Here is a 57,671-nt window from a genome sequence, read left to right as displayed (position 1 = left end):
AGAGCGTGTACAGGTAGTCCTGTTGTGCCAGTGCATCGCGCACGGCCTTGTCTTCAGGACGCAGGCCCACGCCGCAGATGCTCCATTCAAAGCCTTCGCCGCTGTTCATCAGCGCATCGGTATAAAACGCCTGATGCGCCCGGTGGAAGCCGCCGACGCCGATGTGGGCAATGCCCTGGCGAGTGCTCTCGACGGTGTAGGCGGGCAGGGCAATGTCGGCGTCCAGTCGGGACAGATTATTTTTGTTCAGTTTCATGACGGGCTCTCCGGAACTCAGGCTGCGGCAGTCTGCAAGGCTTTGGCTATCACCAGACCTTGAGCGTCGAACAGGTGGCATTGGGCACTGTCGAGATGCAGGTTCAGCGTCTCGCCATACTGGCTGGCCAGATCGCCACGAATACGCATGGTCAGCGCTTCGCCCGAGCGGGTACGCACGTGACAGTAGGTGTCACTGCCAAGACGTTCGCTGACGTCGGCAACCACCTGCAACTGGCAATCATCGCCCTGGGCAAGGTTCAGGTGTTCCGGGCGAATGCCCAGCGTTACCGCAGCGCCGACGCTCTGTCCTGCGCCATTGACCGGCAGGCTGATGCGCGTTCCGGCATCCAGCTCGACTTCGCAGATGGCGCTGTCCACCCGGCTGATCGTGCCCTTGAGGAAGCCCATCTTCGGCGTGCCGAGAAAGCCGGCAACGAACAGGTTGGCCGGGTGGTGGTACAGCTCGAGCGGCGAGCCGACCTGCTCGACCTTGCCGCCATTGAGGACGACGACCTTGTCGGCCAACGTCATGGCTTCCACCTGATCATGCGTCACGTAGATCATCGTGGCCTGCAACTCCTTGTGCAGGCGCGACAATTCCAGGCGGGTCTGCACGCGCAGCGCGGCGTCGAGGTTGGACAGCGGTTCGTCGAACAGGAAAATCTTCGGGTTGCGCACGATGGCCCGGCCAATCGCGACACGCTGGCGTTGCCCGCCGGACAGTTGTTTGGGCTTGCGCTCCAGCAGCGGTCCGAGCTCCAGAATACGTGCGGCTTCATCGACCTTCTTCTTGATCTCGGCCTTGTCACCGCCCGCCAGGTCCAGCGCGAACGACAGGTTCTTGCCGACGGTCATGTGCGGATACAGCGCATAGGTCTGGAACACCATGGCCAAGTCGCGCTTGGCCGGCGTGACCTGAGTGATGTCCCGGCCATCGAGCTCGATGGTTCCCGACGTCACTTCTTCAAGCCCGGCGATCAGCCGCAGCAGGGTGGATTTGCCGCAGCCCGAAGGCCCGACGAAGACCACGAACTCGCGGTCTTTCACCTCCAGGTCGATACCCTTGATGATCTGGTGACCGTCAAAGCCTTTTTGCAGATTGCGGATGCTCAGGTTAGCCATGTTGGACTCCTTCTTGTTCTTTGGGCCGGGCTATTTGACAGCGCCGAACGACAGGCCGCGAACCAGTTGTTTCTGACTGATCCAGCCGAAAATCAGAATGGGTGCACAGGCCAGGGTCGAGACCGCTGACAGCTTGGCCCAGAACAACCCTTCAGGGCTGGAGTAGGAAGCGATCAAGGCAGTCAACGGCGCTGCGGCGGACGAGGTGAGGTTCAGCGACCAGAATGCTTCGTTCCAGCACAGGATCAGCGACAGCAACGCGGTGGAAGCCAGGCCGCCCTTGCAGATCGGCATCAGCACGCGAAAGATCTCCTGACGGGTGCTGGCCCCGTCCAGCCGTGAGGCCTCGAGGATCTCGCCGGGGATATCCTTGAAGTAGGTGTAAATCATCCAGACCACGATCGGCAGGTTGATCAGCGTATAGATGATGATCAGCGCCAGCCGCGAATCGAGCAGGCCAAAGGTCTTGGCCAGCAGATAGATCGGCATCAGCACGCCCACCGGCGGCAGCATCTTGGTCGAGAGCATCCACAGCAGTGTGCTCTTGGTGCGCTTGGTCTCGAAAAACGCCATGGAATACGCCGCAGGAATCGCGATCAGCATGGCCAGCACCGTGGCGCTGAAGGAAATCAGCACCGAGTTCCAGGCAAAATGGAAGTAATCGCTGCGCTCCTGAATATGCAGGTAGTTTTCCAGCGTCGGCGTGAAGAACAGCTGTGGCGGTGTCGCGAACGCATCGATCTCGGTCTTGAAGCTGGTCAGGACCATCCAGAAGATCGGAAAGAACACCAGCGCAGCGATGATCCAGGACAGGGCCCCGAGCAGCAGGCTTTGCAGACGGCGTGATTGTTTGAGGGTCATCATGGCAAGGTCCTCATGACTTGTCGGTGAGGTTTTTGCCGATCATCCGGATCAGGATGATCGCCGCGATGTTGGCTATGACCACGGCAATCAGCCCGCCCGCCGAGGCCATGCCGACGTCGAACTGCAGCAGCGCCTGGATATAGATCAGGTAAGCCAGGTTGGTCGAGGCAAAGCCCGGCCCGCCGTTGGTCGTGGTGAAGATTTCAGCGAATACCGAAAGCAGGAAGATCGTTTCGATCATCACCACCACGGCAATCGGACGCGCCAGGTGCGGCAGGGTGAGGTGCCAGAAGATCGCCAGCGGACCTGCGCCGTCCAGCCGCGCTGCTTCTTTCTGCTCCTGATCCAGTGACTGCATGGCGGTCATCAGGATCAGAATGGCGAACGGCAGCCATTGCCAGGACACAATGATGATGATCGACAGCATCGGGTAATGGGCAAACCAGTCAATCGGTTCGGCGCCGAAGAACTTCCAGACCGCCGCAAGTACGCCGGACACCGGATGAAAGATCAGATTTTTCCAGATCAGCGCACTGACCGTGGGCATGATGAAGAACGGCGAGATCAACAGCACACGGACGATGCCGCGACCGAAAAACTCGCTGGCCTCCAGCAGCGCCGAAATCAGCACGCCGAAGATCACACTGATCGCCAGCACGCTGCCGACCAGCAGCAGGGTATTGCCGGCACCCGGCAAAAAGCCGCTGTCGGTCACGAAATACTGGAAGTTCTCCAAGCCGACGAATTCGTTTTCGCCAGGGGAGAGCAGGTTGTAGCGGATCAGCGAGAAGTAAATGGTCATGCCCAGCGGCACGATCATCCACACCAGCAGAAGCGCTACCGAAGGACTGACCAGAAACCAGCCCGGCTTGAATCGACGGTTTTTGAGCGGTTGCTGTTCGCCGGACAGGTCCGTGCGTTCAGGGGAGGCTGAGGTATTCATGGGGAGCTCCGAACCGGATTGCACCAGAGTTGTTGCGCAGTTGAGCGGCAGGGCGAGAGCATTGGCTTTCGCCCTGGTGCGTGACAGTTACTTTTTCGGGTAACCCGCTCGTTTCATGTCGCGCGCGGTCGCGGTTTGCGCATTCTGCAAGGCCTGATCCACAGTGGACTGACCTATGAGCGCTGCGGAGAACTGCTGACCGACGCTGGTGCCGATGGCCTGGAACTCGGGAATGGTGACCAGTTGAATGCCGACGTAAGGCACGGGATCGCGTGTCGGGGCCTTGGGATTGGCTTTCTTGAGCGATTCCAGTGTGATGTTGGCAAACGGTGCAGCCTTTTTATACTCGTCGGTATAGGTCGAGGCGCGCGTGCCCGGCGGTACGTTGGATACACCGTCGGTATCGGCGACCAATTTGGCGTACTCTTTCGAGGTCGCCCACTGGGTGAACTCGGCAGCATCCTTGGTGTTCTTGGCGCTGGTCGGGATCGCCAGCGACCACGAGTAAAGCCACGATGAGCCCGTCTCGGTCACTTCATGCGGGGCGTAAGTAAAGCCGACGCTGTCGGCCACTTTGCTCTGCTTCTTGTCGGTCACGAACGAACCGGCAACGCTGGCGTCGACCCAGATGGCGCATTTGCCGCTGTTGAACAGCGCAAGGTTCTCGTTAAAACCGTTACTTGAGGCACCCGGCGGGCCGTATTTCTTCATGGTATTGACGTAGAAGTTCAGCGCATCCTTCCATTCTGGCTGATCGAACTGTGGCGTCCACTTCTCATCGAACCAGCGTCCGCCATAGGCGTTGGCCAGCGTTGTGATCAGCGCCATGTTCTCGCCCCAGCCAGCCTTGCCGCGCAGACACAGGCCGTACTGTTCCTTGGGCTTGTCGGTCAGTTTCTCGGCGAACCCGGCGATCTGGGTCCAGGTAGGGCGCTCGGGCATGGTCAGGCCTGCGGCCTTGAACAGGTCGGTGCGGTAGTAGGTGATCGAGGCTTCAGCATAGAACGGCAGGGCAAACAGTTTGTCGTCCACCGACAGGCCGTCGCGTACTGATGGGAACACATCCTTCAGATCGTAGCTGTCAGGCAGGTCTTTCATTTCCTGCAGCCAGCCTTTCTGACCCCAGAGTGAGGCTTCGTACATGCCGATGGTCAGCACGTCGAACTGGCCGCCCTTGGTGGCGATGTCGGTGGTCAGGCGTTGACGCAGGACGTTCTCTTCCAGCACGACCCAGTTGAGCTTGATATCGGGGTGCTTTTCTTCGAAGGTCTTGGAGAGGCGTTGCATGCGAATCATGTCGCTGTTGTTGACCGTGGCGATGGTCACGGTCCCCGCGGTGGCACTGCCACTGAACACGAAACAGGTGCTGAGGACGGAACTGGCGAGCAGAAGTTTTGCTGAGTTCTTCATTGATCACTCCTCTTCCACGCCCAAAGGACTGCAGAAGGATGGTTATTGTTTTTTTCTCTTCCGGAGGTGAGGAAGATGTGCATTGATTACACCGGCGTTCGGTCTGAAAGACAAATCCTGCGCCGCACTCTGACTGATACTTTTTTGCACTCGGGTGGGAAAAGGTAACAGCGCCGAATCGCCCATAGGGCGGCTTCGACGCAACTCCAGCGTAGACGATGAGGGCGAGGGCGGGGCGAATCAGTACAGGTTTTGTTCGGTCAGACGCTGAACGGCGAGTCGGCGGTAGTGCGACGGAGTCATGCCCTTGAGTTGCTGAAAACGCCGATTGAAGTTGGAAATATTGTTGAATCCGGACTCGAAGCACACATCGGTGACCGGTTTGTCGCCGTCGGCGAGCAGTTCGCAGGATTTGCTGATACGCAGCCGGTTGACGAACTCCACGAAGCAGCGCCCGGTAGCCTGTTTGAACACCCGGGAAAAATAGGTCGGTTTCATGCCCAGATACTCGGCGACTTCCTCCAGCGGCAGCTCGCGGCCATAGTGGGCGAAAATATAATCCACCGCCCGGTTGGTGCGATCCACGCTGTGCTCGTCCGCCGTGTGGGCGACCGCCGTGCCTGACAGCAACTGGTAGTCGTCGCTGGCGGCGAGCAGTTCGAGCAGAATGAAGAAATGGCCCAGGCGAGTAATGCCTCGCGAGTCGGCGATTTTCTGCATCTGCTTCATGGCCTGACGAATCGTGCGTTTGCAGCGAAATTCGATGCCGTAGCGGGCGCGCTCCAATAACGGCGTCAGGGTCTTGAGCTCGGCAAACACCTGGTTGCCGCTTTCCAGCAGCTCATCGGTAAAGTTGACCAGCATGTCGCGCTTGGGCACCACTTCACCGTCGTCGATCTGGCTGATCCAGTTATGCGGCAGGTTGGGGCCGGTGAGAAACAGGCTGGCAGGATTGAAATTGCCGATGTAGTCGCCGACAAACACCTTGCCGGAGCTGGCGACGATCAGGTGCAGTTCATATTCCTTGTGGAAGTGCCAGCGCACCAGCGGGCAGGGGAAACCATGCTCGCGGTAGATGATCGACAGACCGTTGTGGTCGTCCATCAGTTCGTAGGAAGGGTCGGCGATTCTTGTTGTTTTATTCATTGGCGATGTCATGTTCATCTGTTGCCAAAAGAGTAATGTGCCTGATTTTTCAGTTCAATGCCCGGTCATTGGCAAAAATCGCCTACGATCAGGCCTCTGCACAGAGGAGGCGTTGACCGATGAAACAGATCCTGCTGATCGGCATGGGGGCCGGGGATCCCGAACAGATCACCCTGCAGGCCGTTGCGGCCCTGAACCTTGCAGAGGTGATCTTCATCCTCGACAAGGGCTACGTCGACGATCAGTTGCTGAGGCTGCGCAAAGAGCTCTGTCAGCGCTATATCACTCATCAACGCTACCGTCTGGTGCAAGTCCAGGACCCTCGACGTGAAGATGATCCAGAGGCCTACGAGCGCGGCATCGAGGGGTGGCACGAACAGCGCGCGGTACTGTTCGAGCGGCTGTTGACCGATGAACTTGACGTGGATCAGGTCGGCGCGTTTCTGGTCTGGGGCGACCCGTCGCTCTACGACAGTACGATGCGCATCCTTGACCAGGTTCTGGCGCGGGGTAAGGAGGCTTTCGAGTATCAGGTGATACCCGGTATCACCAGCGTCCAGAGTCTGGTCGCGCGGCACCGCATCCCGCTCAATCGCATTGGCGAGTCGATTCTTGTCACCACCGGCCGACGCATGGCGACAGCTCCGCTGCAGCACCCCGGCAACGTCGTGGTGATGCTCGACGCGCACTGCACATTCGAGCGTTATACGGGGCAGGGGCTGGACATCTATTGGGGCGCGTACCTGGGCACGCCGGACGAGATACTGGTGGCCGGACGGCTGGATGATGTCTGCGAGCAGATCAAGCGCCTGCGCAGTGAGGCACGCGAGCGCAAGGGGTGGATCATGGATACCTATTTGCTGCGCAAACCGGCCTAAGCCGGTTTTTCATCCTTGTTGCGATTCTTCGCTTCGATCCACTGCGCCATGTATTTGGTGCTCTTGTGGTGATGGTGCCGCAGCATGGCGCCGGTGAAGTTCGCCAGGCGATGCTCCGTCAGTCCGTTGCGAAGGGTCTCGATGCGTTCGATCAGGCTCGCACAGTGCTGCCGATGCTGGAAGCGTGCCTGCAGCAACGCCTGACCCGCTTGTTGCGCTTCAAGCCAGAGGTTCTGGTCCTGATACAGCCTGACCGCAGCGCCAGCGATTTCCGCAGGGTTATCGGCAATGATGCCGGGCCACGGCAGCCCGCCGCTCATGGCTTCCGCACCCACCGGCGTCGTGACTGACGGCGTTCCGCAGAGCATCGCGTCCATCAGCTTGCCCTTGATGCCGGCCCCGAAGCGCAATGGCGCGAGGCACACCCGCGCGTTGGACATGACCTCCAGCGCATCCTCGGCCCAGTGCTTCACATGAAAGCCCTGAGCGGCATTGTGCAGCGCCGAGGCCTTGGGTGGCGTATAGGCGCCATAAATGTGTAGCTGGGCTTCGGGCAGTTGCTGGCGAATCAGCGGCCAGATAACGGTTTTCATCCACAGCACGGCATCCCAGTTGGGCGCATGGCGGAAGTTGCCGATGCTGAGGAAGTGCGCACGCTGTGCAAAAGGCCGGAAGCTGTCGGGAATACCGTCGATCATCAATGGGCACCAGTGCAGCAGCGCCGCGGGCAGGCCGAAAGGGCCGCTCAACAGCGCGATTTCGACATCCGACGTCATCAGGTTGAGGTCGCAGCGATACAACGAAGCAATTTCGCGCTGCGCCAGATCACTGGATGCGATCTGCCGGAAAAGCTGCGGCGCTGAAACGTCGGCGCTGCCCGGCCCGGCCTCGGCACAATCGCTGTTCAGCGAGTCCTTCAGCAACTGATGGCGTGCGTGGCGCAGGCTCTGGAAATCCGACGTCTCCAGCATCCGCAGTGCGTCAGGACACTGCTGCTCGACCCGCCAGCCGAACTGCTCCTCGATCATGAACTGATCGAAGAGCACCACATCAGGCTGCAATTGGCTGACAAATACATCAAAACTGCTGTCGTTGAGCGTGATGTGCACTTCATTGATGCCCAGACTGAGCAGATCGGCGCGATGCTCGCCCTCGGTGGCAGGGCTGGCGAAGGTGATCTGCCAGCCCTGCTCCAGAAAGCATCGAATCAGTTGCATCATATGCCCGCTGGCGGCCGAAGATCGCGGCTCAGGCCATACGTAGCCAATGATCAATAAGCGGGTGCTGACAGGCTTTTCAGTGCGGTTGAAGGCAGCGTCGATGTCAGTCAAGGCTGTTTCCAAGAATGCTTTTTACCTTGTCACGCAACTGGTCGATGGAGAACGGCTTGCCGATCGAGTGCATGCCTGGCGGCACGTCGATATTTTCCGAGTAACCGCTGGCGAACAGCACGGGCAATTGCGGGCGAAGTTCGATGACCTTTTTGGCCAGTGCAGTGCCTTTCATGTCAGGCAGCCCCTGGTCAGTCATCAACAGGTCGATGTGATTGGAATCGTCTGCAACAAAGGTGAGTGCCGACGTAGCGTCCTCGGCTTCCAGTACCTTGTATTCCAGCTCTTCGAGCACGTCGACAATCAGCATGCGCACAATGGCGTCGTCTTCGACCACGAGAATGGTGCGGGCTGTGTCGGGCATGGTTGACTCCTTAAACCTGAATAATGGTGATAGCGCAGACGGTGTGGAGTTTCGCGCATCCTTTCCCCTCGACTCAGGGTAACCGAGCGAGGGCCTGTCCGCTGTCGATACAGTCCCTGTATCAGTAAATAAAAACCGTGTGGAAGTTCAATCGAGGCACAAATACTGTAAATCGCGAGGGCGACTCACGGGTTGGCGTCATTAATGAATACCGGCGTGAGCTTATCGCCCATTTATGTGTGAAATTTCAATCCTCTATGTCAGAAATAAGAGTGTTTTCTGTAGGTTTACGGCAAACTCTACGGTTTTGATCCATTGGTCAGGGATATTTCATGAATCGGACGTCTGTTGTCGATGAACAACGCTTTCGAAAATTGCTGGGACGTAACGTTGGCTTGCCACTGGGTGTCGGTGTACTGAGTGCAGTTTTCTTCATTCTGCTGATCAGTTATCTGCTCACTGCAATACAGTGGGTCGAGCACACTGACCGGGTGATCAACAACACCAACCGCTCAATGAAACTGTCGATAGACATGGAAACCGGCATGCGCGGTTTCCTGTTGACGGGGGATCAGCATTTTCTCGACCCCTACGAGGTCGCCAAGCCGCTGCTGCTCGCCGAGCTGCAGGGGCTGGAGAAACTGGTAGACGACAACCCCACGCAACTGGATCGGTTCAGACGTCTGTCCACACTGCAGCAGGAGTGGAATGCGTTCGCCCAGGAGATGATCACGTTGCGGCGCACCAACGGCGATTATCAGACGCCGGTACTGGCCGGACGTGGCAAGCGAATCACCGATCAGATCCGTACTGAATATGATCAGGCGGTGGAAATGGAGCAGCAACTTCGTCTGACCCGCAATGCGGAAGTCACGCGCAGTACCATCCTTTCCGTCACCCTTTATCTGATATTCGTGGTGGTCGTCAGCGCAATTCTGGCCTATATCGGTCGCAGGGATCTGCTGTCGCTGTCGAATACCTACAGCGAAAACCTCAGGCTTCAGGAAATCAATTCCGAGCGTCTGCAGAAAGTGGCCTGGCTGCGCAATGGCCAGAGCGAGCTGGCTGAGCAGGTTCTGGGGCAACTGACGCTGAGCATGCTGGGCCGCAATATCCTCCAGTTCCTGACCCAATACCTGGGCGCGTCGGTGGCGGCGGTCTACATTCGCCAGGACCACGGCGGCCTCACACGGGCTGCCTCGTATGGCTTCTCCCGCGAACAGGAGCAGCAGGATCAGACCATTCACAGTGATGAAGGCATTGTCGGGCAGGCCGCCCAGCAGGACCGCATCATTACCCTGGATGAACTGCCGGATAATTACTTCAAGGTTGCGTCCGGCCTGGGCGAGGGCTCGCCGCGCAGCGTGGTGGTGGTGCCAACCAGCAATGACGATCAGGTCAACGGCGTGATCGAACTGGGTTTTCTGCGCGCCCTGACCGAGCGGGACATCGAGTTCCTTGAGCTGGTGGCGGACAACGTCGGCACGTCCATCGAAGCCGCCCGTTATCGCCAGCGTCTGCAGGAGGTGCTGGCCGAGACCCAGCAGCTCAACGAAGAGCTGCAGGTGCAGCAGGAAGAACTGCGCACCGCCAACGAAGAGTTGGAGGAGCAGTCGCGCATCCTCAAGGAATCCCAGGCTCATCTGGAGACCCAGCAGGCCGAACTTGAGCAGACCAACGAGCAGTTGGCCGACCAGAGTCAAGCGCTGGCCGAGCAGCGCGATGCGCTGGATCGCAACAACGAAGAACTGAATATCGCCCAGGCCGAGTTGCAGGCGCGGGCGGACGAGCTGCAGCGTGCCAGCAAGTACAAGTCCGAGTTCCTCGCCAATATGTCCCACGAGTTGCGCACGCCGCTCAACAGCTCGCTGATCCTCGCCAAGCTGCTGGCCGAGAACCCGGGCGAAAACCTCACCGCCGAACAGGTCAAGTTTGCCGAGTCGATCTATTCGGCAGGTAATGACCTGCTGAATCTGATCAACGACATTCTGGATATTTCCAAGGTCGAAGCCGGCAAGCTGGAAATGCGTCCGGAAAACAGCAGCGTGTCCCGTCTGGTTGAAGGTCTGCGGACACTCTTCCAGCCGCTCGCCGCCGAGAAGAAACTGGCGTTTACCGTCGACATCCAGGCCGGTGCGCCCACCATGCTGTTCACGGATCGCCAGCGCCTTGAGCAGATCCTCAAGAACCTGCTGTCCAACGCGATCAAGTTCACCGAGGCCGGCTCGGTCAGCATGGTCGTCTCGCGCCAGCCAGGCGCCGGTATCGCGTTCATTGTGCGTGACTCGGGCATCGGCATCGCCGAGGAGCATCAGCAGGGTATTTTCGAAGCGTTCCGTCAGGCAGACGGCACCACCAACCGGCGTTATGGCGGTACCGGCTTGGGGCTGTCGATTTCACGAGATCTGGCGGCATTACTGGGCGGATCGATCAGTGTCACCAGCGCACCGGGGCAGGGCAGTATTTTCAGCCTGGTGCTGCCGGAGCATTACGTCGAGCAAGACGATCGCGAGCCGGGCAGCGATCTGCCGATCGTGTCAGCGCCTGCTGCGCTACAGCCGTATGCCCCTGTGCTTCCGGTCATTGCGCAGCCCGTTCCGGCACCCGTGCCGATGGATACGCCGGTGCCGGTATTTGACGACGACCGTGACAAGGCACCTTTCCAGCGGCGCTGCATCCTGGTGATCGAAGATGAAGTGCGATTCGCCCAGATTCTCTACGACCTGGCCCATGAGCTGGGTTACGACTGTCTGGTGGCGCATGCTGCCGACGATGGCTTCAATCTGGCATCCCGTTATACGCCGGATGCGATCCTGCTGGACATGCGCCTGCCGGACCATTCGGGCCTGACCGTGCTGCAACGTCTCAAGGAGCTGGCGCCCACCCGGCACATTCCCGTGCACGTGATCTCGGTCGAAGATCGTCAGGAAGCCGCATTGCACATGGGCGCCATTGGCTACGCGGTCAAGCCGACCACACGCGAAGAGCTCAAGGACGTGTTCGCCAAGCTGGAGGCCAAGCTGACGCAGAAGGTCAAGCGTATCCTGCTGGTCGAGGACGACGCGCTACAGCGTGACAGCATCGCGCGCCTGATCGGTGACGATGATATTGAAATCACGGCGGTAGGCTTCGCCCAGGAGGCGCTGGACCTGCTGCGCGATCATGTCTATGACTGCATGATCATCGACCTGAAGCTGCCGGACATGCTCGGCAATGAGTTGCTCAAGCGCATGTCGATGGAAGACATCTGCGCCTTCCCGCCGGTCATCGTCTATACCGGCCGCAACATGACCCGCGATGAAGAAGCCGAGCTGATGAAGTATTCGCGTTCGATCATCATCAAGGGCGCGCGCTCGCCGGAAAGGCTGCTCGATGAGGTGACGCTGTTTCTGCACAAGGTCGAATCGCAACTGTCCAACGAGCGACAAAAGATGCTCAAGACCGCGCGTAGCCGTGACAAGGTCTTCGAGGCGCGCAAGATCCTCGTGGTCGACGACGATGTGCGCAATATCTTCGCGCTGACCAGCGCTCTGGAACATAAAGGCGCGGTGGTGGAAATCGCCCGCAATGGTCTGGAGGCGATTGCCAGGCTTAACGAGGTAGAAGACATCGATCTGGTCCTGATGGATGTGATGATGCCTGAGATGGACGGCTATGAAGCGACCATCGAGATTCGCAAGGATCCGCGCTGGCGCAAACTGCCGATCATCGCCGTCACGGCCAAGGCCATGAAAGATGATCAGGAACGCTGCCTGCAAGCGGGTTCCAACGATTACCTGGCCAAGCCCATTGATCTGGACCGTCTGTTTTCGCTGATTCGCGTCTGGCTGCCGAAGATGGAGCGTATCTGAATGAGGGCTCAATGTAGAGGCGTCTGCGATGACAAGCCCGGACCGCACCATGCACCGTGATCGAAGCATGGATATCGAGCTGCGCCTGCTGATCGAGGCGATTTACCTTCAATACAGCTACGACTTTCGTGATTACTCCGGCGCTTCGGTCAAGCGTCGCGTGATCCATGCGCTGCGTCAGTTCGATTGTGCGACCATCTCCGCCCTGCAGGAACGTGTGCTCCACGATCCTGCAGCATTCATGCAACTGCTGCAGATTCTCACGATTCCGGTCAGTGAGATGTTCCGTGACCCGTCGCATTTTCTGGCAATCCGCAACGAGGTCGTGCCGGTACTGCGCACCTACCCGTCACTCAAGGTGTGGATTGCCGGTTGCAGCACGGGCGAGGAGGTCTATTCCACGGCGATTCTGTTGCGCGAGGAGGGGCTGTTGGAGCGGACCATCATCTATGCGACCGATATCAACCCCAGTTCGCTGGAAAAGGCCAAGCAGGGCATTTTCTCTATGGACAATGTGCGGGCCTACGCCGAGAACTATCGGAAAGCAGGAGGGCAGCGCGATTTTGCCGAGTACTACACGTCTGCCTATGACTACGCGATCTTCGACAAGACGCTGTGCGAGAACGTCACGTTTGCCGATCACAGTCTGGCCACAGATAGTGTATTCTCCGAAACGCAATTTATTTCTTGCCGTAACGTACTGATTTATTTCAACAAAAAGCTTCAGGATCGAGCGTTCGGGCTGTTTCATGATTCGTTGTGTCATCGTGGCTTTCTGGCGTTGGGCAGCAAGGAAACCCTGGATTTCTCCGCCTACGGTGGCGCCTTCGAGGCGCTGGTGAAGCCCGAGCGGATTTACCGGAAATTATGAAAGTCACGTTTGGCGATGACACGCTCAGCCACCCGTTGCCCGTGGTCGATGCCATTGTCGTCGGCGCCTCGGCGGGCGGCGTGGAGGCGCTGCTGAAAATATTCAGCGGCCTGCGCAAGGGGTTTACGTTACCAATCCTGATGGTCCTGCATTTGCCTGATGACCGGCTCAGCCAGTTGGCCAATGTGTTTCAGAACCGGCTGGCGATTCCGGTCAAGGAAGCCGACGACAAGGAGGGCATCGTGCCCGGCACTTTGTACGTTGCGCCAGCGGGCTATCATGTTTCGGTGGAGTCTGACTTTTCCCTGTCATTGAGTCAGGAGGACAGGGTGTTTTATTCGAGGCCCAGTATCGACATTCTGTTCGGTTCGGCCGCTGATGCCTATGGGCCGAGACTGGCTGGCGTGCTGTTGACCGGCGCCAACAATGACGGCGCGAACGGATTGCTGCAGATCAAGAAGTATGGTGGTTTCACGGTGATTCAGGACCCGTCGCAGGCTCAGGCTTCTACCATGCCTGAAGCTGGCCTGGCGCTGCACTCGCCCGATTACCTCCTTTCCCTGAACGATATTGGCCGCTTGCTGGTCGAGCTGGAACGAAGCGCATGTTAAGTGAAATTCAGGCAAAACTGCTCATCGTTGACGATTTGCCGGAAAACCTGCTGGCGCTCGAAGCGCTGATCAAGCGCGGTGATCGAATCGTCTACAAGGCGCTGTCTGCGGACGAAGCGCTGTCACTGTTGCTGCAGCACGAATTCGCCATGGCCATCCTCGACGTTCAGATGCCCGGAATGAACGGCTTCGAACTGGCCGAGCTGATGCGCAGCACGGAAAAGACCAAAAGCATTCCAATTGTCTTCGTCAGTGCTGCCGGCCGCGAGCTGAATTACGCCTTCAAGGGCTATGAAAGCGGTGCCGTGGATTTTCTGCACAAGCCGCTGGATATTCACGCGGTGAAGAGCAAGGTCAACGTGTTCGTCGATCTTTACCGACAGCGCAAGGCCATGAAAATACAGGTCGAGGAGCTTGAGCGCAGTCGTCAGGAGCAGGAAGCCCTGCTCAAGCGTCTGCAGTCGACCCAGGGCGAGCTGGAACACGCGATTCGCATGCGGGACGACTTCATGTCCATCGTGTCCCACGAGGTGCGCACGCCGCTCAACGGCCTGATTCTGGAAACCCAGCTGCGCAAGCTGCACCTGGCCAAGGACAATGCGGCGGCGTTTACCATGGAGAAGCTGCGCGCGATGGTCGATCGCGACGAGCGACAGATTCAGAGCCTCATCCGCCTGATCGAAGACATGCTCGACGTATCAAGGATCCGTACTGGCAAGCTGTCGATCAGACCGAGCCCGTTCGACCTGAGCGAACTGGTCACGCAACTGCTGGAGAGCTTTGCTGCGCAGATCGCCGCCGCCAATTCCACCATCACCCGGTTCGCCGAACAGCCGGTGATCGGTGTCTGGGACGAATTCCGTATCGAGCAGGTGGTTGCCAACCTGCTGACCAACGCGCTGCGCTACGGTGCGCGAAAGCCGATTGAAGTGCATGTGTACAGCAAGGACAGCGAGGCTTTCATCGAAGTCAGGGATCAAGGTATTGGCATTACGGCCGAAAACCAGAAGCGCATCTTTCAGCAGTTCGAGCGGGTGTCGAGCAATCACGCTGTTGCCGGGTTGGGTCTTGGGTTGTTCATTTCCGATCAGATCGTCATGGCGCACGGCGGTCGCATCGAGGTGGAAAGTGAAGAGGGCAAGGGTTCTGTGTTTCGTATCTGCCTGCCTCTGTAAGGTCGCCGCCACCGGCAATAAAGTTTAATCACAGGCTGGCGCAACCTCCCATGCGTGCCGTGGTCGTAATGGCAGCTATTTATAAGATCAAAGGCAGTTCAATGAGCGCTGATGCAGAAAACGTCGTACTAATCGTCGAAGACGAGCCCCTGATCCTGATGCTTCTGGCCGATTATCTGTCGAATGAGGGTTATCGTGTCCTGAAAGCCCAGAACGGCGAGCAGGCTTTCGAGATTCTGGCGACCAAACCCCATCTCGACCTGATGATTACCGATTATCGGCTGCCGGGCGGCGTTTCGGGCGTCCAGATTGCCGAGCCTGCGATCATGCTGCGGCCTGAGTTGAAGGTGATTTTCATCAGCGGTTACCCGGCGGAGATACTCGACTCGGGCAGCCCGATTGCGCTGAAGGCGCCCATTCTTGCCAAACCCTTCACCATGGACACCTTGCATACCCAGATTCAGAAGCTGCTGGCTTGATGGCGAATGAGCGGGCAACCGGACAAGTCTGCGCTACCTGAAGCCTGAGCATTGCTCAGGCTTCAATCATTTCCCGTACTTTTGAAGTCAGGTGATCGAACGCAAAGGGTTTGGTGATCAATTGCATCCCTGTGTCCAGAAAACCTCCGCGCACCGCCGCATGTTCTGCATAACCGGTGATGAACAGCACCTTGAGTTCCGGTCGCAGTTGCCTGGCGATTTCCGCCAGCTGCCTGCCGTTCATGCCTGGCAGGCCTACATCGCTGATCAATAGATCGATGCGCCGTCCGGATTCCAGGATCGGCACGGCGTCCGTCGCTTCGCCAGCCTCGATAAACGTGTAGCCCAGCTCGCCGAGCACTTCACTGACCAGTGCCCGCACGGCGGGGTCGTCTTCGACGATCAACACCGTCTCGCCATTCTCGGCATAAACCGCGTTGCTCTGGAAGCTTTGCTCGGTTTCGTTCGCCAGCCCGCTAAAGCGCGGCAGAAACAGTTGTACGGTAGTGCCGACGCCGACCTCGCTCTTGATCAGGACGTGGCCATGTGATTGTTTGCTGAAGCCGTAAATCATCGAAAGACCCAGGCCCGTGCCCTGGCCGATGGGTTTGGTGGTGAAGAAGGGGTCGAAAGCGCGGCTGATGACAGTCTCAGGCATGCCACAGCCATTGTCGCTGACGCTCAGTACGACATAGTCACCCGGCAACAGGTTCTCATGGGCATTGGTGAAGGATCTGTCCAGTTGCTGATTGAAGGTCTCGACCACCAGCGTACCACCGTCAGGCATGGCGTCGCGGGCGTTGAGCACCAGGTTGAGCAGGGCACTCTCCAGTTGGTTGGGGTCGGCTTCTGCGGTCCAAAGATCGTGTGCCAGACGCAACTGCAGGTGAATGCTCTCGTTGACGCTGCGCTGCAGCAGTTCGTCCATGGCATTGACCAGATGATTCATCTCGACCGGCTTGGAGTCCAGCGACTGACGCCGTGAGAAGGCCAGCAGGCGATGGGTCAGGGCGGCAGCGCGGTTTGCCGACGTCACACCCAGGTCAATAAGGCTGTTCAGGTCCTCAGTGCGCCCACGTGCCAGCCGCCGCCTTATCAATTCCAGACTGCCGATGATCCCGGTCAGCATGTTGTTGAAGTCATGGGCAATCCCGCCGGTCAACTGGCCGACCGCTTCCATTTTCTGTGACTGGCGGAGAATCTCCTCTTTGTGACGCAGCTGCGAGGTTCGCTCTTCAACCTGTTGCTCAAGTGTTTCGTTGAGACGACGCAATTGCGACTCGGCCTGCTTGCGCTCGGTGATGTCAGACGTCACGCCCGCCAGTGAGCCGACCATGCCGTTCTTGCTGCGAGTGGCGCGGGCGCGTACATCCACCCAGTTGAGCGAACCGTCCGGCCAGACATTACGGTACTCGATGATCAGGTCGACACCGGTGTCCAGGCTGCGCTGCAACGCCGATTGCATTCTGGGCTGGTCTTCGAAATAAACGGCGGCCAGCCAGTCGTCGTAGTCGAGCGTGTTCTGCTCGTCGCGGCCGTAGTGACTTTTGGTGATGTTCGAGCAGGTCAGCTTGAGGTCTTCCGCCTCCAGTACCCATGAGCCCAGCCTGCCGGCCATCAGTGCATTCTGCAGGCGGCCTTCGCTTTCGTGCAGGTCCTCCATGCGTGCCCGGGCTTCATACTGACGTCTTCGACCGCGCACTGCCGTCATCACCAGGCTGACCAGCGTCACCGGATGGAAAGGGCGTTCGAGAAAGGTCACGTTACCCAGCAGGCTGCCCGTGCGCGCAGGCGGGGTGTGATCCGGTCCGCCGTGATGGGTCAGCAAGACGATAGGCAAGTCCGACCAGGGCGGCTGGCGACCGAGGAGTTCGAGCAACGGGGTCATATCTGCGTTGCGCAGTGCCTCGTCAGCGATGATCGCCAGGCCGGCCCCCATACCCAACTCTCTGACCAGCTCGGACACATCACGGGCTACCGTTGCCGGGTAACCCGCTTCGTCGAGAATGCGCAGAGCGATCTGACTGTCCCGCCCGCGTGGGGCGAGAATGATCGCGCGCTCTGACGACAGGCCTGGAGTACTCAAAGGTCGTCATCCTCAAGCAGCGGTTTCTTGTCGCCCATGTACGACGGCACACCGCGCAGTACGCCCTGAAAGGCCTGCAATGGTTCGCCGATTTTCAATCCGTTGGAACTGATGCGGTACTCGCGGATAGTGGACTCGTGAGTACCGGTACGCTTCTTGATGATCGATATCGCTCGGCGTACCTGGCCCAATGCTTCGAAGTAGCGCAACAGAATCACGCTGTCGGCAAGGTAGGTAATGTCCACCGGCGAGCGCATATCGCCCACCAGTCCGTGCTGCGCAACGGTCATGAAGGTCGAGGCGCCCTGGCGGTTGAGGTAGAGCAGCAGCTCGTGCATGTGCAGAACCAGCGCGCTTTCTTCCGGCATCGCAGCCTGATAGCCGTTGATGCTGTCGATGACAACGGTCTTTATCTGCTTTTTATCCACCGCGCGTCTTACGCGGTGTGCAAATTCACCAGGGGACAACTCTGCGGCGTCGATCTGTTCGATCACCAGATTGCCGGTTTCCTGCAGCGCACGCAGGTCGATCCCCAGTTTGAGCATGCGCTCAAACAGCAGGCCCATTTCCTCATCGAATATGAACAGGCCAACACGCTCGCCGCGTGCGACCGCCTGCACGGCGAAAACCAGCGAGATGAGCGATTTCCCGGTCCCGGCCGGGCCGAGAATCAAGGTGCTGGAGCCGCCTTCGATGCCGCCTCCCAGCAGATTGTCCAATTCCGGGATGCCGCTGCTCAATTGGGAGCGCGAGTAGTTGGAGCGGTGTTCCGCCGCCACCAGGCGTGGAAAGACGTGAATACCGTTCTCGGCAATGGTGAAGTCGTGAAAACCGCCGCGATACTTCTGGCCACGATACTTGACGATTTTCAGGCGCCTGCGCTCGGCACCGTAAGTAGGTGTCAGTGCCTCAAGGCGAATAACGCCGTGGGCGACACTGTGCACAGTCTTGTCCAGCGCCTCGGTGGTCAGGTCATCAAGCAGCAGCACCGTCGCGTTGTAGCGGGTGAAATAATGCTTGATAGCCAGGATCTGCCGTCTGTAACGCAGCGAACTCTGCGCCAGAAGACGGATTTCCGAGAGGCTGTCGATCACCACGCGAGTGGGTTTGACGCGCTCGACCACCTCGAATATCTGCCGCGTCGCCTCACCCAGCTCCAGGTCCGAGGAGTAGAGCAGACTCTGGTGATGATCGGCATCGAGCAGGCTTTCGGGCGGCGTCAGTTCGAAGATATTGATATGTTCGTCGAGTTCCCAGCCGTGCGAGGCGGCACCCGAGCGCAACTCGCTTTCAGTCTCGGACAGGGTGATGTAAAGGGATATTTCGCCCGCTGCCGCTCCGGCCTGCAGAAATTGCAGGGCCACGGTTGTCTTGCCGGTTCCGGGTTCTCCCTCGAGAAGAAACACATGACTGCGTGAAAGACCCCCTGCAAGGATGTCGTCCAGGCCCTCAATGCCGGTTGCCGCTTTTGACGTATTCAAGTATCGCCCTCTGATAACCGTACAGGTTTTGTTGCTACTGATTACTGGACCTTCGCCTGATGCGACCGTTCCCCCTATTTGAGGGGGACAGCGATATCGAATATAGCCGGGCGGGTGATTTTCGCGTCCGGCAAATGTCACTTCAGTCCGGTTCCGGTGTGCCTGTTGCAGTTGTTATAGTCCTGCGCCTGAACACCCAACCTGCCTGAGGATCACGTCGTGACCGATTATCAAAGTTTCCGGGTCGATCTGGCCGACAGCATTGCTCACGTACAAATCAACCGGCCCGAAAAACTCAACGCAATGAACGAGTCGTTCTGGACGGAGATAATCGCCATTTTCGACTGGATAGAGCGTACCGACGAGGTGCGCGTCGTGATTCTCAGCGGGGCAGGCAAGCATTTTTCGTCAGGCATCGATCTGGCGCTGCTGGCCTCGGTCGCCAGCCAGATGGGCAAGGATGCCGGGCGTAATGCCCGCCTGTTGCGGCGCAAGATCCGTGACATGCAGGCTTCGTTCACTGCCGTGGACAATTGCCGGAAACCGGTTCTCGCTGCCATTCACGGCTATTGCCTGGGCGGTGCCATCGACCTGATTTCTGCGTGTGACATGCGTTACGCGGCCGCCGACGCGCAGTTCGCCATTCGCGAGATCGACATGGGCATGGCCGCTGATGTCGGCACGCTGCAACGGCTGCCAAGGATCATCGGTGATGGTGTGTTGCGCGAACTGGCCTACACCGGGCGTACCGTCGGCGCTGAAGAGGCGCAACGCATCGGGCTGGTCAATCGCACCTTCGATGACGCGGACGGTCTGTTGCAGGGTGTCCTGGCGGTGGCTCGGGAAATAGCCGGAAAATCGCCCATCGCCATCGAAGGCACCAAGCAAATGATCAGCTACATGCGTGATCACAGAGTGGCAGACGGTCTCGAACACGTTGCCATCTGGAACGCAGCCATGCTGCAATCACCTGACCTGAAGCTGGCGATGGCTGCGCAGATGAGCAAGCACAAGCCAGTCTTTGATAATTGATACATGACAAGGCTCGAGTTTGAGCGAAGGAGTTTCTAATGTCGCGCCCGGAGCGTTGGACAACTGCAGTTCTGGATGTCGAGGCCCCTGGCGGTTTGGCTGTGGTTCAGGGGGATCAGGGTTTTTTGCTGGACGCCAATGGGGTGATGTTCCCCAGGGGCTGGTTAGCCGGGCAGGACCTGCCGGTGCAGAGCGAGCACGGCATCGGTTATTTCGAGGGTGAGCCTGTCTACTTGCTGGTGCTTGAGCGCTCGGTTGCCGTTGAGGGCTGCGCCTGGCAAGGCTTGCGTCAGTTCATGCTGGAAGGCGATTTCGCTGTCTTCCAGATGCTCGGCTACGCCGCGCAGGTCAGCACATGGGCCAGGGAACACCGTTTCTGCGGTGCCTGCGGTCGTGCGACGGTGCAGATTCGCGGAGAGCGGGCGATGTTCTGCGAACATGACAACCTGCGGCTGTACCCGCGTATTTCGCCGAGCATGATTGTGCTGGTTACCCGCGGCGATGAAATCCTGCTGGCCCGCTCACCGCGGTTTGTCACCGGCATGTACAGCGCACTGGCCGGGTTCGTGGAGCCGGGTGAGTCTGCTGAAGACTGCGTACACCGCGAGGTGATGGAAGAGGTGCAGGTGCGCATCAAGAACCTCAAGTACCGGGGCAGCCAGTGCTGGCCGTTCCCGCACTCGATGATGCTCGGGTTTCATGCCGAATACGAAAGCGGCGAAATCGTGCCCCAGGCAGAAGAAATCGAAGACGCACGCTGGTTTCATGTCGATGACCTGCCGCCGTTACCGGCCAATCGGTCGATTGCCCGTTACCTTATCGAGGCGTATCTGGCCGAGCGGTCAGGCGCCCCCGAACCAGTGCTGCCAGGCTAGGCGTACGGTCAGGCCCAGCACCACAGTGATGAACACCGGGCGGATGAATTTGGCTCCGCCCTTGATCGCGGTGCCTGCACCGAAGTAGGCACCGAGCATTACCGCAAGGCCCATGCTCAGGCCGATGATGTAATCCACCTGGCCCGAGAAGATGAACACCGACAATGCCACGGCATTGCTGACGAAGTTCATGCTGCGTGCGACGCCGCTGGCCTTGACCAGGTCTACTGGATAGAGCAGCAGGGTGCTGACGGTCCAGAAGGCACCGGTGCCCGGACCGGCAACACCGTCGTAGAAGCCTAGGCCCAGCCCCTGTGGCAACTGCCATTTCTTCCTGATCGGCGCGTTGCTGTCCAAGGGCGCCTTGGGCGTGCCGCCAAACAACAAGTACAGCCCGCAACCGAACACAATCACCGGCAACATCTGGTTCAGCCACTCGGCTGGCAGGTAATGGGCGATCACCGCACCCAGTGCAGCGCCGACGGCGGTGCCGACCACTGCATGCAGCCATTGGCGTGGATCAAACAGCTTGCGACGGTAGAACGTGAAACTGGCCGTCGCTGAACCAAAGGTCGAACTGAGCTTGTTGGTGCCCAGCACCAGATGCGGCGGCAGGCCGGCGGTCATCAGCGCAGGAGTGGTCAGCAGTCCGCCGCCGCCGGCGATGGCGTCTATGAATCCCGCTATGAAGGCAACCACGGCAAGAATGGCGAGGGTGGTCAGGTCGACGCTGAGTTCAAAGGGCATGGTGGCAGAGGGCTTATGGCGAGGGCGGCAAAGGGGCAGAATGACTGCCCGAACGTGGCGCATTCTACCCTTTGTACAACGTTTGCAGGAAGTCAGATGTCGGTGAGCGCGACCCAGCGCTGCTCGGCTGCGGCCACGCGAATGGCCGTCGCCAGGCGTTCGATTTGCCACGCTTCCTCGAAGTCCGGGCCACGGCTGCGCTGACCACAGACGGCCTGGATGAGCGCTTGTACTTCGAGCGCCTTGAGCTCGTTGTAGCCCAGCTGGTGGCCGGGAGCCGGGCAGAATACGGCGTAACCCGGTTGTGCGGGGCCGGCCAGCAGTCGCTGAAAACCATCGCGTCCGGCTGCGCCTGTACGGTAGAGGCGCAGCTCGTTGAGCCGCTCCTGATCGAACGCCAACGTGCCTTTGGTGCCGCTGATCTCGAAACTCAGGTGGTTTTTATAGCCGTGTTTGAGCCAGCTGCTGCTGAAGGTTCCGCGCGCACCGTTGGCAAAGCGCAGCAGCGCGTGGGTCTGGTCGTCCACCGCAATGGCGCGCAGTTGCTGGCTGCCGATGCTCGCCGGGCGTTCACGGTGTACGGTGCTGGCATCGGCGCAGACTGCTTCGATGTCGCCCAGCAAATGACGCGCCATCGCCAGCAAGTGGCTGCCCAGATCGGCCAGTGCACCGCCGGCCTGCGCCGCTTCACAGCGCCACGACCAGGGTGACGCCGGATCGCCCATGAAATCCTCGCTGAACTCGCCCTGAAAGCTGACGATTTCGCCCAGTTCGCCGGCTTCGATCATTTCCCTGGCGAGTCCGATCATCGGGTTGTGCTGGTAGTTGTAGCCCACCTGGGTAACGACACCCGCAGCCTTGGCGCTGCGGCGCATTTCATCGGCCTCGGCGAGATTCACGGCCAGCGGTTTTTCGCAATACACCGCCTTGCCTGCGGCGATGGCAGCCATGGCCATGGGGAAGTGCAGGTGATTGGGGGTGGTAATGGCCACGATCTGTACGTGCGGATCATCGATCAATTGCTGCCAGTCAGCGTGGCTGCGGTCGAACCCCCAGGCGCTTGCGCATTGCTCGGCGCGTGCACTGTCGGCGTCCGCCAGCGCGCAGAGCCGGATGCGTGCGGGCAGATCAAGCGCAGCGTTGGCGTTGCCGAACGCCAACGCATGGGCACGGCCCATGAAGCCGGTGCCGATCAGTCCGATACCCAGTTGCGCAGGCGATGTGGAAAGTGATTCGCGCATGACATTCTCCAGACAGGATTGTTGTTATGCGGAAAATATATTCCATATATTTTAATAATGGAAAATTAATTCACTTTCTTTTTGCCAGTCCGGCGGCTCTTCAGGATAAAAAGCCCCCGTCGACGTTCAGCGCCACACCGGTGGTATAGCTGGAGGCTTCACTGGCCAGGTAAAGCACCGCGCCGGCCATCTCGCTGGGAGCGGCCACGCGTTTCAGCGGGATCTGGGACAGCGCCACATTGAGGATTGCGTCGTTCTTGACCAATGCGGATGCGAACCTGGTGTCAGTCAAGCCGGGAAGCAGGGCGTTGCAGCGAATACCGAATTCAGCGCACTCCTTGGCAAACACCTTGGTCATGTTGACCACGGCTGCCTTGGTCATCGAATAGACGCCTTGATAGGCACCCGGCGATACCGCGTTGATGGACGCCACGTTGATGATGCTGCCGCCACCGTTTTCGCGCATCAGCTTGCCGGCTTCCACGGACATGAAAAAGTAACCGCGAATGTTGACGTCGACTGTCTTCTGGAAGGCGCCGGGATCGGTGTCCAGCACGTTGCAGAACTGCGGGTTGGTGGCGGCGTTGTTGACCAGGACATCCAGGCGCCCGAACTGTTGGCGAATCTGCGCGAATGCACTGTTTATCTGTTCCAGCTCACCGATGTGGCAGGCAATGGCTGTTGCCTTGCCACCCTCGTTGACGATGGCGTCCGCCACTGCCTGGCAACCCTCGAGCCGGCGACTCGAGACGATAACGTGCGCGCCTTGCTGGGCCAGCAGCCGAGCAATGGCTTCACCGATGCCTCGGCTGGCACCTGAAACGAATGCAACCTTGCCATCAAGGTCGAATAGCTGGGTTCTGGACATGTCATTTCCTTGTCTTGCCGCTGGCGGTCAGAGGCTGGTTTTTTCGATCACGCGCAGGCTCATTTGCTCCAGCAGCCTGTTCATGTGAATGAATTGGGCAAAGCGTTTGTCCTGGGTCTGGCCGTGAAAAAACCGGTAGTAGATCTGTTGCACGATACCGGCCAGACGGAACAGGCCATAGGTGTAGTAGAAATCGAAATTGTCTATGCGCACGCCTGCGCGCTCGGCGTAATAGTCGACAAAAGCCTGGCGGGTCAGCATTCCCGGCGCATTGCTTGGCTGGCGGCGCATCAGTTGCACCGGGGCTGGATCGTCGGCCTGTATCCAGTAGGCGAGGGTGTTGCCCAGGTCCATGAGCGGATCGCCGAGCGTGGTCAGCTCCCAGTCCAGTACGCCGATGATGTGCATCGGGTTGGCCGGGTCGAGGATCACATTGTCGAAACGGTAGTCGTTATGCACGATGCTCGAGGTCGGCGAGTCGGCAGGCATTTTGTCTGCCAGCCAGCGCTTGACCTGCTCCCACGCCGGAGCGTCCGGGGTCAGCGCTTTCTCGTAGCGCTCGGACCAACCGGAAATCTGCCGCTGTACGTAGCCCTGCGGCTTGCCGAGGTCACCCAGACCACAGGCCTGATAATCGACACGATGCAGGTCTACCATTTTGTCGATGAAGTTTTTGCACAGCTGTTCGGTCTGTGTTGCATCCAGCGCCAGTTCCGGCGGCAGGTCAGAGCGCAGAATGATCCCCTTGACGCGCTGCATCACGTAGAACTCGGAGCCGATCAGTGATTCGTCCGTGCAGTGCAGATAAGCCTCCGGGCAGTAGGGAAAGGCTTCCTTGAGCTGATTGAGAATGCGGTACTCGCGGCCCATGTCATGGGCCGAACGCGCCTTGTGTCCGAAGGGGGGACGACGCAGTACCAGTTCCCGCTCAGGGTACTGAAGCAGGTAGGTCAGGTTCGATGCGCCGCCCGGAAACTGACTGATCGTCGGCGTGCCGTGAAGCTCCGGCACGTGCGCCTTCAGGTACGCGTCGATCAGGGAGGCGTCCAGTTCTTCGCCGCTGCGAATCTCGGTGGACTGGTCAGTCAGTGCCATACGTATCCCTTTTGCTTATTATGGTCAGCGCAAACTATTGACTAATCTAATGATCGTCCAATCCGCGATCAAGCGCAGGACCGCTTTATAGGCTAGCGTGTTGCCGGGCAATCAGTGGCTCTGATCGCTTTTTTATACAAAGGTGCGCATAAAAAAACCGAAGCCGGCAGGGCTTCGGTTTTCAGGTAGTGCAGTCTGCCGTGTGCGGCAGGTTTATACCGGGAACAGTTCGCTGAGCTTCATGGCCAGCATCATGTCGCCTTCGGCACGCAGCTTGCCACCCATGAACGCCTGCATGCCATCGGTCTCGCCGCTGACGATACCCTTGAGGGTCTGGCTGTCCATGACCAGCGTCACGTTGGCGTCCGGGTTTTCGCCTTCCTGCAGTTCGCAGGTGCTGTCCTTGACGATCAGTGCGTAGTGCTTGTCTTCGTCGGTGATGTTGAAGCCGAAGACCAGGTCCAGACCGGCAGCAGCAGCTGGGTTGAACTTGTTTTTCATGGTCTGTACGGCGTCTGCTACTGAGGTCATGTGGTGATCCTTTTAGAGTAAGTGCCAGCGTCCGACAGGACGCGATTGGCCGGGCTCAACGATAGGTGATGAGCTCCGGCGCCTTCAGCAGTTGCAAATGTGTGTAACCGTTGAAGGAAGCCAGGGTCACGTCGGTGCCTTTGAATTTAAGCTGGTGCAACGACGTATTGACGATGTGCCAGTGAAGCTCCAGTGCCTTTGATGCAGGCATTCCGGTAATCAGATGCAGCAGCGCGGTAATGGTGCCGCCGGAGGTGAATACCGCGATCCGCTCATGCGGGCCGGCAGCCTGGAGAATCCGCTGCAGGCCTGCCTCGACGCGCGCCACGAACGCCTGCCAGCTTTGCAGCCCCGGCGTATCGTGGTTGCCGCTCAGCCAGCGCCCGGTAATCAGGTTGAACAGGCGCTGGAACCCTGCAGGATTTGCCGCTGCATCGCGCAGTATATCCAGCGCTTGCGGTTCGTCTTCGAGCATGGCCGGTATCAATGCCCTGATCACGCCTTCGGCATCGAATTCATCGAAAGCGCTGTCCAGTTGCACCTCAGGCGTATCGAGGCCTGCTTCGCTGTACTGACCCAGTACATGCCGGGCGGTGTCTTTCTGGCGCATGAGCTCACCGGACACGCAGCGATCAAAGCTCAGCCCCTGCTCGGCAAGGTGGGCACCCAGCACTTGAGACTGACGAATCCCCACGGGCGACAGCACGTCGTAATTGTCGGCACCAAATGAGGCCTGGCCATGTCGTATCAGGTAGATGCTGCCCACGTCCGTTTCTTCTCGGTACGCCGAAGGTTCACCGAGGTTATGAGGGATGCCGGGGGACTGTCAATGAAAAAACATACGCTCGTTTGAAATCATCGTTTTAATGGTTTGTAACGGGTCATTGACTGGTGCGCGGCAAAGGGCGTCGGTATGCTGCATTCAGCACAGCCCTTGATTGGTAAGGGCCTGACACTCATGAGGGATATTCGTGGATTTCGTTGTCGATTACGCAAGTTTTCTGGCCAAGACCGTGACGCTGGTGATCGCCATCGTTGTGGTACTGGTTGCCATTGCGTCCATGCGTGGCAAGGGCCGTCGCAAGTCGTCCGGACAATTGCAGGTCACCCGGCTCAATGATTTCTATAAGGGCCTGCGCGAACGGCTTGAGCAGTCATTGCTCGACAAGGAGCACCTCAAGACGCTGCGCAAAGAGCAGGGCAAGGCACTGAAGAAAGAGAAAAAGCACGCCGAGCCCAAGGCTCGTGTCTACGTGCTGGATTTCGACGGGGACATCAAGGCCTCGGCCACTGAAAGCATGCGCCATGAAATCACCGCGCTGCTGACCCTGGCCACCGACAAGGATGAAGTGGTGCTGCGTCTGGAAAGCGGCGGCGGCATGGTTCACAGCTACGGCCTGGCGTCTTCGCAACTGGCGCGTATTCGTCAGGCGGGTATCCCGCTGACCGTATGCATCGACAAGGTCGCTGCCAGTGGTGGTTACATGATGGCGTGCATCGGCAACAAGATCATCAGCGCACCGTTCGCCATCCTCGGATCCATTGGCGTGGTGGCACAGCTGCCCAACGTCAATCGCCTGTTGAAAAAGCACGACATCGATTTCGAAGTGCTGACCGCAGGTGAATACAAGCGCACCCTGACCGTGTTTGGCGAAAACACCGAAAAGGGCCGCGAGAAATTCCAGCAGGACCTGGACATCACTCACGACCTGTTCAAGAACTTCGTTGCCAGCTACCGCCCGCAATTGTCCATCGACGAAGTGGCGACGGGTGAGGTATGGCTGGGCATGGCGGCGGTCGACAAGCTGCTGGTCGATGAACTCAAGACCAGTGACGAGTACCTGGCCGAGCGGGCCAGGAATGCAGACGTGTTCCACCTGCACTACGTGCAGCGCAAGAGCCTGCAAGAGCGCATGGGCATGGCGGCTGCCACCTCAGCGGATCAACTGGCCACCAAGTGGTGGGGACGTTTGACCCAGCAGCGGTTCTGGTAGTAGGTGTAGGTGAAAAGCTGACTTGAGTCGAACCCCAAGTCAGCTGAGTGTTACGGAACCGCCGCGTGACGCAGAGCGTCACGAACTGCATTCCCGCGCGGAGCATGGGAACGATAGTCATCAGTTCCGAGCCGTGCCTTTAGCCAAATCCCGGGACGCCTGAATCAGCGGCGTCGGAACAGCGGCAGCGGCTCGTCGGTCGCGGCCTGGTAGGTGACCGAGAAGTCCTTCAGACCTTCCAGTGCCTCGTACGGATCCTTGTCGGCACGCACCGCAAATGCGTCGAAGCCACAACGGTGCATGTAGAACAACTGATCGCGCAACACGTCGCCGATGGCACGCAATTCACCCTTGTAGCCATAACGATCACGCAACAGGCGCGCATTCGAGAAGCTTCGGCCATCAGTGAAGGCCGGAAAATTCAGAGCGATGACCTGAAACTGGTGGACATCCTCGCCGATTTCCTCGGCTTCCTCATCGCTGTCCAGCCACACACCCAGACCGCCATCGCGTGCCTTCAGCGCGTGCGCGTGTTCGCGCCACAGCGCCAGCGGCACGATCAGGTCGTCGCAGTTCGACAGGCTGTCAAAGGTCGTGTCCTTGGGCAGCAGATGCCAGGTTTCATCGATGACTTCGTTGTTCTTAATGATTCGCTGCATAGACGCGCTCCTTGAAAGGGTCAATGCCAATACGTTGGTAGGTGTCGATGAAGCGCTCGTCTTCGGTACGTTTTTCAACGTAGACGTCGATCAGCTTCTCGATCACGTCCGGCATCGCCTCCTGGGCAAAGGAGGGGCCGAGAATCTTGCCCAGGCTCGCATCACGGCTGGCGCTGCCGCCGAGCGAGACCTGATAGAACTCTTCACCTTTCTTGTCCACGCCCAGCACGCCGATATGGCCGACATGGTGGTGGCCGCAGGCATTCATGCAGCCGGAGATATTAAGGTCCAGCTCGCCGATATCGAACAGGTAGTCAAGATCGTCGAAACGACGCTGGATGGATTCGGCGATCGGGATCGACTTGGCATTGGCCAGCGAGCAGAAGTCACCGCCCGGGCAGCAGATGATGTCGGTCAGAAGGCCGATGTTCGGCGTGGCGAAACCATTGTCGCGCAGCTCGTTCCACAGGGTGAACAGCTCTCTCTGCTCGACATCGGCAAGGATGATGTTCTGCTCGTGGGAGGTGCGCAGTTGACCGAAGCTGTAGCGATCGGCCAGGTCGGCGATGGCGTCCAGTTGCTTGTCGGTCACATCGCCAGGAGCGACGCCGGTTGGCTTGAGCGACAGGGTCACGGCAATGTAGCCAGGCTTCTTGTGCGCCAGCACATTGCGTTGACGCCAGCGAGCGAAGCCGGGGTGTTGAGCATCCAGCGCTGCCAGTTCGGCGTGCTGATCGCTGAGCGCCTTGTATTGCGGGTCGACGAAGTGCCGGGACACGCGCTGCACTTCGGCTTCGGTCAGGGTGGTCTGACCGCCACGCAGGTGAGCCATTTCAGCCTCGACCTTGGCGGCAAACACTTCAGGGGTCAGCGCCTTGACCAGAATCTTGATGCGCGCCTTGTACTTGTTGTCGCGACGGCCATAGCGGTTGTAGACCCGCAGGATGGCGTCGAGGTAGCTCAGCAGGTCCTGCCACGGCAGAAACTCGTTGATGAAGGCACCGACGACCGGTGTACGGCCAAGACCGCCACCGACCAGAACGCGGAAGCCCAGCTCGCCGGCTTCGTTGCGCAATGGCTCGAGGCCGATGTCATGCACTTCGATGGCTGCGCGGTCACTGGTCGAGCCATTGATCGCGATCTTGAACTTGCGCGGCAGGTAAGCGAATTCAGGGTGGAACGTGGTCCATTGACGGACGATCTCGCACCATGGGCGCGGGTCTACCAGTTCGTCCGCCGCCACACCGGCAAACTGGTCGGTGGTGACGTTGCGCAGGCAGTTGCCGCTGGTCTGGATAGCGTGCATCTGCACGGTTGCCAGTTCAGCGAGAATATCAGGGACATCTTCAAGCGCAGGCCAGTTGAACTGTACGTTCTGGCGGGTGCTGATGTGCGCGTAGCCTTTATCGTAGTCGCGCGCAATTTTCGCCATCATGCGCGCCTGACGCGAGGTCAGCTGACCGTAGGGCACGGCGACGCGCAACATTGGCGCGAAGCGCTGAACATAAAGACCGTTTTGCAGGCGCAACGGTCGAAACTCTTCTTCGCTCAGTTCCCCGACCAGGTAGCGTCGGGTCTGATCCCGGAACTGCTTGACGCGGTCCTCGATGATCTTCTGATCGTAATCGTCGTATACGTACATATAGGTCCTGTTCTCAGGCTTCGTCATGAAGCAGGGCAGTGGCGTCAGTCTGAAAAAAGCCCGCTGCTCGATGTTTCCTGCTTCATCTGGTCAATTCTGCGCGCACGGCCGCGCACTCCCCGGGGAGCGAAGGCGACGATAGCAGTTTGCAGTTATCGATAAAAGTGATGTTTATATATATGCAAATCACTAAAAGCGATAAGCAAAAAGACCACTGTTCATATCCCTGCTTGCCGTGTGGGCAAGACTCGACTTAACTGCATGTTGACCGATGCTGAACAGGTGTCGGGATACTCCCATTCATGTGCAATCACCCACAAGACCGACAAGAGGCGATGCGATGAGCAAGCACCCGAAAGTAACCAAGCCGGGCAGATCCGTCGATACCTGGGCCATTTTATTCATTGTCATTCTGGCAGTAGGCGCCGCGATGTTCTGGGCCAGCAGCCAGTGACCGGCTGATAAAGAATCTGCCGAAAGTCTGCAGAACCTTGCTGCCGCAGCCGATAACTCGCTTTTGGCGATAAATCCCTGCTGCTTCAAGGTTCGTTGATATGAAGGCGTTATATGCTGGCTGGCTGGTACTGTGCAGTTGTCTGTGGGTCGGGGAGACACAGGCTGCCTCGGTGGTATTCCTGAGCCCCGGCGCAGAATCAGACGGTTATTGGCTGAGTTACTCCCGGGTCATGCAGACGGCTGCCGACACCACCGGCATGTCGCTGAAAATACTCTATACCGAGCGCGACACTCGCAAGTTGCTCGATCTGGCGCGAGCGACGCTGCAAGGGGACGAGCGCCCGGATTACCTGTTGTTCTCCAACGAGCTGAATATCGCCCCTGAAGTGCTGCGTATGTCCGTGGGCAGTGGGGTAAAGCTGTTTGCCGTCAACAATACGCTGAACGCGGACCAGATTCGGATTCTCGGTGACCTGCCATCGCGTTATCCGGACTTCATCGGCAGCCTGGTGGGTAACGATGAGGAGGGCGGTTATCTGACGGCAAAACGGCTTATCAGTCTCGCGGCGCCTGGCGCGGATGGTCAGGTCATCGACATGCTGGCGTTTTCCGGGACCAACACCACGCCGGTTTCCCTGCTGCGTGAAAAAGGCATGCTGCGTGCCCTGTCGGAGCATCCAGAGGTGCATCTACGGCAGATTGCGCTGGGTGGCTGGCGACGCGATCGCGTGCTCGAGCAGGCTCGCGTGCTGTTCAAGCGCTACCCGCAGACACGCCTGGTGTGGGCTGCCAACGAGCAGATGGCGTTTGGTGCAATGGAGGCATTGCGTGAGCAGGGCGGCAAGCCGGGGCAGGACGTGTTGTTCAGCGCCATCAACGGCACGTCACTTTCACTGCAGGCTCAGCTCAATGGCAGTCTGAGCGTGGTGGCGTCAGGGCATTTCACCCTGGGCGGATGGGCGATCATTCTCTTGCACCGCTATGACACGGCCCAACGCCAGGCCCGGCAACAGATCGGCGCACGCATCATCGATGTGGTTCACGTCGTCGAGCCGCAGGATGCGCAACGTTTTCTGGATGCAGCCAGCAAAGAACGTTACCGGTTCGATATCCAGGCATTCAATGTGGAGGCTTCTGGCGATGCGTCGCCATTTTCGCTGAAAGGCATGTTGCCGCCTGATCACTCAGGCGGCAGATGACCGGTCAGGCGTTACTCGTCGTAGCCCAGGTTCGGTGCCAGCCAGCGTTCGGTGACGCTCAGGTCCTGACCCTTGCGAGCGGTGTAGCTTTCGACCTGATCCTTGTCGATCTTGCCCACGGCGAAGTACTGCGCCTGGGGATGGGCGAAATACCAGCCGCTGACCGCTGCAGCCGGGAACATCGCGTAGTGCTCGGTGAGGAACACGCCGCTCTTGCCTGCCGTGTGCTCGGCGCTGCCTTCCGGTAGCGGATCGAGCAGGGCGAACAGGGTGCCCTTTTCCGTGTGATCGGGGCACGCCGGGTAGCCCGGCGCCGGGCGGATGCCCATGTATTGCTCCTTGATCAGCGCTTCGTTGTCCAGCGCTTCGTCCTGCGCATAACCCCAGTATTCCTTGCGCACCTGCTGGTGCAGCCATTCGGCGCAGGCTTCGGCGAGACGGTCGGCAAGCGCCTTGACCATGATCGAGTTGTAGTCGTCGCCTTTGTCCTGATAAGCCTTGGCGACTTCCTCGGCGCCGATGCCGGCTGTGGTGATGAACCCGCCGATGTAGTCGGTCAGGCCACTGTCCTTTGGTGCAACGAAGTCGGCCAGCGAGAAGTTCGGCTTGCCGTCGGGCTTGATGGTCTGCTGGCGCAGGTGATGCAGCTTCGCCAACGGCTTGCCGTCATCGTCATAGACTTCCAGATCGTCGTCATTGACCTGATTGGCTGGCCAGAAGCCGAAGACCGCGCGGGCGCTGATCAGCTTCTCGTCGATCAGCTTGCGCAGCATCTGCGTGGCGTCGGCGTACAGAGCGGTGGCCGCTTCACCGACCACTTCGTCGGTGAGGATGCGCGGGTACTTGCCAGCCAGGTCCCAGGAAATGAAGAACGGCGTCCAGTCGATGTACTCGGCCAGCACGTTCAGGTCGATATCCTGCAGGACCCGGGTGCCGGTGAACGTCGGTTGGGCCGGGGTGTAGTTTTCCCAGTCGAACTGCGGCTTTTTAGCCACTGCAGCGCCGTAACTCAGGCGCTCGGTACGCGCGCTGCGTGCCGAGGTGCGTTCACGTACTTCGACGTATTCCAGGCGGGTCTTTTCAATGAAGGCCGGCTTCAGCTCTTTCGACAGTAACTGGGTCGCGACGCCGACTGCTCGGGAAGCATCGGTGACGTAGATCACGGCATCATTGCTGTATTTGGGTTCGATCTTCACCGCCGTGTGCGCCTTGGAGGTGGTCGCGCCGCCGATCATCAGCGGCAGGTGAAAGTCCTGGCGCTGCATTTCCCGGGCGACATGCACCATTTCGTCCAGTGACGGCGTGATCAGGCCGGAGAGGCCGATGATGTCGCATTTCTCGTCGCGGGCCACTTGCAGGATTTTCTCGGCAGGCACCATTACGCCCAGATCGACGATGTCGTAGCCGTTACAGCCCAGTACCACGCCGACAATGTTCTTGCCGATGTCATGCACGTCGCCCTTGACCGTCGCCATCAGGATCTTGCCCTTGGCTTCGGGCTTGTCGCCCTTTTCCAGTTCGATGAACGGAATCAGGTGCGCCACGGCCTGTTTCATCACGCGCGCGGACTTGACCACCTGGGGCAGGAACATCTTGCCTGCACCAAACAGGTCGCCGACCACGTTCATGCCCGCCATCAGCGGGCCTTCGATCACTTCGATAGGCCGCGCGAACCCCACGCGCGACTCTTCGGTGTCCTGCACGATATGGGTGGTAATACCCTTGACCAGCGCGTGCTCCAGACGCTGATTGACCGGCCAGCTGCGCCATTCTTCGGTTTCGGCTTCCTTGACGCTGCCATCCCCCTTGAACTTGTCGGCAATCGCCAGCAGTGCATCGGTGCCCTCGGGGTTGCGGTTGAGCACCACGTCTTCGACACAGTCGCGCAGTTCGGCGGGGATCTGGTCGTAGATTTCCAGCTGCCCGGCGTTGACGATGCCCATGCTCAGGCCATTACGGATCGCATGCAGCAGGAACACCGAGTGGATCGCCTCGCGTACCGGGTTGTTGCCGCGGAACGAGAAAGATACGTTGGACACGCCACCCGAGGTCAGCGCATACGGCAGCTCGTCACGGATGTAGGCGCAGGCGTTGATGAAGTCCACGGCATAGTTGTTGTGTTCTTCGATACCGGTGGCGATGGCGAAAATGTTCGGATCGAAGATGATGTCTTCCGGCGGGAAGCCCACTTCGTCGACCAGAATGTCGTAGGAGCGCTTGCAGATTTCCTTCTTGCGCGCTTCGGTGTCGGCCTGACCCTGTTCATCGAAGGCCATGACCACCACCGCCGCGCCATAGCGCTTGCACAGGCGCGCGTGATGAATGAACTGCTCGACGCCTTCCTTCATGCTGATGGAGTTGACGATGCCCTTGCCCTGGATGCACTTGAGGCCGGCCTCGATCACTTCCCATTTCGAGGAGTCGATCATGATCGGTACGCGGGAGATGTCCGGCTCGCCTGCGATCAGGTTGAGGAAGGTCACCATGGCCTTCTTCGAGTCGAGCATCCCTTCGTCCATGTTGATATCGATCACCTGAGCGCCGGCTTCGACCTGCTGCAGGGCGACTTCGAGGGCTTCGGTGTAATTGTCTTCACGGATCAGGCGGGCGAAGCGGGCGGAGCCAGTGATATTGGTACGCTCGCCGACGTTGACGAACAGCGACTGGCGATCGATGGTGAACGGTTCGAGGCCCGACAGGCGGCAGGCCTTGGGGATGTCCGGAATTTCCCGCGGCGCGTAACCCGAAACCGCCTCGGCGATCGCCTTGATGTGCGCCGGTGTCGTACCGCAGCAGCCGCCGACGATGTTCAGGAAGCCGCTCTGGGCGAATTCTTCGATGATCTTCGCCGTCTGGCTCGGCAGTTCGTCGTATTCGCCAAATGCATTCGGCAAGCCGGCGTTGGGGTGCGCGGAGACATGGGTGTTGGCTTTATTGGCCAGCTCTTGCAGGTAAGGACGCAGTTCGCTGGCGCCCAGTGCGCAGTTCAGGCCGACCGAGATAGGTTTTGCATGGCTGATCGAGTTCCAGAACGCTTCGGTGGTCTGGCCGGACAGGGTGCGCCCGGATGCGTCGGTGATGGTCCCGGAAATCATGATCGGCAGCTCAAAGCCGACTTCTTCGAATACACCCTGTACGGCAAAGATCGCCGCCTTGGCGTTGAGCGTGTCGAAAATGGTCTCGATGAGGATCAGGTCGGCGCCGCCTTCGATCAGCCCCTTGGTCGCTTCGGTGTAGTTCTCGACCAGTTCGTCAAAGGTCACATTGCGATAGCCGGGGTTATTGACGTCCGGCGACAGCGAGCAGGTGCGACTGGTGGGGCCCAGCACACCGGCCACGAAGCGCGGCCTGTCCGGGGTTTCCAGTGTCTTGGCGTCTGCGACCTTGCGCGCCAGGCGCGCGCCTTCGACGTTCAGCTCGTAAACGATCGATTCCATGCCGTAGTCGGCCTGGGACACCTGGGTGGCGTTGAATGTGTTGGTTTCGAGGATGTCGGCGCCAGCATCCAGATAAGCCTTCTCAATAGCGCCGATCACATCAGGGCGGGTCAGGATCAACAGGTCATTGTTGCCTTTGACATCGCTGGGCCAGTCGGCAAAGCGCTTGCCGCGGTAATCCTGTTCTTCGAGCCTGTAGCTCTGGATCATGGTGCCCATGCCGCCATCGAGGATCAGGATCCTCTGTTTCAGAGCAGTGAGAAAAGCTTGATGGCGGGCGCTGCGGTCAGACATGGGGGCTACCTTGAAAAGGTCGATTCTTTAAAGAACGGGATGATAGCAAACCGGAACGGTTTTAGTGTTGTTGCGCCTTTTGCATGAAAATCATTCATGTTGGAGGCGAGGGTGCCTTTGTAGCGTTGTACTACCTAGCCTTCGGCACATTGGGAGTCGCTACGTTCAGGAAACTGAACCACGCGAAGCGGGTGTGCTGGACATGAATCGCTACGAAAACCTCTGAAAAACGGGGGCTTCACGTCGCAGGCCCTTGTGCAACATGGCCTGCGGCCATCTTTGCTTCCTGAACGAAATGTATCTCGCGCGATCTTTTTTTCAAAAAGGTGGTCCGAAATGGTGCGCGTCATAGACCGGTCTATCCAACGGTCCATGATTGAAAGTCAGGTAGTTGAGGTTTTTTGTGATGTTGATTTCAGTTCAGGCCCTACGGGCGTTCGCAGCGTGGGTCGTGGTGTGTCATCACTTCATGCAGATTTTTTTCGATTTCAAGGCCAGCGGTCCGGTGGGGCAGTTCTTTGGGTCAAAGGGCGCGGTCGGTGTGGATATCTTCTTCGTCATCAGCGGCCTGGTTATCTTTTTATCCACGCAGAACAGTGACATGCCAGCACGGCGTTTCATTCTGCATCGCCTGATTCGCATCGTTCCGGCCTATTGGCTATACACCGCCGCCATGGGGTTGCTGCTGCTGATTGCAGCACCGATGCTCCCGCACCAGGTGATCGGCTGGCAGAATTTCCTCTTGTCACTGGTGTTCATTCCTTCCGAGAATCCCGGGGGCTATGGTCTCTACCCGACACTCAACGTTGGCTGGACGCTGAACTACGAGATGTTCTTCTACCTGCTGTTTTCGATGGTATTCCTCTTTCAACAGCGCCACCGGCCGTTGATCATTGCCGCAGCGCTGTTTGCGGTCAGTGAGGTTCTGGCCCGCGCCGGGCTGATCAGCCGCTTCTATGGCAACGACATCATTTACGAATTCCTGTTGGGTATCGGTATCGGCATTCTCTATCGCCGGGGCTGGATCAAACAGGCGCTATGGCTGCCGCTGGCAGGCATAGCGGTCGGGCTGTATGCGATCAATAACCTGAGCAACGAACAGCGCCTGCTCAACTGGGGCCTGCCGAGTGCCTTGATCGTGCTGTCGTGCATTTCGCTGGAGCCTTATTTTCAAGGCAATCGCTTGCTAAAGGTGCTGGGTGACTGCTCGTATTCGGTGTACCTGCTGCACGTTCTGGTGCTGTACGGCGGCTTGCTGATGGCGCAGCGCTTTGGCCTCAATCCCTATGTGGTCTTCGCCTTCTGCGTGCCGATCATCGCCATCGGTGCGTGGGTCAGTTATGAGTGGATCGAGAAAGGCCTCTACCGCCGGATGAAAGCCTGGCTGGATGCGCGCCGGGCGGTCAGTCAGGCGCAGGCATTAACCTGACAAAAATACTGGGACTTTGTGTGAAGCGGCCGATTGGCGTAAACTGCACGCACGTCTGCGAGGAATTTTCATGACCGCTATCACTATTACCGATGCCGCCCACGATTATCTGGCCGATCTGCTGGAAAAGCAGAATACCCCGGGCATTGGCATCCGCGTATTTATCACCCAGCCCGGCACTCAGTACGCCGAAACCTGCATTGCCTACTGCAAGCCGGGTGAAGAAAAACCGGAAGACAAGGCCATCGGCCTGAAGAGCTTCACGGCCTGGATCGACGGCTTCAGCGAGGCTTTTCTCGATGATGCAGTGGTCGACTACGCCACCGACCGGATGGGCGGCCAGCTGACTATCAAGGCGCCGAACGCCAAAGTGCCAATGGTCAATGCCGACAGCCCGATCAACGAGCGCATCAATTACTACCTGCAAACCGAGATCAATCCGGGCCTCGCCAGCCATGGCGGTCAGGTCACGCTGATCGATGTGGTCGAGGAAGAGACGAAGAACATCGCCGTGCTGCAGTTCGGCGGTGGTTGCCAGGGCTGTGGCCAGGCCGATGTCACGCTGAAGGAAGGTATCGAGCGCACTCTGCTCGAGCGTATTCCCGAGTTGTCGGGCGTTCGCGATGTTACCGACCATACGCAGAAAGAAAACGCCTACTACTAAGCGTCTCTTTTTTGCAAGGAATTTGCTGCACGAAAGTTGCTGCACGAAAACGCCCTGACTGTTCAGGGCGTTTTCATGTGTGGCGGTTGACGTGCGTCAGTCCAGCTCCACCAGCACCGCGCCTTCGTTGACCATCTCTCCCTCGTGGCAGTAGAGCGCGGTAATCACTCCGGCGCTGGCGGCGCGGATGCTGTGTTCCATCTTCATGGCTTCCAGCACCACCAGTTGCGCGCCAGGCTCGACAGCCTGACCCACTTCAACCAATACCCGTACAATGCTGCCATTCATCGGTGCTGTCAGGCCTGCATGCTGACCCTCACCGACGTCTGCCTGGGCGATTGCGTCCAGGCGGGTGACGGTTTGCACCTCGCCTTGCCATTCGAGATACAGCGTATTGCCGCGTCGTATCGCCAGGTGTCGTTGGCGCACACCGTTGTGCTCGACCTGCAAATGCTCGCCACTCAGATTGAATAGCGAGGGGCTGCTGTTGCGCAGGCAGGTGTTGCGGGTTTGACCGTTGCAGCTCAGTCGCAGATCCGTCTGCGCAGGCAGGCCGGCGCGAAAGCCGCTGCTGACTGCCCAGGGCGAATACGGATCGGCTTGATCGATGCGTGCCGGTTCGCTCTGGCTGAAGGCCTCGGCAGCGGCCTGCCAGAATGTCTCGTCCGGCTCATCGGTGTGCGGCAGCAGTTGCGCCTGATGGCGGGGAATGAAGCCGGTATCAAGCTGCGCGGCGGCGAACGCTGGATGCGCGATGATTCTGCGCAGAAACGCCAGGTTGGTCCTGACTCCGCCCACTGCAAATTCATCGAGCATGGCCAGCAGGCGCAGGCGGGCTTGCTCGCGGTCTTCGCCCCAGGCAATCAGCTTGCCGAGCATCGGGTCGTAGAAGGGCGAAATGCTGTCGCCCTCGGCAACGCCGCTGTCCACCCGCCTGCCGGGGCCGGGCGCAGGCTCTCTGTAGAGCTCCAGCGTGCCGGTGGCCGGAAGAAAGTCGTTGACCGGGTCTTCGGCGTACAGACGGACCTCGATGGCGTGGCCGGTCAGGGGCACCTGCTCCTGGGTGATGGGCAGCGATTCGCCTCTGGCGACACGGATCTGCCATTCCACCAGGTCCAGACCCGTGATGTACTCGGTGACCGGATGCTCCACCTGCAGGCGGGTATTCATTTCCATGAAGAAAAACTCGCCGCGTGCGTCCAGCAGGAACTCCACCGTACCCGCACCGACGTAGCCGATGGCTTGTGCGGCTTTCACCGCGGCTTCGCCCATGGCCTTGCGCAATGAGGCCGTCAGGCCGGGCGCCGGTGCTTCCTCGACGACCTTCTGGTGTCGGCGCTGAATGGAGCAATCGCGCTCATTGAGGTACAGGCAGTGGCCATGCCGGTCGGCAAACACCTGGATTTCGACATGGCGCGGGGTGAGCACGTACTTCTCCACCAGCATCCTCGCGTCACCGAACGAGGACAGCGCCTCGCGTTGCGCCGAAGCCAGCGCTTCGGCCAGTTCGCCCGTATGCTCGACCACTTTCATGCCTTTGCCGCCGCCGCCAGCGGTGGCTTTCAACAGCACCGGGTAGCCGATACGCTCGGCAGCGGCGCGGAACGTCTCGACGTCCTGTGCTTCACCGTGATAGCCCGGCACCAACGGCACGCCTGCCTGCTCCATCAAGGCCTTGGCAGCGGATTTGCTGCCCATGGCATCGATGGCCGAGGCGGGTGGGCCGAGGAAAATCAGCCCGGCGTCTTCGACGGCACGCGCAAAATCGGCGTTTTCAGACAGAAAACCGTAGCCGGGATGGATCGCGTGCGCGCCACTCGCCCGGGCGGCTTCGATAAGCCTGTCGATCGCCAGATAACTGTCTGCGGCTTTGCTGCCGCCAAGGTCCACGCAGAGATCGGCCTCGCGGCTATGCCGTGCGTCACGGTCAATGGCGCTGTGCACGGCGACCGTGGTAAGGCCCATGTTTTTCGCCGTGCGCATGATGCGGCAGGCGATCTCGCCGCGGTTGGCAATCAACAGCGTGGTCAGCTCGGGCATGCTCATGATTGCGAGTCCTTCTGAGGTTCGTGCCGGGCTGTCGAGGCTGCTGGAACGGGATTGCCAGGCGGCTGATCCTTGACGGGCTGCCAGCCAGGTGTGCGTTTCTGCAAAAACGCGCGCAGGCCTTCCTGGCCTTCGGCACTGGTGCGGATACGCGCGATTGCGCTTTCGCAGTAGCGACGCAGCGCGGGGGTCAGCACACCGCTGCCGACTTCGCGCAGCAGCTCCTTGCTGACACGCATGGCCTGCGGGCTGTTGAGCAACAGGTTGTCGACCCATTGCAGCGTTCGATCTTGCAGTTCTGCAGCCGGGTAGCACTCGGCGACCAGACCGATCTGCTGCGCCCGCTGGCCATCGAAGCGCTCGGCCGTCAGGGTGTAACGTCGCGCAGCGCGTTCGCCGATGGCCTGTACCACGAATGGACTGATAACGGCCGGCGCCAGGCCGATGCGCACTTCGGACAGGCAGAACTGCGCATCCACCGCTGCAATGGCCATGTCACAGCAACTGATCAGGCCCAGCGCACCGCCGAAAGCTGCGCCCTGGACGACGGCGAGCGTCGGTATTTTCAGCCTGGCGAGGCTGTACATCAGCTCCGCCAGTTCGCGGGCGTCGTCCAGATTGGTGTTGTAATCCAGGTCTGCTGCCTGCTGCATCCACGCCAGGTCGGCACCGGCACTGAAATGCCGGCCACGGCCACGCAACAGCAGAAAGCGCAGGCTGGTATCGCCTTGTACCTGGTCCAGGGCGATAATCAGCTCGCGGATCATCTGCGCGTTGAAGGCGTTGTTCTTGTCCGGTCGATTCAGCCACAGCGTGGCAAAGCCACGTGGGTCGTTGATCAGCTCTATGGTTGCGAATGAGGTCGAAGTCATGGTCATTTCCCGGCTCACATTCGGAACAGGCCGAAGGTGGTAGGTTCGATGGGCGCGTTGAGCGAGGCGGAGAGGGCAAGCGCGAGAATGTCGCGGGTTTGTGCCGGGTCGATGACTCCGTCGTCCCACAGGCGGGCGCTGGAATAGTAAGGATGGCCCTGATGCTCGTACTGATCGAGAATCGGCTGTTTCAGCTCGGCCTGCTGTTCGGCGCTGAACGCCTGGCCAGCCCGTTCGGCCTGCTCGCATTTGACCTGCACCAGCACGCCGGCCGCCTGCTCGCCGCCCATCACGCCGATCCGCGCGTTGGGCCACATCCATAGAAAGCGCGGATCGTAAGCGCGGCCACACATGCCGTAATTCCCCGCGCCAAAACTGCCGCCGATGATCACCGTGAATTTCGGCACCCTGGCGCAGGCCACGGCGGTCACCAGCTTGGCACCATGCTTGGCGATGCCGCCCGCTTCATACTTCTGGCCGACCATGAAGCCGGTGATGTTCTGCAGGAACAGCAGGGGGATGCCCCTTTGGCAGGCCAGTTCGATGAAATGCGCACCTTTCTGCGCCGCTTCGGCGAACAGGATGCCGTTGTTGGCGAGGATCGCGATCGGGTAGCCATGCAGACGCGCGAAGCCACAGACCAGCGTGGTGCCGAACAGAGCCTTGAATTCGTCGAGCACCGAGCCATCCACCAGTCGCGCGATGATTTCCCTTACATCGAATGGCTGTTTCGTGTCGGTGGGGATGATGCCGTACAGGTCATCGCCGGGGTACAGCGGTGCAATGGGCGCGACGGTGTTCAGTTGGCCCTGCTTGCGCCAGTTCAGATTGGCGATGCTGCGGCGCGCCAGTGCGAGCGCGTGATCGTCGTTGTCGGCATAGTGGTCGGCGACACCGGACGTGCGGCAGTGCACATCGGCACCGCCCAGTTCTTCGGCGCTGACCACTTCGCCGGTTGCCGCTTTGACCAGCGGCGGGCCGGCCAGAAAGATCGTGGCCTGCTGGCGGACCATGATCGCCTCGTCGGCCATGGCGGGTACGTACGCGCCACCTGCGGTACAGGAGCCCATGACCACCGCGATCTGGGCGATTCCTTGTGCGCTCATGTTGGCCTGGTTGAAGAAGATCCTCCCGAAATGTTCGCGGTCGGGAAACACTTCATCCTGACGCGGCAGGTTGGCGCCGCCGGAATCCACCAGATAAATGCACGGCAGGCGGTTCTGCTGGGCGATTGTCTGGGCGCGCAAATGCTTCTTTACGGTCAGCGGGTAATAGGAACCACCTTTGACCGTGGCGTCGTTGGCGATGATCATGCATTCGACGCCCTCGACCCGGCCGATTCCTGCGATCACACCAGCGGCCGGGACCTCTTCGCCGTATACCTCATGCGCAGCCAGTTGGCCGATTTCCAGAAACGGTGAGCCGGTGTCCAGCAAACGTTTGATACGCTCGCGCGGCAGCAATTTACCGCGTGAAGTGTGGCGCTCCTGGGCTTTGCGGCCGCCCCCTTGCTGGACATTGCTCAACAGCGAGCGCAGCGCTTCGACCTGCTTGAGCAGGGCGTCGCGATTGAGGGTGAATTCAGGCGAGCGGGTGTTGATTCGGGTTTGCAGGATGGTCATGGTGGCTCCGCAATCAACGGGTTTCGTTGAACAGTTCGCGACCGATGAGCATGCGCCGGATTTCACTGGTGCCTGCGCCGATCTCGTAGAGCTTGGCGTCGCGCAACAGTCGGCCCGCCGGGAACTCGTTGATGTAGCCATTGCCGCCGAGAATCTGGATGGCCTCCAGCGCCATCTGCGTGGCGCGCTCGGCGCTGTACAGGATTACCCCCGCAGCGTCCTTGCGAGTGGTCTCGCCGCGGTCACAAGCCTGGGCGACCGCATACAGGTAGGCCCGGCTGGCATTGAGCTGGGTGTACATGTCTGCGACCTTGCCCTGTATCAGCTGAAACTCGCCGATGCTCTGGCCGAACTGTTTGCGGTCGTGAATGTAGGGCACCACCACGTCCATGCACGCCTGCATGATCCCGGTCGGTCCGCCGGAGAGCACGACGCGTTCGTAATCAAGGCCGCTCATCAGCACTCTGACTCCGCCATCCAGCATGCCCAGCAGGTTCTCCTCGGGCACCTCGACATCATCGAAAAACAGTTCGCAGGTGTTGGAGCCGCGCATGCCCAGCTTGTCGAACTTGCTGCCCCGCGAGAAGCCTTTCCAGTCGCGTTCGACGATAAACGCACTGATACCGTGGGCTGCCTTTTCCAGGTCGGTCTTGGCGTAGATCACATAGGTGTCGGCATCCGGCCCGTTGGTGATCCAGGTCTTGCTGCCGTTGAGCACGTAGCGATCACCGCGCTTGTCGGCGCGCAGTTTCATTGATACCACGTCCGAGCCTGCATTGGGTTCGCTCATGGCCAGCGCGCCAACGTGTTCGCCGCTGATCAGCTTGGGCAGGTAACGGGCCTTTTGCGCCGGGCTGCCATTGCGGTTTATCTGGTTCACGCACAGATTGGAATGGGCGCCATAGGAAAGCGCCACGGATGCCGAGCCACGGCTGATTTCTTCCATCGCCACGACGTGCGCCAGATAACCCAGGCCCGCGCCGCCGTACTCTTCGCTGACAGTGATCCCCAGTACGCCCATTTCACCGAACTTGCGCCACATGTCGGCGGGGAACAGGTTGTCCTTGTCGATCTGCGCGGCGCGCGGGGCAAGCTCTGCGGCGACAAAGGATTGCAGCTGGTCGCGCAGCATGTCGATGGTTTCGCCCAGGGCGAAGTTCAGGCTGGGGTAACTCATGAGGCTTTCCTTTTTTGTTCTTGAGTGGCGCTTTGTTCTTGGACGGCGCGTCTTTCTGGAAGCGGTTATAGCCGTCTATCAGCTATGACCTTTACGTTAACGTAAACCTGTAGGATTGTGCTGTCAACGCCCATGCCGAAGCGGACCGGGAGTGATCAGGCTGTATTTTTCAGTCACGAGAGAAGAGGGCGGAACGCCGGAAAGCACGAAGGGGAGCCTGGGCTCCCCTTCAAGGTGTGTTGCTATGCTCTTTTTTGTTGTCCGGGAGGCCTGTTGTTGTTTTTGGCGACCTGACCCTTCACATCTTTTTTGAGCGATCCGCAGACGGGATCAAGAGCAAACGTATTTTTTTGAGCGCTGATGACACTTTCATCGTAGTGATCCAACCAGTTCGGCAACTGCCTCGGGGCAGTTTTGTTGTTCTCTGTCTGGCTGCGAACGACTTGCGAGGCAAGTGGTTCAGAAAAGCTATCCACTCCAAAAAAATCTGTTAGCTACGTCTCTGTCCGTGTTGTTCTTGTTATGTCAGAGCCGGTACGTGTTGTTTTTATTGGGGTGCTGCGTGTTTTTATTTTTGTTGTACAAAGGATATAGCAGGACCCGTGCCAGGTTTTCAAAACCCTGTAATACCGGGGGATCAGCTTGTTTTTCCGGCATCGGACCGTTTGATTCTGCGGCCGAGTGTTTCCGTGTTACCCGTTTGTTTCTGCTCGACGCGGGGCACAGTAACACTCTGTGGCAAGTTGTCGCACCCTGTTACCGACAGGTGACAGTGCTACTCAGACAGTCTGGCTTTGGCCACGCGGGAGCCATTGCTACGTTGCAGTACGTCGCAGATGCGCTGGCCCGCCGCAATGACCTGGTCCAGATCGACGCCTGTTTCGATACCCAGCCCCTGCAACATGTACAGCACGTCCTCGGAGGCAACATTGCCGCTGGCACCCTTGGCGTAGGGGCAGCCGCCGAGGCCGGCCACGGAGCTGTCGAAGACCTGGATGCCTTCCTCCAGGCTTGCGTAGATGTTTACCAGCGCCTGGCCATAGGTGTCGTGGAAGTGGCCGGCCAGCTTGCCGCGCGGTATCTGCGCAGCCACGGCGTTGAACAAGGCCCGTGTGGCGCCCGGCGTGCCGGTTCCGATGGTGTCGCCCAGGGAAATTTCATAGCAGCCCATCGCGTGCAGTTGGTTGGCGACCGTCGCGACCTGTTCGGGCGAAACACTGCCTTCATAAGGGCAGCCCAATACGCACGACACATACCCTCGAACCCGCACGCCATGCATTCGTGCCGCTTCCATGACCGGCGCGAAGCGCTCCAGGCTTTCGCTGATCGAGCAGTTGAGGTTGCGCTGCGAGAACCCTTCGGTCGCCGCCGCGAACACCGCGACTTCTCTGACCCCGGCAGCCAATGCGTCTTCGAAGCCGCGCAGATTCGGCGCCAGAGCCGAATAGATAACGCCTTCACGGCGCTGGATCCGCTCGAACACCTGAGCCGAGCCCGCCATCTGCGGGACCCATTTGGCCGAGACAAAGCTGCCGACCTCGATATGGCCCAGCCCGGCTGCCGTCAGGTCATCCACCAGGCGCACCTTGTCGTCGACACTGATGGGTTGCGATTCATTCTGCAGACCGTCACGCGGGCCGACTTCAACGAGATTCACCTTTTGCGGGAGGGACATGGCGGCGCCTTTGTAGTCAGTGCGAAGGGGTCAGAGTGGGGCGGCAGCGGTTTTATCGAGTGCGGCTCGGCAGCGCTCTTCGGCGGTGTCCAGTTCCAGTTGCATCTGCTGGATGTCCAGCAACTGCTGCTCCAGCTGATCACGGCGTTCGGCGATCTTGCCCAGCATGGTCTGCAACTGCTTCTGATTGCCACCGGCAGGGTCGTACAACGAGATCAGTTCCTTGCACTCGGCCAGGGAAAAACCGATGCGCTTGCCTCGCAGGATCAGTTTCAGAGTGACTTTGTCACGGGCCGTATAGATACGTTCCAGGCCCTTGCGTTCAGGGCTGAGCATGCCTTGCTCTTCGTAAAAGCGTATGGCGCGGGTGGTGATGTCCAGCTCGCGGGCGAGCTCGGAAATGCTGTAGGTGTGACTGCTCATGGGTTGGCTCGGCGAGGGTTACAGCCGCAAAGCTAAGGGCTGCTTTACGTATACGTCAAGCAGCAGTGGCAATGCCAGAGCTTGAGCGGTCGCGAACCTTCACCTCGAAACAACATTAAGTTAATAATTTAAATTATTTATAATCAATTAGTTAAGCTAAATATGTCATGCTTTTTCGAGGTTTTGTTCCTGCGCCACAACCCGCTGTGAAAGTTCGATGATCTGTTCACGCATCCAGCGATTGGCCGGATCCTGGTCGGTGCTTTCATGCCAGTACAGGTGGGTCTCGACCGAGGGAACGTCGCTGACTGGCAGGTAGACATAGTGCAAGTCGTTACGTCGCGCGAAGCGCTCGGGCACGGTCATGACCATGTCGGTCTGCTGCAGCACCTGAGTTGCCATCATGTAGTGCTGCGAGCGCAACGCTATCCTGCGCTGGATGCCCATCTTGCCGAGCGCCAGATCCACATGGCCCAACCCGCTGCGGCGGCTGGAGATATGGATATGAGACTGGCTCAGGTAATCGTCGAGGGTCAGCGTGGCCTTGTTTGCCAATGGATGCCCCTTGCGCATGCCACACACATAGCGGTCCTCCATCAGCTTCACATGGCGCACCTGCGGGTCAGTGTTGAGCGGCGCGTCCACAGCGAAGTCGAGGCGTCCGGCGGCCAGTTCCTTGGTGGTTTCCCTGCGCTTGGAAAGAAAGCTTTCGATGGTCACCGCAGGCGCCAGGCGTCGCAGTCGCTGGAACAGCGCTGGCAGGATCACTGCCTCGGTCAGGTCGGTCATGCTGATGCGGTAATTCTTGTTGGCCTGCAACGGGTTGAAGATGCGACTTTCCTGCACCGATACCCTGAGCAACGAAAGGGCGTTGCGCACCGGGCCGATGATGTTCTGCGCCATCGGTGTCGGCACCATGCCTTGTGCCGTGCGCACGAACAGCGGGTCGTTGAAGGTCTCACGCAGCCGTGCCAGTGCGTTGGAGACCGCAGGCTGGGTAATGCCGACAATCTGTCCGGCGCGGGTCAGGTTGGCTTCGGTGTAGATGGCGTCGAAGACAATGAAAAGGTTGAGATCGACCTTGTTCAGGTTCATTGATGGGGCGCCTCGTGCCGTTATTGTGATTGATTGTTTAGAGGGGTGGTAATGCCGCGATGGTGACGGATCATATATCGGTTATGAATGTTTATACACGCTGGGAATAGATTAGATAAATGTGCAGCGTTTCTCTAGCATCGTGTTCATGACTTCGACAACCTGATCGACACGGTGGCGACCCCATGGATTTTGCGTATTCCCCGAAGGTGCAGGCCCTGCGTGAACGCGTCACGGCGTTCATGGATGCCTACGTCTATCCGGCCGAGCCGGTTTTCGAGCGGCAAGTGGCCGAAGGGGGTCGCTGGCAGCCCACGGCAATCATGGAAGAGCTCAAGGCCCGGGCCAGATCGGAAGGATTGTGGAATCTGTTCCTGCCCGACTCCGGACTGGGCGCCGGCCTGAGCAATCTGGAATATGCGCCGCTGGCGGAAATCATGGGCCGCTCAATGCTCGGTCCCGAGCCCTTCAACTGCTCGGCACCCGACACCGGCAACATGGAGGTACTGGTCCGCTATGCCAGCGAGGAACAGAAAGCCCGCTGGCTCGAGCCGCTGCTGCGCGGTGAGATTCGCTCTGCCTTTGCCATGACCGAGCCCGACGTGGCCTCATCGGACGCCACCAATATGGCCGCGCGCGCTGAGCGTGACGGTGACCAGTGGGTCATCAACGGTCGCAAGTGGTGGACCTCTGGTGCCTGCGACCCGCGCTGCAAAATCCTGATATTCATGGGCCTGAGCAATCCTGAAGGGCCGCGCCATCAGCAGCATTCGATGATTCTGGTGCCGGTCGATACGCCCGGCGTGAAGATCGTGCGGCCACTGCCGGTGTTTGGTTATGACGATGCGCCCCATGGCCATGCCGAAGTGTTGTTCGAAAACGTCAGGGTTCCGTTCGAGAACGTCCTGCTCGGCGAGGGGCGTGGGTTTGAAATCGCTCAGGGGCGGCTCGGACCAGGGCGGATTCACCACTGCATGCGCTCGATCGGCATGGCGGAGCGGGCGCTGGAGCTGATGTGCAGGCGTTCCATTGACCGCGTAGCATTCGGCAAGCCGTTGGCCAGGCTGGGCGGCAACATCGACCTGATCGCCGACTCGCGCATGGAAATCGACATGGCACGCCTGCTGACCCTGAAAGCGGCCTACATGATGGATACCGTCGGCAACAAGGTCGCCAGAAGCGAAATCGCACAGATCAAGGTGGTCGCGCCCAACGTGGCGCTGAAGGTCATTGATCGGGCGATCCAGATGCACGGCGCCGCCGGGATTTCCAGTGATTTCCCGCTGGCCTACATGTACGCGATGCAGCGTACGTTGCGTCTGGCTGACGGCCCGGATGAAGTGCATCGCGCTGCCGTCGGCAAGTATGAACTGGGCAAATATATGCCGGCAGACTCAATGCGCAGCAGGTCCTAGCTGCCGGTCGATCACTGCACCCAGACTTCAACTCGACGGTTCTTGATCCGGCCGTCGTCGATTTCATTGGTAGCCACCGGCATTTCGTCACCCAGACCAACGATATCGCGGAACGTTACGCCTCTTTTCAGCAGTTCCCGGCGCACGGCCATGGCACGCAGCCTGGAGAGCAGGGCGGCCCGCTCCGGGTCGCTCTTGGCGTCGCCGAAGCCTACCAGCGTCACATGCCGGTCCAGTTTGTCGCTGGATTTCAGGTAATCCGCAACCCGCTTGAGGTCCTGCTGCGCCTTGTTGTCCAGGCGCGCGCTGCCCTGAGCAAAGCGGAAATTGACTGACAGGCGTTCGGCCTTGCGTGCCAGCGCCTGGTAATCGGCGGGCATCTGCGCGGTAGGCTGCACCTTGAGGACCTGTACGGTCTGCGCGACAAAACCGCTTTGCGCGACGATGGCCTGGCCCTCGGCACTTTGCGCGAAACGAACCAGCGCCTGCGCCCAGCGCTGAGGCGTTGACGTGGGTACATAAAAGTACAGTCGTCGCGACAACGGGTAGTCCTCGGTGGCAATCAGGCTGATCGTCGGCAGCATGGGCCTGGAATCGCCATCGGCTATGGCCACCGCCTTGGCGCGGCGTACGGAAGGCAGGCCGATGAAGCCGATACCATTGATGTCCTTGCTGACTTCGTCGGAGAGCTGCTCGCTGGACTCGAAGCGCGCCGCGCTGCCCAGCAGGCTCTTGCCGTATTTGGTCAGTACCAGGTCCTTGAACGTCTCGTAGGTGCCGGACTTTTCATCGCGAACATAAAGATGGATGGCGCCTGGATTGCCACCGACCTCACTCCAGTTTCTGACTTCGCCACTGAAAATGCGCGCCAGTTGAAGGGTATCCAGTTGTCTCAGCGGATTGCCGGGATGCAGAATCACTGCAACGCCGTCGATGGCAATGGTCTGCTCGCTGGCTGCACTTTTCAGATCCCCCAGACTCGCCAGATCTTTGGCCTCCTGATCCTTGATCGGTCGAGAAGAGGCTGCGATATCTGTGTTACCTGCTTTCAGTGCGGTAAAACCGGTGCCTGAGCCATGCGCGGCGATTTCGACACTGACCGATTGTCCGGCGGCTGTGGTTCCGACCACACGCTGTTCATTGAGGGTGTTGCCGGGGAGGGTCTGTACCGATTGCAGACCTTGCTGGCGCATCAATCCTTCGACCAGCGCGGGTCCCAGTTGGGCGTTGATGGTGTTGGAGCCTTGAATGCGCAACGCCGGTATATCGCCAGCAGGCAACGGCAGTGCGGCTTGCGCGAAAGCGGGCAGGGTAGCGCTCGACAGGATGAGCGCCGTAAGCAAAGCGCGCAGCATCGGCGTCACCATGAATCACGGGAGGGTGCCGGGAGAATAAGTCAGAGAGATTGCCGGAATATGACAATTTCAGGGGCTGTACGTGTTTCAGCGCGACCCGAGCCTTATTAAGGAGGGATCGCGCGGGAGGGGCACAGGAGGGGATAAGTCAGCTGAGTTCAAGCCAGATCGGTGCGTGGTCGGACGGTTTTTCCATGGCGCGCAAGTCGTAATCCACACCGGCTTCCTTGATGCGTGGCTGCAAGCCGGTAGAGGTCATGATCAGATCGATGCGCAGGCCGCGCTTGGGCTCGTCTTCAAAGCCACGGCTACGATAGTCGAACCAGCTGAAGCGGTCGACGACCTCCGGGTACAGGTGACGAAAGCTGTCCACCAGGCCCCAGTTCTTCAGGCGCTCCATCCACTCCCGCTCTTCAGGCAGAAAGCTGCACTTGCCGGTTTTCAGCCAGCGTTTGGCGTTGTCGGCGCCGATGCCGATATCGCAGTCCTGCGGAGAAATATTCACATCGCCCATGACGATCAGCGGCTGATCGTTGCGAAAGTGGCCCTCGAGCAGCGTTTGCAGGTTCTCGTAAAAGCGCTGTTTGGCGGGGAATTTGGTTGGGTGATCACGGCTTTCGCCCTGTGGAAAGTAGCCATTCATGATGGTTACCGGCTGGCCGTTGCGGTCGGCGTAAGTACCCCAGATGAAACGCTTCTGGGATTCCTCGTCGTCCCCCTCGAAACCCTTGTGCAGGGCCAGCGGCGCATTACGAGACAGCAAAGCGACACCGTAATGGCCTTTCTGGCCGTGGAAGTGCACGTGATAGCCCAGCGCTTCGACTTCCGCCTGGGGAAATTGCTCGTCCGAAACCTTGGTTTCCTGAAGACCGATCACGTCAGGCTGATGTTTGTCGATCAGCGCCGCCAACTGATGCGGTCGAGCGCGCAGACCATTGATGTTGAACGAGATGATTTTCATAAAACAGCGGTCCTGAGCAAAAACAAACAACGATGCTAGCCGACCTGTGGTTTCAGGACCAGTGCCGCGTCGCAAGCGCAGGCCGAGGCGTGTCTGGATAATTCGTTGGAACTGTTATCAATGGCCATCACTCGAAAGCCTGCTTGCCAAAACCGCTGCGCCAGACGCAGTTCCGTTAACACGAGGCCCTTTATGTCCCTACCTGCTGCCATCACGGGTGAAATTCGCCAACTCGACAGTGGTTATTCCCGTGAAACCCGCTCCTTGCTGTTCAGGGCCTACCGGCACGATCCGACATTTGCCTATCTGTTCAACGCCGAGCGCGAGGGATATGAGCAACGCGTGTTGGCGACCATCCGCCAACTGGTCAAACAACACTTTTTGCAAAACCAGCCTGCGCTGGGCCTGTTTCTCCAGGACCGCCTGGTCGGCGTAGCGCTGATCGCTCCGCCGCAGCGCCGTCTGGGTGTCACCGAAAGCTGGGCCTGGCGTCTGCGCATGGTGATGGACACCGGCCTGGGTTGCACCCAGCGCTATCTGGCGTATTACAACGCAGTACTTGCCTGCGTGCCGTCGGAAACCGTGCATGTGCTGCCGTTGATCGGCCTTGATCCGGAGTTCCAGGGGCAGAAGCTCGGTCAGGACCTGAGCGAGCAACTGCTGGCGGCGCTGCACGACTGGTGCGCAGTGGATGAACACTCCCAGGGCATCGTGGTAGATACGGGCAATCCGCGTTATCTGGAGTTCTATAAGCGGCAGGGCTATGAAGAAATCGGTGAAATTGCTGTAGGCCCCGTCCGCGAGCATGTGTTTTTTCATCCGAACCCTCAGGTGTCACTGCCGGTCCCTGACGTAATGGCCTGAATATCCTGCAATTCGTGGGCTTCCAGTGCAGCCTGTCGATCGTGGTAGCATCTACGCCCATGAAGCTTTTCAGACTATTCAGCAGCGTTTTCCTGATGACCATGAGTGCGGCCGCGCTTGCCCAGGCCCGCCTCGACGTCAGGATCAAGCCTGCCAATCCGCAACTCAAGGCCAACGTCGAAGGGTATGTCGGTGATCTGGGCGAGCGTGATGCCCAGGCATTGCGCAACTTCAGCCTCGGTGCCGAGCAGCAGGCGGAAAAAGCCGCGCAGGCGCTGGGTTATTACCAGGCGCAGATTGATAGTGAGATCAAGGACGGAGATCAACCGAGCCTGGTGATCAACATCCAGCCGGGCGAACCCATTCACCTGCGTAACGTGGTGATCCGGGTCGAAGGCCCGGCGGCAGCAATGAAGGCCTTTCGTGTGCCGAGCAGCGACGCGCTGAAAACCGGCGCGGTGTTGAATCACGGCAATTATGAAGACGCCAAGCGTCTGATCCAGAATCAGGCTTCGCGTTACGGATTTTTCAGCGGTCACTTCACCCGTCAGCGCCTGGCCATCGACCCGCGGGCCGGTGTGGCGGATATCGAGCTGGTCTATGAAAGCGGGCCGCGCTACACGCTCGGCAAGGTCATGTTCAGTGGCGACGCGCCATTTGATGACGATCTGCTCAAGCGCATGGTGCCGTTCAAGGAAAACACGCCTTACGACTCCCAACTGATCGCCGAACTGACCCAGGCCATGCAGGGCAGCGGTTACTTCGAGGGCGTACGGGTCGATGCGGCGCCCACCGCAGCGGAAAATCAGGTTATTCCGGTGACCGTTCAGCTCGAAACCCGCAAGCCTCGCACCATGGGGTTGGGGCTGGGCTATTCGACTGACGTTGGCCCGCGTGGCAAAGCCAACTGGACCCGGCATTGGGCCAATCCGCAGGGCCACAGTTATGGTTTCGAATCCGAGATTTCCGCGCCACGGCAGAATATCGGCCTGTGGTACGACGTACCGCTCGACCCGCCGCTGACCGACAAATTGCGCTACGCCGGTGGGTATCAGTATGAAGAGATCGCCGGAACCGACAGCCTCAGCAAATTGCTGACTGCCGGGCCTGAATGGCACAGCAAGCTGCCCAGCGGCTGGGAGCGGGTCATATCCCTGAAATGGCAGCGTGAAGAATACCGCCTGGGCGATGACGCCGGCCTCAGCACGCTGCTGATGCCCGGTATCAGTTACTCGTACCTGCGCAGTGACAACCGTATCGACCCGCACCAGGGTTACAGACTGCAGTTCGACACGCAGGTGGCCAAGGAGGGCATGTTGTCTGACGCCAATCTGGTGCATGCCAACGTGCTGCTCAAAGGGCTGACGACCGTCGCGCAAAATCACCGCTTTCTCGGTCGCGTGCAGTTTGGCGGCAACCTCACCGACGGTTACACCTCGATACCGCCCTCGCTGCGCTTTTTTGCCGGTGGCGATCAGAGCGTGCGCGGCTATGACTATCAGAAGTTGTCACCGACCAATTCCGACGGCGACCGCATCGGTGGGCGATACATGTTTGCCGGTAGCGTCGAATACCAATATTCCATCGCTGACAAATGGCGCCTGGCGACCTTCATCGATCAGGGCAACTCGTTCAACAGCCTGGACAAGCCAGACCTGAAAACCGGAGTCGGTTTCGGCGTGCGCTGGGTATCCCCAGTAGGCCCGCTGCGTCTCGATCTGGCCCACGCGCTGGACGATGACGGCGGAATCCGTCTGCACTTTTCGATGGGGCCGGAGCTTTGAACAAGGTGAATATCACCCGCGGCGCCAAGGTCGTCGGGCTGGGACTCGTCGCATTACTGCTGCTAGTGATCATCAGTGTCGCGCTGCTGCTGGGCACCCATACGGGCAGCCAGTGGGCTTTGGCTCGGGTGCCCGGTGTACAGCTGGAAAACTTTCAGGGGCGACTGGGCGGCCAGTGGAGCGCCGAGCGTCTGATATGGCAGCAGGGCGCAGACCGCGTCGAGGTCCAAACGGTCGATTTCGCCTGGACGCCGGCCTGCCTGTTGAAGATGACGCTGTGCATCGACCGTCTGCATGCGCAGCAGGTGCTGATGCATTTCCCGCCGAGCGATACGCCCGCCAGCGACGGCCCGATCCAGTTACCGACGCTCAGGTTACCGCTGGCGCTGCAACTGGGTGATATACAGCTGGGCGGTCTGCAACTGGATGGCGTCGAACAATTGCGCGATCTCAAGCTGGCAGCGCACTGGACCGCCGAAGGCTTGAAGATCGACAGCGCGCACCTGCAACGTGATGCGCTGGTGCTGGACCTCAATGGCCTGCTGAAACCCGAGGTCGACTGGCCTCTCAGCGTGCAAGGTCAACTGCAACTTCCGCCACAGGATGGCCAGCCCTGGACGCTGGCTCTGGACATCCAGGGCGACCTGCTGAAGACGCTGCAGCTCAAGGCGGACAGCAGCGGTTATCTGCCGGGATTGCTGACTGGCGAGTTGCAACCCCTGGCCGAACACCTTCCGGCACGCATCAGACTGACTGCCGAACACTTCAAACCCAGCGCTGCATTGCCTGACACCTTGCAACTGGACCAGTTGCTGCTGACGGCCCAGGGCAATCTTGACTCTGGCTATTTGATAGATGGCAGTGCCAGCCTGCCCGCAGAGAAAGGCCCTGTTGCGTTGTCATTGAAAGGAAGCGTGGATGCCAACGGCGCAACCATCGCCGGACTCGATCTGGCCGCCGATGATCAGCAGCGTCTGGCCATCAACGGCAAGATGAACTGGCAGAGCGGTTTTTCTGCGGATGCAAGCATCGACTGGCTGGATTTCCCCTGGCAGCGCCTGTATCCACTGGCTTCAGAGCCTCAGGTGGCATTGCATGCCTTCAAGGGCGATATTTCCTATACCGATGGCAATTACCTCGGCAATTTCAACGCCAGCCTCAAGGGGCCTGCCGGTGCGTTCACACTGGTCAGCCCGTTCAGCGGCAATCTGCAGGAGATTCATCTGCCGCAGCTGGAACTGGTCGCCGGGCAGGGCAAGGCCAGCGGTTTCCTGAACCTGCAGTTCGCTGACGGTATCGGCTGGGATACGGCTCTGGACCTGAGTGCGCTGGACCCTTCATTCTGGGTTGCCGAACTGCCCGGCACACTGGCAGGCCCGTTACGCAGCAAAGGTCAGATGCGCAACGAGCAGCTTGAACTCAGCGCCGACCTTGATTTGAAAGGGCGCCTGCGTGGTCAGCCTGCGCTGCTGCAAGCCAAGGCTGACGGCCGTGATCAGCAATGGAATGTCAGCAGTCTGAACATCCGCCTCGGGGACAACCGTATTCAAGGAATGGGTAGTCTGCAGGAGCGTCTCAAGGGGCAGTTGGACCTGGATCTGCCGCGTCTGGCCCAGCTTTGGCCACGTTTGCAGGGGCAGGTCAAAGGCCGGCTGGACCTGGCCGGAACGCTGCAGGCACCCCAGGGACAACTGGCCTTGCAGGGCAGCCAGCTCGCCTTGCAGGACAATCGTCTGCAAACCCTCACGCTCAACGCCAGACTGGATCAGGCGCAACGCGCGGTCATCAACCTGAAAGGCACCGGTATTCAGGCTGGCGATACCCAGTTGGGCACCTTGCTGGTGGACGGTCAGGGCACGCTCAAGAGCCAGCAGGTGAAGCTGGACCTGCAAGGACCTCTGCTCAAACTGGCCATCGGCCTTGACGGTGGTCTGGACAAGGGTGATTGGCGAGGCCGACTGGCCAGCGGTACGGTGCAGAGCGGCGGGCAGAACTGGCGTTTGCAGCAGCCAGCGAAGATCGAGCGTCTGGCCGATGGCCGGCTCAACTTCGGTGCGCATTGTTGGTTGTCCGGAGCTGCCAGCCTGTGTGGCGGTGATCAGCGGCTGATGCCTGAACCCCATCTGCGTTATCAACTCAAGAATTTCCCGCTGGACAGCCTCGCGCAATGGATGCCCAAGGATTTTGCCTGGAAGGGCGCGCTGAATGCAGACGTGCAGCTCGACATTCCGGCAGCCGGCCCCAGCGGCAAGGTCACGATTGACGCCGGAGGCGGAACGCTGCGGGTACGCAACAACAATCAGTGGCTGGACTTCCCTTATCAGACGCTGAAACTGGTCACCACGCTGGCGCCCAAACGCATCGACACGCGTCTGGACTTCGATGGCGGCAAGCTGGGAAGGCTGCTGCTCAACGCGCAGATCGACCCGCTGGCCAAGGACAAAACCCTGGCAGGTGACTTCAACCTCTCGGGGCTGGATATCTCGGTGGCACGTCCTTTCGCGCCAATGGTGCAGAGACTCAATGGGCGTCTGAATGGCAATGGCCGGTTGTCAGGCACGTTGCTGGCGCCGCTGGTCAACGGCAACGTGACGCTTGAAGGGGGTGAGGTGGCGGGGGCAGAGCTGCCCATGGAACTGCACGACCTCAAGGTCCAGGCGTTGATTGCCGGAGCAAGCGTACAGCTCGATGGCGGCTGGAAAAGTGGCAGCACCGGGCAGGGCAGCATAGGCGGTCAGGTGGCCTGGGGGCAGAGCCTGAACGTCGATGTGAGCCTCAAGGGCTCGCGCCTGCCGATCACTGTCGAACCCTATGCGGCGGTAGAGGCGGCGCCTGACCTGAAAATCTCCATGCAGGGCGAGCGACTGGCCATCTCCGGCAAGGTGCTGGTGCCCAAGGGCGCGATTACCGTACGCGAGTTGCCGCCTTCCACCGTAAAGCTCTCCGGTGACACGGTGATCGTCGGACAGCAGACCGAGGAGGGCGCTCCGCCGCTCGCGGTGGCGATGGATATCGATGTGGACGTCGGCCAGGAAAAGCTCAGCTTCAGTGGCTTCGGGCTGACCGCCAATCTGGTCGGGCATGTGCACATCGGTGACAATCTGGACACCCGTGGCGAACTGAACCTGAACGATGGTCGGTATCGCGCCTACGGGCAGCGGCTGACCATCCGCAAGGCGCGTCTGCTGTTTGCCGGTCCGGTCGACCAGCCTTATCTGGACATCGAGGCGATTCGGCAGACCGACGACGTGATTGCCGGTATTCGCCTGACCGGCAGCGCCGAGCAGCCTACCACCGAGGTGTTCTCCGAACCTGCGATGAGCCAGGAGCAGGCGCTTTCCTATCTGGTCATGGGCAGACCGCTCAGCACTTCCGGCGAAGACAACAACATGGTCGCTCAGGCTGCGCTGGCATTGGGTGTGGCAGGTAGCTCGTCGACCACTGGCAAGCTCGCCGACAATCTGGGGATCAAGGACTTCGAACTGGACACCTCGGGAACCGGCGACAAGACCAATGTGGTTGCCAGCGGCAAGATCACCGACAAGCTCAGCCTGCGTTATGGCGTGGGCGTGTTTGAACCGGCCAATACCATCGCCTTGCGCTATCTGCTCAGCAAGCGCGTGTACCTGGAGGCCGCGAGCGGTGTTGCCAGCTCGCTGGATATTTTCTATAAAAGGGACTTCTAGGCAAGGGCCGGTGGCGTTAAAAGTACGGCTCTGCACCCAGCCGTCTGGCCTTTCCCGGGCGTCTTTCTTGCAACTGCAAGTTCCCTCACATGTCATCTACCTTCAGGTTGCCGGCCATCATGGATCGATTCAACGCCATGCGCGTGTTCACCCGTATCGTCGAGCTGGGCGGTTTCGCCAGGGCGGCCGAGAGTCTGCACATGCCCCGTGCCTCGGTGACGGTTCTGATCAAGCAGCTCGAAGCGCATCTGGGCGTACAGCTTTTGCAGCGTACGACGCGGCAGGTCAGCGCCACCCCGGACGGCAAGGCCTATTACCAGCGCTGCGTCAGCCTGCTGGCCGATCTGGACGATGCCGAAGCGTCGTTCTCGGCGACGGGGGCCGAGCCCAAGGGGCTGTTGCGTGTCGATCTGCCGGTCAGTCTGGGGCGCATGATCATCATCCCGGCGCTGCCTGAATTCAGCCGACGCTACCCGCAGATCCGCCTGGAGATCGGCATGAGTGACAGGCCGGTCGATCTGATCCGCGAAGGCGTGGACTGCGTGTTGCGTGCCGGAGCGGCACTGGATGAAACACTGGTTGCCAGGCCGCTGGGCAGTCTGACCCAGATTACCTGCGCCAGTCGCGAGTACCTGGCGCAACACGGCACGCCACTAGACCTGCAGGCGCTCGCGCAACATCAGGTAATCGAATATTTTTCGACCAGCACCGGCAAGCGTTATGGGCTCGAGTTCATGGCCGATGGTATGGACGTCGAACACGCATCGGCCTGCTCGATCGCTGTCAACAGTGCCGACGGTTATGTCGCAGCGTGCGAAGCCGGTTTCGGCCTGATTCAGGTGCCGCGCTACCATGTCGCCGCGCAATTGCGCAGCGGTGTGCTGGTGGAAGTATTGCGATTGCATCGTCCGCCGCCGCTGCCACTGACCGCGCTTTACCCCCCGCATCGACAGTTGTCACGACGGGTCAGGGTATTCGTTGATTGGCTGGTGGAATTGTGTGCCCACACAGATATCAGGGACAGACTGGTTTCCTGAAAAAAATTCAGAATTATCCCATATAGGCCGCGGCACACTTTCGTGTTTAACTTCCGGCTCTTTCATCCATTTTGAAAAGGAACGTGTTTCATGGCTCAAGTGACCCTCAAAGGCAGCCCCGTTCAGGTCAGTGGCAACCTGCCTGAAGTCGGTAGCAAGGCACACGATTTCACGCTGGTGGGCGCAGGTCTTGCCGATAAGACCCTGGCTTCCTTCGCCGGTAAGCGCAAGGTATTGAACATCTTCCCGAGCGTCGATACGCCGACCTGTGCCACTTCGGTACGCAAATTCAACACTCAGGCCAATGACCTGAGCAACGCCGTGGTTCTGTGCATCTCGGCCGACCTGCCGTTTGCCCAGGCGCGTTTCTGCGGCTCCGAAGGCCTGGAGAATGTCCAGAACCTGTCCTCGTTCCGCAGTGCCGATTTTGCCCGCAATTATGGTGTTGCCGTTGCCGACGGCCCGCTCGCGGGTCTGACTGCGCGCGCCGTGGTTGTTCTGGACGAGAACGACAAGGTGCTGCACAGCGAACTGGTCGCCGAGATCGGTAGTGAGCCCAACTACGACGCTGCATTGGCTGTGCTGAAGTAACTTTCCGCAACCTATAGACGGCCTGAGTCCGCTCA

Annotated in this window: 47 protein-coding genes (1 of these 47 only partly in view); 19 read left to right on the top strand and 28 right to left on the bottom strand. The window is 59.5% G+C overall.

Annotated elements, in window-relative coordinates; genetic code table 11:
• From KBY02_RS07695 to KBY02_RS07670, 6 genes are all read right to left on the bottom strand, one after another.
• Window positions 1-256: the 5' end (the start) of a mannitol dehydrogenase family protein gene (locus KBY02_RS07695; RefSeq protein ID WP_225650118.1), read on the bottom strand. 1,226 nt of this gene lie to the left of the window's left edge; 256 of the gene's 1,482 nt are visible here — the first part of the coding sequence; the start codon lies at window positions 254-256; its stop codon lies beyond the left edge, outside the window.
• A gap of 17 nt (window positions 257-273) precedes the next feature.
• Window positions 274-1,380 carry an ABC transporter ATP-binding protein gene (locus KBY02_RS07690; protein WP_058398582.1) on the bottom strand — a complete coding sequence of 369 codons (1,107 nt, stop codon included), beginning with the start codon at window positions 1,378-1,380 and terminating at the stop codon, window positions 274-276.
• 30 nt (window positions 1,381-1,410) lie between these two features.
• The gene (locus KBY02_RS07685; protein WP_003347187.1) at window positions 1,411-2,244 is read right to left on the bottom strand and encodes a carbohydrate ABC transporter permease; all 834 of its coding nucleotides are present in this window, start codon (window positions 2,242-2,244) and stop codon (window positions 1,411-1,413) included.
• 10 nt (window positions 2,245-2,254) lie between these two features.
• Window positions 2,255-3,187 (bottom strand): carbohydrate ABC transporter permease, encoded by a 933-nt coding sequence (locus KBY02_RS07680; RefSeq protein ID WP_011267681.1) that lies wholly within the window; start codon window positions 3,185-3,187, stop codon window positions 2,255-2,257.
• An 87-nt stretch (window positions 3,188-3,274) separates the two neighbouring features.
• Window positions 3,275-4,597 (bottom strand): ABC transporter substrate-binding protein, encoded by a 1,323-nt coding sequence (locus KBY02_RS07675; RefSeq protein ID WP_024638808.1) that lies wholly within the window; start codon window positions 4,595-4,597, stop codon window positions 3,275-3,277.
• Between the two features lie 240 nt (window positions 4,598-4,837).
• Entirely contained in the window at window positions 4,838-5,743 is a 906-nt protein-coding gene (locus KBY02_RS07670; RefSeq protein ID WP_003402817.1) for an AraC family transcriptional regulator, read from the bottom strand.
• Window positions 5,744-5,862: 119 nt separating this feature from the next.
• Between KBY02_RS07670 and cobF the strand changes: the two genes are divergently transcribed.
• Window positions 5,863-6,621, top strand: coding sequence for a precorrin-6A synthase (deacetylating) (gene cobF / locus KBY02_RS07665; protein ID WP_011267684.1), 759 nt, complete (start codon window positions 5,863-5,865; stop codon window positions 6,619-6,621).
• Here cobF and KBY02_RS07660 read toward each other — a convergent pair.
• Together KBY02_RS07660 and KBY02_RS07655 are read right to left on the bottom strand one after the other, a co-directional pair.
• The gene (locus KBY02_RS07660; protein WP_054092591.1) at window positions 6,618-7,952 is read right to left on the bottom strand and encodes a glycosyltransferase; all 1,335 of its coding nucleotides are present in this window, start codon (window positions 7,950-7,952) and stop codon (window positions 6,618-6,620) included. The genes cobF and KBY02_RS07660 overlap by 4 nt on opposite strands.
• Window positions 7,945-8,316: a response regulator gene (locus KBY02_RS07655; RefSeq protein ID WP_003369350.1), complete on the bottom strand. Its 372-nt coding sequence runs from the start codon at window positions 8,314-8,316 to the stop codon at window positions 7,945-7,947. Before KBY02_RS07655 ends, KBY02_RS07660 begins: the two co-directional genes overlap by 8 nt.
• A gap of 332 nt (window positions 8,317-8,648) precedes the next feature.
• Between KBY02_RS07655 and KBY02_RS07650 the strand changes: the two genes are divergently transcribed.
• From KBY02_RS07650 to KBY02_RS07630, 5 genes are all read left to right on the top strand, one after another.
• Window positions 8,649-12,167, top strand: a complete 3,519-nt coding sequence (locus tag KBY02_RS07650; protein ID WP_024660620.1) for a response regulator — start codon at window positions 8,649-8,651, stop codon at window positions 12,165-12,167.
• 49 nt (window positions 12,168-12,216) lie between these two features.
• Window positions 12,217-13,038 carry a CheR family methyltransferase gene (locus tag KBY02_RS07645; RefSeq protein ID WP_024638804.1) on the top strand — a complete coding sequence of 274 codons (822 nt, stop codon included), beginning with the start codon at window positions 12,217-12,219 and terminating at the stop codon, window positions 13,036-13,038.
• Window positions 13,035-13,649, top strand: coding sequence for a chemotaxis protein CheB (locus KBY02_RS07640; RefSeq protein ID WP_225650116.1), 615 nt, complete (start codon window positions 13,035-13,037; stop codon window positions 13,647-13,649). Before KBY02_RS07645 ends, KBY02_RS07640 begins: the two co-directional genes overlap by 4 nt.
• Entirely contained in the window at window positions 13,643-14,824 is a 1,182-nt protein-coding gene (locus KBY02_RS07635) for a hybrid sensor histidine kinase/response regulator (protein WP_011267688.1), read from the top strand. The genes KBY02_RS07640 and KBY02_RS07635 overlap by 7 nt, the downstream gene beginning before the upstream one ends.
• A 101-nt stretch (window positions 14,825-14,925) precedes the next feature.
• Entirely contained in the window at window positions 14,926-15,303 is a 378-nt protein-coding gene (locus tag KBY02_RS07630; RefSeq protein ID WP_024641974.1) for a response regulator, read from the top strand.
• Window positions 15,304-15,358: 55 nt separating this feature from the next.
• Here the strand turns inward: KBY02_RS07630 and KBY02_RS07625 are convergent, their stop codons facing one another.
• Both KBY02_RS07625 and KBY02_RS07620 read right to left on the bottom strand, forming a co-directional pair.
• Window positions 15,359-17,389, bottom strand: coding sequence for a response regulator (locus tag KBY02_RS07625; RefSeq protein ID WP_024641973.1), 2,031 nt, complete (start codon window positions 17,387-17,389; stop codon window positions 15,359-15,361).
• Window positions 17,386-18,870: an ATPase domain-containing protein gene (locus KBY02_RS07620; protein WP_011267691.1), complete on the bottom strand. Its 1,485-nt coding sequence runs from the start codon at window positions 18,868-18,870 to the stop codon at window positions 17,386-17,388. Before KBY02_RS07620 ends, KBY02_RS07625 begins: the two co-directional genes overlap by 4 nt.
• A gap of 219 nt (window positions 18,871-19,089) precedes the next feature.
• On the opposite strand from KBY02_RS07620, the gene KBY02_RS07615 reads away from it, so the two are divergent.
• Together KBY02_RS07615 and nudC are read left to right on the top strand one after the other, a co-directional pair.
• Window positions 19,090-19,902: a crotonase/enoyl-CoA hydratase family protein gene (locus KBY02_RS07615; protein WP_032653566.1), complete on the top strand. Its 813-nt coding sequence runs from the start codon at window positions 19,090-19,092 to the stop codon at window positions 19,900-19,902.
• Window positions 19,903-19,940: 38 nt separating this feature from the next.
• Complete coding sequence (gene nudC / locus KBY02_RS07610) at window positions 19,941-20,777, top strand: NAD(+) diphosphatase (protein ID WP_024638799.1); 837 nt, start codon at window positions 19,941-19,943, stop codon at window positions 20,775-20,777.
• On the opposite strand, the gene KBY02_RS07605 is transcribed toward nudC, so the two are convergent.
• The 6 genes from KBY02_RS07605 to KBY02_RS07580 all read right to left on the bottom strand — a co-directional run bounded on the left by KBY02_RS07605 (window position 20,745) and on the right by KBY02_RS07580 (window position 26,025).
• Window positions 20,745-21,524: a TSUP family transporter gene (locus KBY02_RS07605; protein ID WP_003402798.1), complete on the bottom strand. Its 780-nt coding sequence runs from the start codon at window positions 21,522-21,524 to the stop codon at window positions 20,745-20,747. The two genes, nudC and KBY02_RS07605, sit on opposite strands and share 33 nt — an antisense overlap.
• Window positions 21,525-21,616: 92 nt before the next feature.
• Window positions 21,617-22,765, bottom strand: a complete 1,149-nt coding sequence (locus KBY02_RS07600) for a Gfo/Idh/MocA family protein (RefSeq protein ID WP_225650114.1) — start codon at window positions 22,763-22,765, stop codon at window positions 21,617-21,619.
• A 100-nt stretch (window positions 22,766-22,865) separates the two neighbouring features.
• Window positions 22,866-23,633 (bottom strand): SDR family oxidoreductase, encoded by a 768-nt coding sequence (locus KBY02_RS07595; RefSeq protein ID WP_225650112.1) that lies wholly within the window; start codon window positions 23,631-23,633, stop codon window positions 22,866-22,868.
• A gap of 27 nt (window positions 23,634-23,660) precedes the next feature.
• Window positions 23,661-24,728: a phosphotransferase family protein gene (locus tag KBY02_RS07590; protein ID WP_011267697.1), complete on the bottom strand. Its 1,068-nt coding sequence runs from the start codon at window positions 24,726-24,728 to the stop codon at window positions 23,661-23,663.
• A 213-nt stretch (window positions 24,729-24,941) separates the two neighbouring features.
• Window positions 24,942-25,259 carry an SCP2 sterol-binding domain-containing protein gene (locus KBY02_RS07585; RefSeq protein WP_003348992.1) on the bottom strand — a complete coding sequence of 106 codons (318 nt, stop codon included), beginning with the start codon at window positions 25,257-25,259 and terminating at the stop codon, window positions 24,942-24,944.
• A 55-nt stretch (window positions 25,260-25,314) separates the two neighbouring features.
• On the bottom strand, window positions 25,315-26,025 hold the full coding sequence (locus KBY02_RS07580) for a histidine phosphatase family protein (protein WP_225650110.1): 711 nt from the start codon (window positions 26,023-26,025) through the stop codon (window positions 25,315-25,317).
• A 205-nt stretch (window positions 26,026-26,230) separates the two neighbouring features.
• Between KBY02_RS07580 and sohB the strand changes: the two genes are divergently transcribed.
• Window positions 26,231-27,253: a protease SohB gene (gene sohB / locus KBY02_RS07575; protein ID WP_003402788.1), complete on the top strand. Its 1,023-nt coding sequence runs from the start codon at window positions 26,231-26,233 to the stop codon at window positions 27,251-27,253.
• 164 nt (window positions 27,254-27,417) lie between these two features.
• Here sohB and KBY02_RS07570 read toward each other — a convergent pair whose 3' ends face one another.
• Window positions 27,418-27,912, bottom strand: a complete 495-nt coding sequence (locus tag KBY02_RS07570) for a DUF934 domain-containing protein (protein ID WP_003402787.1) — start codon at window positions 27,910-27,912, stop codon at window positions 27,418-27,420.
• Window positions 27,896-29,554 carry a nitrite/sulfite reductase gene (locus KBY02_RS07565; protein WP_024638794.1) on the bottom strand — a complete coding sequence of 553 codons (1,659 nt, stop codon included), beginning with the start codon at window positions 29,552-29,554 and terminating at the stop codon, window positions 27,896-27,898. Before KBY02_RS07565 ends, KBY02_RS07570 begins: the two co-directional genes overlap by 17 nt.
• A 554-nt stretch (window positions 29,555-30,108) precedes the next feature.
• Here KBY02_RS07565 and KBY02_RS07560 point away from each other — a divergent pair.
• Window positions 30,109-31,209 (top strand): ABC transporter substrate-binding protein, encoded by a 1,101-nt coding sequence (locus KBY02_RS07560; RefSeq protein WP_024641284.1) that lies wholly within the window; start codon window positions 30,109-30,111, stop codon window positions 31,207-31,209.
• Between the two features lie 11 nt (window positions 31,210-31,220).
• On the opposite strand, the gene metH is transcribed toward KBY02_RS07560, so the two are convergent.
• Window positions 31,221-34,940: a methionine synthase gene (gene metH / locus KBY02_RS07555; protein ID WP_011267702.1), complete on the bottom strand. Its 3,720-nt coding sequence runs from the start codon at window positions 34,938-34,940 to the stop codon at window positions 31,221-31,223.
• Window positions 34,941-35,346: 406 nt separating this feature from the next.
• Here metH and KBY02_RS07550 point away from each other — a divergent pair, with 406 nt between their 5' ends.
• Window positions 35,347-36,369 carry an acyltransferase family protein gene (locus tag KBY02_RS07550; RefSeq protein WP_024651450.1) on the top strand — a complete coding sequence of 341 codons (1,023 nt, stop codon included), beginning with the start codon at window positions 35,347-35,349 and terminating at the stop codon, window positions 36,367-36,369.
• 70 nt (window positions 36,370-36,439) lie between these two features.
• On the top strand, window positions 36,440-37,033 hold the full coding sequence (gene nfuA / locus KBY02_RS07545; protein WP_011267703.1) for a Fe-S biogenesis protein NfuA: 594 nt from the start codon (window positions 36,440-36,442) through the stop codon (window positions 37,031-37,033).
• Between the two features lie 96 nt (window positions 37,034-37,129).
• Here nfuA and KBY02_RS07540 read toward each other — a convergent pair whose 3' ends face one another.
• Genes KBY02_RS07540 through KBY02_RS07525 form a run of 4 tightly spaced genes read right to left on the bottom strand, consistent with a single transcriptional unit; the run spans window position 37,130 to window position 42,750 of the window.
• Window positions 37,130-39,079 carry an acetyl/propionyl/methylcrotonyl-CoA carboxylase subunit alpha gene (locus KBY02_RS07540; protein ID WP_225650108.1) on the bottom strand — a complete coding sequence of 650 codons (1,950 nt, stop codon included), beginning with the start codon at window positions 39,077-39,079 and terminating at the stop codon, window positions 37,130-37,132.
• Window positions 39,076-39,951, bottom strand: coding sequence for a gamma-carboxygeranoyl-CoA hydratase (locus KBY02_RS07535; RefSeq protein WP_096127265.1), 876 nt, complete (start codon window positions 39,949-39,951; stop codon window positions 39,076-39,078). The genes KBY02_RS07540 and KBY02_RS07535 overlap by 4 nt, the downstream gene beginning before the upstream one ends.
• Before the next feature lie 14 nt (window positions 39,952-39,965).
• Window positions 39,966-41,573, bottom strand: coding sequence for a carboxyl transferase domain-containing protein (locus tag KBY02_RS07530; protein WP_225650106.1), 1,608 nt, complete (start codon window positions 41,571-41,573; stop codon window positions 39,966-39,968).
• A gap of 13 nt (window positions 41,574-41,586) precedes the next feature.
• Window positions 41,587-42,750 carry an isovaleryl-CoA dehydrogenase gene (locus KBY02_RS07525; protein WP_011267707.1) on the bottom strand — a complete coding sequence of 388 codons (1,164 nt, stop codon included), beginning with the start codon at window positions 42,748-42,750 and terminating at the stop codon, window positions 41,587-41,589.
• 236 nt (window positions 42,751-42,986) lie between these two features.
• Here KBY02_RS07525 and KBY02_RS07520 point away from each other — a divergent pair, with 236 nt between their 5' ends.
• On the top strand, window positions 42,987-43,244 hold the full coding sequence (locus tag KBY02_RS07520) for a hypothetical protein (protein WP_225650104.1): 258 nt from the start codon (window positions 42,987-42,989) through the stop codon (window positions 43,242-43,244).
• Between the two features lie 281 nt (window positions 43,245-43,525).
• Here the strand turns inward: KBY02_RS07520 and KBY02_RS07515 are convergent, their stop codons facing one another.
• From KBY02_RS07515 to KBY02_RS07505, 3 genes are all read right to left on the bottom strand, one after another.
• Window positions 43,526-44,425, bottom strand: coding sequence for a hydroxymethylglutaryl-CoA lyase (locus KBY02_RS07515; RefSeq protein WP_103753775.1), 900 nt, complete (start codon window positions 44,423-44,425; stop codon window positions 43,526-43,528).
• Between the two features lie 30 nt (window positions 44,426-44,455).
• Window positions 44,456-44,848 (bottom strand): MerR family transcriptional regulator, encoded by a 393-nt coding sequence (locus KBY02_RS07510; protein WP_003318521.1) that lies wholly within the window; start codon window positions 44,846-44,848, stop codon window positions 44,456-44,458.
• Window positions 44,849-45,013: 165 nt separating this feature from the next.
• A complete protein-coding gene (locus tag KBY02_RS07505) occupies window positions 45,014-45,943 on the bottom strand; it encodes a LysR family transcriptional regulator (protein ID WP_058822166.1) in 930 nt (309 codons plus the stop codon).
• A gap of 185 nt (window positions 45,944-46,128) precedes the next feature.
• Between KBY02_RS07505 and KBY02_RS07500 the strand changes: the two genes are divergently transcribed.
• The gene (locus tag KBY02_RS07500) at window positions 46,129-47,358 is read left to right on the top strand and encodes an acyl-CoA dehydrogenase (RefSeq protein WP_057458135.1); all 1,230 of its coding nucleotides are present in this window, start codon (window positions 46,129-46,131) and stop codon (window positions 47,356-47,358) included.
• An 11-nt stretch (window positions 47,359-47,369) separates the two neighbouring features.
• On the opposite strand, the gene KBY02_RS07495 is transcribed toward KBY02_RS07500, so the two are convergent.
• Entirely contained in the window at window positions 47,370-48,713 is a 1,344-nt protein-coding gene (locus KBY02_RS07495; protein WP_003402773.1) for a substrate-binding domain-containing protein, read from the bottom strand.
• Window positions 48,714-48,861: 148 nt separating this feature from the next.
• The gene (gene xthA, locus KBY02_RS07490; protein WP_024641291.1) at window positions 48,862-49,674 is read right to left on the bottom strand and encodes an exodeoxyribonuclease III; all 813 of its coding nucleotides are present in this window, start codon (window positions 49,672-49,674) and stop codon (window positions 48,862-48,864) included.
• Window positions 49,675-49,866: 192 nt separating this feature from the next.
• Between xthA and KBY02_RS07485 the strand changes: the two genes are divergently transcribed.
• The 5 genes from KBY02_RS07485 to tpx all read left to right on the top strand — a co-directional run bounded on the left by KBY02_RS07485 (window position 49,867) and on the right by tpx (window position 57,636).
• Entirely contained in the window at window positions 49,867-50,538 is a 672-nt protein-coding gene (locus KBY02_RS07485; protein ID WP_003345438.1) for a GNAT family N-acetyltransferase, read from the top strand.
• Between the two features lie 59 nt (window positions 50,539-50,597).
• A complete protein-coding gene (locus tag KBY02_RS07480; RefSeq protein WP_003402770.1) occupies window positions 50,598-52,322 on the top strand; it encodes an autotransporter assembly complex protein TamA in 1,725 nt (574 codons plus the stop codon).
• Window positions 52,323-52,327: 5 nt separating this feature from the next.
• Window positions 52,328-56,008: a translocation/assembly module TamB domain-containing protein gene (locus KBY02_RS07475; RefSeq protein ID WP_225650102.1), complete on the top strand. Its 3,681-nt coding sequence runs from the start codon at window positions 52,328-52,330 to the stop codon at window positions 56,006-56,008.
• 119 nt (window positions 56,009-56,127) lie between these two features.
• Window positions 56,128-57,045: a LysR family transcriptional regulator gene (locus KBY02_RS07470; protein WP_058822164.1), complete on the top strand. Its 918-nt coding sequence runs from the start codon at window positions 56,128-56,130 to the stop codon at window positions 57,043-57,045.
• A gap of 90 nt (window positions 57,046-57,135) precedes the next feature.
• Complete coding sequence (tpx, locus tag KBY02_RS07465; RefSeq protein ID WP_003402767.1) at window positions 57,136-57,636, top strand: thiol peroxidase; 501 nt, start codon at window positions 57,136-57,138, stop codon at window positions 57,634-57,636.
• Window positions 57,637-57,671 lie beyond the last annotated feature (35 nt).

This window comes from Pseudomonas sp. P129 (assembly GCF_020312195.1).
GTDB classification, from domain to species: domain Bacteria; phylum Pseudomonadota; class Gammaproteobacteria; order Pseudomonadales; family Pseudomonadaceae; genus Aquipseudomonas; species Aquipseudomonas fragariae.
The sequence above is the reverse complement of the archived record's forward strand: the minus strand, read 5'-3'. Positions and strand labels throughout refer to the sequence as shown.

Bases quoted from the DNA above. Each gene is read 5' to 3' on its own strand.
- KBY02_RS07690 (WP_058398582.1), bottom strand. From the start codon at position 1,380: ATGGCTAACCTGAGCATCCGCAATCTGCAAAAAGGCTTTGACGGTCAC.
- KBY02_RS07685 (WP_003347187.1), bottom strand. From the start codon at position 2,244: ATGATGACCCTCAAACAATCACGCCGTCTGCAAAGCCTGCTGCTCGGG.
- KBY02_RS07680 (WP_011267681.1), bottom strand. From the start codon at position 3,187: ATGAATACCTCAGCCTCCCCTGAACGCACGGACCTGTCCGGCGAACAG.
- KBY02_RS07675 (WP_024638808.1), bottom strand. From the start codon at position 4,597: ATGAAGAACTCAGCAAAACTTCTGCTCGCCAGTTCCGTCCTCAGCACC.
- KBY02_RS07670 (WP_003402817.1), bottom strand. From the start codon at position 5,743: ATGAATAAAACAACAAGAATCGCCGACCCTTCCTACGAACTGATGGAC.
- cobF (WP_011267684.1), top strand. From the start codon at position 5,863: ATGAAACAGATCCTGCTGATCGGCATGGGGGCCGGGGATCCCGAACAG.
- KBY02_RS07655 (WP_003369350.1), bottom strand. From the start codon at position 8,316: ATGCCCGACACAGCCCGCACCATTCTCGTGGTCGAAGACGACGCCATT.
- KBY02_RS07650 (WP_024660620.1), top strand. From the start codon at position 8,649: ATGAATCGGACGTCTGTTGTCGATGAACAACGCTTTCGAAAATTGCTG.
- KBY02_RS07645 (WP_024638804.1), top strand. From the start codon at position 12,217: ATGCACCGTGATCGAAGCATGGATATCGAGCTGCGCCTGCTGATCGAG.
- KBY02_RS07640 (WP_225650116.1), top strand. From the start codon at position 13,035: ATGAAAGTCACGTTTGGCGATGACACGCTCAGCCACCCGTTGCCCGTG.
- KBY02_RS07635 (WP_011267688.1), top strand. From the start codon at position 13,643: ATGTTAAGTGAAATTCAGGCAAAACTGCTCATCGTTGACGATTTGCCG.
- KBY02_RS07630 (WP_024641974.1), top strand. From the start codon at position 14,926: ATGAGCGCTGATGCAGAAAACGTCGTACTAATCGTCGAAGACGAGCCC.
- nudC (WP_024638799.1), top strand. From the start codon at position 19,941: ATGTCGCGCCCGGAGCGTTGGACAACTGCAGTTCTGGATGTCGAGGCC.
- KBY02_RS07605 (WP_003402798.1), bottom strand. From the start codon at position 21,524: ATGCCCTTTGAACTCAGCGTCGACCTGACCACCCTCGCCATTCTTGCC.
- KBY02_RS07600 (WP_225650114.1), bottom strand. From the start codon at position 22,765: ATGCGCGAATCACTTTCCACATCGCCTGCGCAACTGGGTATCGGACTG.
- KBY02_RS07595 (WP_225650112.1), bottom strand. From the start codon at position 23,633: ATGTCCAGAACCCAGCTATTCGACCTTGATGGCAAGGTTGCATTCGTT.
- KBY02_RS07590 (WP_011267697.1), bottom strand. From the start codon at position 24,728: ATGGCACTGACTGACCAGTCCACCGAGATTCGCAGCGGCGAAGAACTG.
- KBY02_RS07585 (WP_003348992.1), bottom strand. From the start codon at position 25,259: ATGACCTCAGTAGCAGACGCCGTACAGACCATGAAAAACAAGTTCAAC.
- KBY02_RS07570 (WP_003402787.1), bottom strand. From the start codon at position 27,912: ATGCAGCGAATCATTAAGAACAACGAAGTCATCGATGAAACCTGGCAT.
- KBY02_RS07565 (WP_024638794.1), bottom strand. From the start codon at position 29,554: ATGTACGTATACGACGATTACGATCAGAAGATCATCGAGGACCGCGTC.
- KBY02_RS07560 (WP_024641284.1), top strand. From the start codon at position 30,109: ATGAAGGCGTTATATGCTGGCTGGCTGGTACTGTGCAGTTGTCTGTGG.
- metH (WP_011267702.1), bottom strand. From the start codon at position 34,940: ATGTCTGACCGCAGCGCCCGCCATCAAGCTTTTCTCACTGCTCTGAAA.
- KBY02_RS07550 (WP_024651450.1), top strand. From the start codon at position 35,347: ATGTTGATTTCAGTTCAGGCCCTACGGGCGTTCGCAGCGTGGGTCGTG.
- nfuA (WP_011267703.1), top strand. From the start codon at position 36,440: ATGACCGCTATCACTATTACCGATGCCGCCCACGATTATCTGGCCGAT.
- KBY02_RS07540 (WP_225650108.1), bottom strand. From the start codon at position 39,079: ATGAGCATGCCCGAGCTGACCACGCTGTTGATTGCCAACCGCGGCGAG.
- KBY02_RS07535 (WP_096127265.1), bottom strand. From the start codon at position 39,951: ATGACTTCGACCTCATTCGCAACCATAGAGCTGATCAACGACCCACGT.
- KBY02_RS07530 (WP_225650106.1), bottom strand. From the start codon at position 41,573: ATGACCATCCTGCAAACCCGAATCAACACCCGCTCGCCTGAATTCACC.
- KBY02_RS07525 (WP_011267707.1), bottom strand. From the start codon at position 42,750: ATGAGTTACCCCAGCCTGAACTTCGCCCTGGGCGAAACCATCGACATG.
- KBY02_RS07515 (WP_103753775.1), bottom strand. From the start codon at position 44,425: ATGTCCCTCCCGCAAAAGGTGAATCTCGTTGAAGTCGGCCCGCGTGAC.
- KBY02_RS07510 (WP_003318521.1), bottom strand. From the start codon at position 44,848: ATGAGCAGTCACACCTACAGCATTTCCGAGCTCGCCCGCGAGCTGGAC.
- KBY02_RS07505 (WP_058822166.1), bottom strand. From the start codon at position 45,943: ATGAACCTGAACAAGGTCGATCTCAACCTTTTCATTGTCTTCGACGCC.
- KBY02_RS07500 (WP_057458135.1), top strand. From the start codon at position 46,129: ATGGATTTTGCGTATTCCCCGAAGGTGCAGGCCCTGCGTGAACGCGTC.
- KBY02_RS07495 (WP_003402773.1), bottom strand. From the start codon at position 48,713: ATGCTGCGCGCTTTGCTTACGGCGCTCATCCTGTCGAGCGCTACCCTG.
- xthA (WP_024641291.1), bottom strand. From the start codon at position 49,674: ATGAAAATCATCTCGTTCAACATCAATGGTCTGCGCGCTCGACCGCAT.
- KBY02_RS07485 (WP_003345438.1), top strand. From the start codon at position 49,867: ATGTCCCTACCTGCTGCCATCACGGGTGAAATTCGCCAACTCGACAGT.
- KBY02_RS07480 (WP_003402770.1), top strand. From the start codon at position 50,598: ATGAAGCTTTTCAGACTATTCAGCAGCGTTTTCCTGATGACCATGAGT.
- KBY02_RS07470 (WP_058822164.1), top strand. From the start codon at position 56,128: ATGGATCGATTCAACGCCATGCGCGTGTTCACCCGTATCGTCGAGCTG.
- tpx (WP_003402767.1), top strand. From the start codon at position 57,136: ATGGCTCAAGTGACCCTCAAAGGCAGCCCCGTTCAGGTCAGTGGCAAC.